Genomic DNA, 43814 nt, shown 5'->3' on the forward strand with positions numbered 1-43814 from the left:
TGTCGATCAAGGTGTGTGTGTTGGTGTTGTTGGTGGGGCCTTCGGGTTGCGGCAAGTCGACCCTGATGAATTGCATCGCCGGCCTGGAAACCATCACCGGCGGCGCGATCATGATCGGTGACCAGGACGTCAGCGGCATGAGCCCCAAGGACCGCGACATCGCCATGGTGTTCCAGTCCTACGCGCTGTACCCGACCATGAGCGTGCGCGAGAACATCGCCTTCGGCTTGAAGATCCGCAAAATGCCCGCCGCCGACATCGAAGCGGAAGTGGCGCGGGTGGCCAAGCTGTTGCAGATCGAACACTTGCTCAACCGCAAGCCCGGCCAGCTCTCTGGCGGTCAGCAACAGCGCGTGGCCATGGGCCGTGCCCTGGCGCGGCGGCCGAAGATTTACCTGTTCGACGAACCGCTGTCCAACCTCGACGCCAAGCTGCGCGTCGAGATGCGTACCGAAATGAAACTGATGCACCAGCGCCTGAAAACCACCACGGTCTACGTGACGCACGACCAGATCGAAGCCATGACCCTGGGCGACAAAGTGGCGGTGATGAAGGACGGGATCATTCAGCAGTTCGGCACGCCGAAAGACATCTACAACAACCCGGCCAACCTGTTCGTGGCGAGCTTCATCGGTTCGCCGCCAATGAACTTCATCCCCCTGCGCTTGCAGCGCCAGGACGGTCGTCTGGTGGCGTTGCTCGACAGCGGTCAGGCGCGCTGCGAATTGCCGCTGGGCATGCAGGACGCCGGCCTTGAAGACCGCGAAGTGATCCTCGGCCTGCGCCCGGAGCAGATCGTGTTGGCGAACGGCGAGCCGAACGGTTTGCCGACCATTCGCGCCGAAGTCCAGGTCACTGAACCGACCGGTCCCGACACGCTGGTGTTCGTCAATCTCAACGAGACCAAGGTTTGCTGCCGCCTGGCACCGGACGTCGCGCCCAATGTCGGCGAGACCCTGACCCTGCAATTCGATCCATCGAAAGTGCTGTTGTTCGATGCCAAGACCGGTGAGCGCCTGGGGGTGGCCGGTCTGCCGCAAGCCGAGCCGCACCCTGCCAACGTCACTCAATTCAAAGGCCGCTGAAGAACAAATGTGGGAATGGGGTGTGTGTGGGAGCTGGCCTGCCAGCGATAGCAGCAAATCGGTTTGACGTTAAACCGAGGCGTCTGCATCGCCGGCAGGCCAGCTCCCACAACGGCCCGCTCTCACAGTGGGGATACCCGGCGGGTGGCCTGTCACCCGCCGCAGCCGATGTAACCGCGTTAGATAAAAACAGTTAATAACAATAAAACGAGGATGTAGGGATGAAGAAGAAGAACAACGCTCAGCTTATCTGCCAGTTGTCAGCCGTTGCGGCGATGATGCTGGCCGGTAGTGTGCACGCGGCTGACGCGTTCAGCGCCGATTCTGAATGGATGACCGGTGATTGGGGTGGTGAGCGGACCAAGCTGATCGAGCAAGGCATCGACATCAAGATGGACTACGTCGGTGAAGTGGGCGGCAATCTTCACGGCGGTTTCAACAACGACAAGACCGCGCGCTACAGCGACCAGTTTGGTCTGGGCGCGGCGCTGGACCTGCAAAAATTGTTCGGCTGGGATAACACCCAGGCCAAAGTCCAGTTCACCAACCGTAACGGTGAAAACATCTCCAATGACCGTGTCGGCGACCCGCGTGCCGGCACCTTGAGTTCCTCGCAGGAAGTCTACGGTCGTGGCCACATGGTCCGTCTGACCCAACTGTGGATCAAGCACCAGTTCTTCGACAACAAACTGGACGTCAAGGCCGGTTACTTCGGCGAAGGCGAAGACTTCAACACCTTCCCCTGCGAGTTCCAGAACCTGGCGTTCTGCGGCTCCCAAGTGGGTAACTGGGCGACCAACATCTGGTACAACTGGCCCGTCAGCCAGGCCGCGATCCGCGTGAAGTACAACATCTCGCCTGAGTTCTATGCGCAGATCGGCGCGTACAACCAGAACCCGACGCAACTGGAACACGGTAACGGCTTCAAACTCAGCGGCAGTGGTACGGCAGGCACCGTCTTGCCGGTCGAGCTGGTCTGGTTGCCTAACCCTGGCAATCTGCCGGGCGAATACCGTGTCGGTTACTACAAAAGCACGGCCAAGGCCGATGACGTTCGTGAAGACGTTAATGGCGATGATGCCGCCACCAGCGGCAACGCCTTTCGCAGCCACAGCAGCAAGCATGGCTACTGGTTCGTGGCGCAACAACAACTCACCAGCCACAACGGTGATGCTTCCCGCGGCCTGAACATCGCTGCCAACGCCACGTTCCACGACAAGGACACCAACATCGTCGACAACTACCAGTCGCTGATGTTTGTGTACAAAGGCCCGTTCGATGCACGTCCGAAAGATGACATGGGGATCGGTTTCGCCCGTATCCATGTCAACGATGACGTGAAGAAAAACGCCGAGCTGACCAACGCTGCCAATGGCGTCACCGACTACGAAGATCCACTGTTCGCGCCACTGCGTACCACCGAGTACAACTACGAGGTCAACTACGGCTTCCACGTCACCAACTGGCTGACCGTGCGTCCTAACCTGCAATACATCACTCACCCGGGCGGTGTTGATGAAGTGGATAACGCGCTGGTCGCCGGCCTGAAAATTCAGTCGGTGTTCTAACGCTGTTGCGATAAGCTCCTCTCTATGTGCGCATTTTTGCGGACAGCCTTGGCTGTCCGCTTTTTTTTGGGGGCGGCGCACCCCGGGTGATAGATGATTTTCAGGACCGTGGCACATGCTTGAGCATCCGCTACAACGCTTCTTCAAATCCTTGCGCGAACGTCCGGTGTTTGCGTGGGAGCGCTATCAGAAGCGCGATGTGCTGGTGATCGATCATCCGCTGTGTCAGGCGGTGTTCAGTCGGCAGGGCGCGCAGTTGCTGCACTTCCAGCCCACGGGCCAGAAACCCTGGTTGTGGTGCGCGGCGAAGTGGCCGCAAGTCGGGGCGATTCGCGGCGGCGTGCCGGTGTGTTGGCCGTGGTATGGCCGGCATCCCAGCGAAAACGCCTGGCCGTCCCATGGTTGGGCACGGTTGATCGACTGGAAGCTGATCGACAGCTGCCATGACGACGATGGCGTGCGCCTGCACTGGCAACTTCAGCTGTGCGACTGGCAAGTGGACTTGCACGCACACCTTGGCGAACGCATGGATTTGCGCTTGAGCACCGAGCATCAGGACAGCCTGCCGTGCCAATTGAGTCAGGCGTTGCACGCCTATTGGCGTATTGGTGATGTCGGCGAGATAGCGCTGTCTGGGCTCGACGGGGCGCACGGTTACGACCAGTTGAACCGTCAGGTTTGCCAGCAGGAAGGTGAGCTTCGGGTCGATGGCGGCTGTCAGCGGGTGTTCCAGCATGACGGCGAATTGCAGCTCAAGGACCACGCCTGGCAGCGGGAGTTGTGCATCGACACCGGCGACCATGCGGACACCGTGGTCTGGCATCCGGGCTCGCGGCCGTTGCTGGGGGTGAGCTGGAATGAGGTTTCCGAGTTTGTCTGCGTGGAAGCGGCCAGCGGCGGGACGGACAGCCTGAGCCTGGCGCCGGGGGAGCGGGCGCATTTGAGTTTGCAGGCGCGGGTGGGGGTTTAGTTCAAGATTTGTGGTGTTGTGGCTGGCCTCTTCGCGGGCAAGCCTCGCTCCTACAGGTTTTTGATTGGCCGCGAAATCGGCCGCCGACGATAATCCTGTAGGAGCGAGGCTTGCCCGCGAAGAGGCCCGAGCAGGCAATAGAGGAGCTAATTAAACTCATCCCCAATCGGATACCGACTGGCATTCAGGCTTTCCTTGATCTTGCGCAAATGCGGCTGGAAGTCCACGCCCCGGCGCAAGGTCATGCCGGTGGCCAGCACGTCGAGCACCGTCAGCTGAATGATCCGCGACGTCATCGGCATATAGATGTCGGTGTCTTCCGGCAACGGAATGTTCAGGCTCAACGTACTGGCCTTGGCCAATGGCGACCCCTCGGCCGTCAGGCCCAGCACCGAAGCGCCGTTTTCCCGGGCAATACGCGCCACTTCCACCAGTTCGCGGGTGCGGCCGGTGTAGGAAATGATCACGAACAGCTCGCCAGTGTGAGCCACCGACGCAATCATGCGCTGCATCAGCACGTCCGCGTGGGCGGTGACGGCGAGGTTGAAACGGAAAAACTTGTGCTGCGCATCCAGCGCCACCGGGGCCGAGGCGCCGAGGCCGAAAAAGTGGATCTGCCGGGCCTGGATCAGCAGGTCGACGGCGCGGCTGATCAGGTTCGGGTCCAGCGCCTGCAAGGCACTGTCCAGCGAGGCGATGGCGCTGCCGAAGATCTTTTTCGTGTACGCCTCGGGATTGTCATCGGCCTCGACCGCACGGCTGACATACGCCGCGCCACTGGCCAGGCTTTGCGCCAACTGCAACTTGAGTTCCGGGTAACCGCTGACGCCGAACGAACGGCAGAAACGGTTGACCGTCGGCTCGCTGACTTTTGAGGCCTGGGCGAGGGCGGCGATGCTGAACCGGGTGGCCTGCTGTGGGTTGAGCAGGATCACTTCGGCGACTTTGCGTTCTGCCTTGTTCAGGTCTTCAAGGCGATTCTGGATCTGTTCCAGTAAATTTCGCACGCGGTCCATATAGGTTCCTTAGCTCTGCAAACAAGCGAGCAATGCAAATAAGGGCCTCGACTATGCAAATTGGGACTTTGATCGGGCCCGTAACGGTGGCCTATCCTACTGATGGCTCCGACCGACCACCACTCGGAATCTGTATTTTGCGAAAATGTTGTGGTTATTACTACATTTTCCCTTGAGTGATGCCTTGAAAAAAGGTATTTGTAGCTTAACTTGATAAAAGAACAAACATCATGCCTTCGATTACGGTTGAACCGTGCACCTTTGCCTTGTTCGGCGCCCTTGGCGATCTGGCCTTGCGCAAGCTGTTTCCTGCCCTCTATCAACTTGACGGCGCAGGCCTCTTGCACGAGGACACGCGAGTTATCGCGCTGGCCCGTGAGCCTGGCAGCGAGCAGGAGCACCTGGCGTTCATCGCCTCCGAGCTGCGCCGCTACGTCGGTGCGGAACTGGACGAAGCCGTGGTCGAACGTTTCCTGGCGCGCTTGAGTTACTTGCACGTCGATTTCCTCAAGGCTGACGATTACGTCGCCCTGGCGGAGATGGCGGGTAGCGCGCAACGGGTCATTGCCTATTTCGCTACGCCGGCAGCCGTTTACGGCGCGATCTGCGAGAACCTGTCGAAGGTCGGCCTGAGCGAAAATACCCGCGTGGTGCTGGAAAAACCCATCGGTTCGGACCTGGAATCCTCGCGCAAGGTCAACGACGCCGTGGCGCAGTACTTCCCGGAGAACCGCACCTACCGCATCGACCATTACCTGGGCAAAGAGACGGTGCAAAACCTGATCGCCCTGCGTTTTGCCAACAGCCTGTTCGAAACCCAGTGGAACCAGAACTACATCTCCCACGTGGAAATCACCGTGGCCGAGAAGGTCGGGATCGAAGGCCGCTGGGGTTACTTCGACAAGGCCGGTCAGCTGCGGGACATGATCCAGAATCACCTGCTGCAACTGCTCTGCCTGATCGCCATGGACCCGCCAGCCGACCTGTCCGCCGACAGTATCCGCGACGAGAAAGTCAAAGTGCTCAAGGCGCTGGCGCCGATCAGCCCGGAAGGCCTGACCACGCAAGTGGTGCGCGGCCAGTACATTGCCGGCTACAGCGAAGGCAAGCCGGTGCCCGGTTACCTGGAAGAACCAAACTCCAACACCCAGAGCGACACCGAAACCTTCGTCGCCCTGCGTGCCGATATCCGCAACTGGCGTTGGGCCGGCGTGCCGTTTTACCTGCGTACCGGCAAGCGCATGCCGCAGAAGCTGTCGCAGATCGTCATCCACTTCAAGGAACCGTCGCACTACATCTTCGCCCCCGAGCAGCGCCTGCAAATCAGCAACAAGCTGATTATCCGCCTGCAACCGGACGAAGGCATTTCCTTGCGTGTGATGACCAAAGAACAAGGCCTGGACAAGGGCATGCAGCTGCGCAGCGGTCCGTTGCAGCTGAATTTTTCCGACACCTGGCGCAGCGCACGGATTCCCGATGCCTACGAACGGTTGTTACTGGAAGTGATGCGCGGCAATCAGAACCTGTTTGTCCGTAAAGATGAAATCGAAGCCGCGTGGAAGTGGTGCGACCAGTTGATCGCCGGGTGGAAAAAATCCGGTGATGCGCCCAAGCCGTACGCGGCTGGCTCCTGGGGACCGATGAGTTCCATTGCACTGATCACGCGGGATGGGAGGTCGTGGTATGGCGATATCTGAATTGAAACTGCCTCAGGGCGTCAGCGCCCATGAGTTCAAGAGCCCGGTGCTGCTGGCCGATGGTTTGGCGCTGAAGGTGGCCAAGCAACTGAGTGACGCCATCGACGCGCGCGGTACCGCGACGCTGGTGGTCTCCGGTGGACGCAGCCCGGTGGCATTTTTCCAGAACCTGGGCAAGCAGAAACTCGACTGGTCCAAGGTGGTCGTGACCCTGGCCGACGAGCGCTGGGTACCGGTCGAGCACGCCGACAGCAATGCCGGTTTGCTCAAGCGTTACCTGTTGCAGGGCCCGGCGGCCAAGGCGCAGTTCCTCAGCCTCTACAGCGCCAGTACCAGCCTGGAACAAGCGGCCGAGCAGGCTGACCGTTTGCTCGCCGAATTGCCGGCGATCGACGTGCTGGTGCTGGGCATGGGCGACGACGGGCACACCGCCTCGTTGTTCCCGAACAGTCCAAACCTGAGTGACGCCTTGAAAGTCGACGGCACACGCCGTTGCTACCCAATGCTGGCGCCGACCGTGCCGCATCAGCGCCTGACCATGAGTCGTGCGCTGCTGGCTTCGGCCAAGACCACCGTTCTGTCGATTTCCGGTCAGTCCAAACTGACCACTTTGAGTGCCGCATTGGCCGGTGACGATGTCGCCGCCATGCCGATTCGCGCGTTTCTGCAACCTACGTTAGAGATTTACTGGTGCCCATGAGCCAAGGAACAGCCGCTATGAAAAACACCTCCCCGACCGTATCCATGGCGGATAAAGTTGCCCTGATCGACAGCCTCTGCGCCAAGGCGCGGATTCTGCCGGTGATCACCATCGCTCGCGAACAGGACGTCCTGCCGCTGGCCGATGCCCTCGCGGCCGGTGGCCTGACCGCCCTGGAAGTGACCCTGCGTTCGCAATTCGGCCTCAAGGCCATCCAGATTCTGCGCGAGCAGCGTCCGGAACTGGTGACCGGTGCTGGCACCGTGCTCGATCGCAACATGCTGGCCGCCGCCGAAGCTGCGGGCTCGCAGTTCATCGTCACGCCGGGCATCACCCGTGACCTGCTCGAAGCCAGCGTCGACAGCCCGATTCCGCTGTTGCCAGGCATCAGCAACGCCTCGGGCATCATGGAAGGCTACGGCCTGGGTTATCGCCGCTTCAAGCTGTTCCCGGCGGAAGTCAGCGGCGGCGTTGCGGCCATCAAGGCGTTGGGTGGCCCGTTCGGCGAAGTGAAATTCTGCCCGACTGGCGGCGTCAGCCCGGCCAACATCAAGAGCTACATGGCGTTGAAAAACGTGATGTGCGTGGGCGGGAGCTGGATGCTTGATCCGGAATGGATCAAGAACGGCGACTGGGCCCGCATCCAGGAATGCACCGCCGAGGCATTGGCGCTGCTGGACTGATCGGCTTCTACCAAACACTTCGTTGTGTGTTCTACGGCTTTACGGTGCGCTTGGTCGGTGCACCGTTTTTTTTTGCCCTAAACAAAGAACCTGTAGGAGCGAGGCTTGCCCGCGAAGACGGCGGGACTTTCAACATCTATGTCACCTGACACACCGTCTTCGCGGGCAAGCCTCGCTCCTACAGGACATCATGCGATACATAGTTACCGCATCCCAATGGTCGGCCAGTGCTAGCCTGCGTTCATCTTATGGAAGAGAGAACGTCATGGACGACATCACCTCAGTTGCACCCACACCACCGATTTACCAGCTGTCCCCGGAACAAATCGCCGGCCCGTATTTCCGAAACCCCAAACTCATCAGAAGAAACATCAGCGAAGGCGCCGAAGGTATTCCCTTGGTGTTACGGCTGGGGATCGTCGATGCCATGACCGGTCATCCGGTGACGGATGCGTTGGTGGATATCTGGCATTGCAATGCGCGCGGGGCGTATTCAGGCTGGAGCAAGGTCAATCCGGACATAGAGGCCGATGTCGGTGACATCGGCTCGATCCCGCGCACCGACGACGACACTTACCTGCGCGGTGGGCAGTTCACCGACAAGAAAGGCATCGTGCGTTTCACCACGATCTATCCGGGGTTCTATGCCGGCCGCGCGCTGCACATTCACGTCGCCGTGCGCATCACGGGCGGCAACAACTACCTGCAAGAGCGACACGTCGCCTGGGTCGGTCAGCTGTACCTCCCTGGCGTCGCCTCGCGCGCGGTGCTTAATGCCCGGGAGTATCGCGGTCGAGCCGTCTCGGCGTTGACGAACGAAGAGGATTATTTCTATGAAACCATGGGCGGCGAAGCCTCGATCCTGAAGGTTCACACCCTCGGCCGCGACTCGAATGAAGACGGTTTTTTTGGCTACACAACCATCGGTGTCGACACGTTTGCGGTGTCGACACAAATCAAGCCTGAGGATTTCGACAAGTACACCGTGTGACGTCAGCGCAGTTCGGTCAGTGCCTTGGCCAGCAAGCGCATGTCGGCTGCGGTGGTGGTGAGCCCGGGCGTGATGCGGATGCACGGACCACACGCCGCACCACTGCGCACCACGGTGAACAGGTTGTAGTCGTTGAGCAATCGCTCGGCCATTGCCTGTTGATCGGCATGCCGGGTGAAGCGCAACGAGGTGATACCGCAATACAGGCGCGGGTCATCCGGTGTCAGGACTTCGATGCCCGGCAACTCGCGCACCGCGCGCACCCACAGGTTGCGCAGGTAATTGAGCCGAGCGCCCTTGGCGGCAGAACCCCCCATCGCGCAGTGCTCCTCGAACACCAGCGGCAGGGTCAGCAGTGCCGGGATGTTCGGCGTGCTATAGGGCGTGCGGGCGCGAATATCGTAGAGCGGAAAATGCATCTCGCCCATGTCCGGGTCGATGTCGGCCAGGCGTTCCTGGGCGATGTACATGAAGCCCAGCGTCAGCGGCGCACCGATCCACTTATGCAGGTTGTACCCGGCAAAGGCGATGCCCAGTTTGTCGAGATTGAACTCCAGTTGGCCAAGCGCGTGGGCGCCGTCGAGGATCACGTCGACGCCATGCTCCTTGGCGATCGCGGCAATGGCCTGTACCGGCATCACCAGCCCGGTGCGATGAGTGACGTGGGTCAGGGCCATCAGTTTGAGTCGCGGATAACGCACGAAGGCTTCACGGTAAGTGGCCAGCAAGCTGTCGAACGTGGCGGGGTGCGCGTGTTCGATCTCGATCACTTCCACGCCACGATGGCGCGCGAGCCAGCGCATGGCACCTTTGACGGTGTCGTATTCCAGGTCGCAGATCAGCACTTGGTCGCCCGGCTGCAGACGGTTGTAGTTGCGGATCAGCGATTGCAAACCGTCCGAAGCATTGCGAGTCAGGGCGATGCTGCCGGCGGGTACGCCCATCAACTCGGCGAGCTGCGCGCGAATATCCAAGCCTTCAATCACCTCGAATTGCTGCCGCACATGCACCGAGTTACTGCGATTGATGAGTTCGATGTTGCGCTGATACTCCTCGACCACCGTTCGGGACATGCGTCCGAAGTAACCGTTTTCCAGATTCACCGGGCCAGGTTCAACAGCATAACGATCGGCAAAGGTCAGCCAAAAGGCTTCATCACGGGCGCGGCGAGTGTTATCGGGCATGGGTTACTCAGTCAGGATTAGTGGCGAGGGGCAGGTTTGCCGTGTTTGGCGCGCAGCGGTTCGAGCAACTCCGACAGGCCGTTGTGATCGATTTCCTGCATCAGGGCCAGCAGGCCGCCGAGTTCGCCGTGGGGGAAACCTTCCCGGGCGAACCAGTTCAGGTATTGGCCGGGCAGGTCGGCAATGATTCGGCCCTTGTATTTGCCGAAAGGCATTTCACGGGTTATCAGCAGTTCGAGCTTTTCAGGGTTCATCAATCAGTCGTCTTGATTCAAACAGTCTGGAAAATACAGGCATTCTGCATGCAGGCCAAATGACAGATCATGCAAAAAAAGCGGATACAGATTTTTGGTGAAAAGTTAACTTGTTGAAATATAAAGAATAATTAATCAATTCGAAGCTGGCATGCAGGGTGCAATAGCTAATGCATCTTTCATCAACCCGCGAGGAATTGAAAATGACCGACATGAATAAAGAAGCGATCTCTGTACTCAACGACCTGATTGAAACCAGCAAAGACGGTCAGGAAGGGTTCAAGACGTGCGCTGAAGACATCAAACATCCAGAGCTCAAAACGCTGTTCATTCAGCGTTCCGCCGACTGCGCCACCGCGGCCTCCGAACTGCAAGCGGCAGTGCGCTCGTTGGGCGGTGATCCGGAAACCTCCACCAGTGTCAGCGGTGACCTGCACCGTCGCTGGGTGGACGTGAAAGCGATGTTCACCGGCAAGGATGAAGAAGCCGTGCTGAACGAAGCCGAACGTGGTGAAGATCATGCGCTGAAGGCTTACAAAGAAGCCATGGAAAAAATCAACAAGCACAACCTGGTGGGCATTCGTGACCTGGTTGAGCGTCAGTACCACGGCGTACAGCGCAATCACGATCAGGTAAAAGCCTTGCGTAACCAGGCTCGCGCACGCTCGTAAGCGCGCAAAGCCTGTCAAAAACGCCAGCCAGTCTGGCGTTTTTTTGTGCCTGGGAATTAGCGCTGGACGGGGTATAGATAGCTAGCTAATAATTTGTTTTTCAAGTGAATCAACCGAAGCGGTCTATCGTTAAATCGTCTTCCCAAGAGTCCTCTACGTGCCTATCACTTTGCAGGCTTTATTCGCGCCTGACCGCCGCGCCTTGCAGTTCGCGATCAAGACCTTGATCGGCGGAGGCCTGGCGCTGTGGCTGGCGTTGCGCTGGGGCCTGGAGCAACCGGCCTGGGCCTTGATGACCGCGTTCATCGTTGCCCAGCCCTTGTCCGGAATGGTGGTGCAAAAAGGCCTGGCGCGGCTGTTGGGGACGCTGGTCGGGACGATCATGTCGGTGGTGTTCATGGGCTTGTTCGCTCAGACGCCCTGGTTGTTCCTGTTGGCCTTGGCGCTGTGGCTCGGGCTGTGTACGGCGAGTTCGACCTTGCTGCGCAGCGCTTGGTCGTATTCATTTGTGCTGGCCGGTTACACGGTGGCGATCATCGCGCTGCCGGCCATTACCCATCCGCTGACGGTGTTCGATCAGGCCGTGGCGCGTTGCACGGAAATCTGCCTGGGCATTCTCTGCGCCACCGCCGCCAGTGCGTTGCTGTGGCCGATGCGCGTCGAACGGCAACTGGCGGATCAGGCGCGAGCCGCCTGGCAAAGCGGGATGAATGCCGCGCGCGCGACCCTGGCCGGCGATGGTCAGGCGCGCAGAGGCCTGTTGGAAATTCTCGGCAGAATTGTCGCGGTGGATGCCCAGCGCGAGCACGCCTGGTTCGAAGGCGGCCTCGGTCGGCAGCGTGCGCGTGCGATCAGCGGCCTGAGTCAGAAACTGTTGATGCTGCTGCGCATCGCCCGTTCGGTGCGCCGTCAGTGGAAGCAGTTGGAACCCCAGGAATCCAAGCAATTGCTGCACTGGATGGTCGAGGTTCAGGAGGCGCTGGTCAGCGCCGATACCTCGACCCTGCAAGCGTTACGGCCACGATTGCTCGACGCCTCGCATGCTCCGCAAATCAGCTCCGCGCAGAGTTATTGCCTGGTCCGTTTCACCTTGCTGATGGATACCGCCATGGCGGCGAATGCGGCGTTGAAAGCGGTCGAGGAGGGCAAGGAAACGGTCGATCCGCCGCGCACCTTGACCCCTCACCGAGACCTATCATTGGCGCTGGTGTTCGGTGCGCGCAGTGCATTGGCCTTTCTGGTGGTCTCGTGTTTCTGGTTGGCGACGGCATGGCCTGCTGCATCGGGTGCGCTGGTGTTGACGTGTGTGGTCTGCAGCCTGTTTGCCAGCCGCGAGAACGGTGCGCAAATCGGCATGAGTTTTATGCGCGGGATTTTTCTGGCCGTGCCGACGGCGTTTTTTGTCGGGCAGATTCTGCTGCCGCAATGGAGCGGTTTTGCCTTGCTGTGCATGGGCATGGGCGTGCCGCTGTTCCTCGGAGCGCTGGGCATGGCCAAGCCACAGATCGGCGCCACGGCCACTTCGTTCTGTCTGCACTTCATTGTCCTGGTCGCGCCGCTCAACACGATGAAATTCGATGTCGCGACGTTCTTCAACAGCGCTCAAGCCATGATCGTCGGGGTCGGTGCAGCGGTGCTGGCGTTTCATCTGCTGATCCTGCGAAATCCGACGTGGCACGGCCGACGGTTGTTGGCGGCCACGCTCCACGATCTGGTGCGCCTGACCCGACGCAACCTGCGCGGTGCCGAAAGCTGGTTCGGTGGGCGCATGGCCGATCGCTTGCTGCAACTGGCGCGGCACTATCCTGAACTGCCGGAACCGGCGCGCAGCCGCTGGGACGACGGTTTGCTCGGCCTGGATATCGGCGACGAATTGCTGCATCTGCGCTTGAGCCTCGCCGTGGCACAGGCACCGGTCAGCGCGGCGCAACGGCGCTATCTGGAGCAACTGGAAAAGGTCCTGGAGCAAGGCCCGGCCGGCAGCCGCGCCGAGGCGTTGGCGCAACCGAGCGAAGAATTGCTCAAGACCTTGTACGCGCTGCCGCCCAGCGACGCGGTGAAACTAGCCCAAGGTGCGGTGCTGCAATTGCAAAACAGTTGGCGTGCCTGGTGTCGTCAGCAGGAGGAAAGCCATGGGCTTGCGTGAGTGGTCAGTGGGTGGCGTGCTGCTCAGTCCGTTTTTGATTTATGTGTTGCTGGCGCTGCTGGTCACCGGTGCTTTGCGCCTGCTGTTGCGCCTGACACCGGCCGGTCGCTGGATCTGGCACGAAGCGCTATTTGATTGCGCCTTGTACGTCTGTGTATTGACCGTGATCACCGTCGTCCTTGGACCTTTATAAAGGAGTTGAACATGCGTACACCCGTACGTGTCGCGGTAACCCTGTGCCTGGTGGCGGTGGCGATTTTTGCCGGTTTCCATTTATGGCAGTACTACATGTTGACGCCCTGGACCCGCGACGCGCGGATCCGCGCCGATGTGGTGGTCATCGCCCCGGACGTGTCGGGCTGGGTGCGTGAACTCAAGGCCTTCGACAACCAGCCGGTCAAGGTCGGCGACCTGTTGCTGAGCATCGATCGAGATCGCTTCGTTGCCGCGCTGGAGAAGGCGAAAGCGGTGGTCGAGACGCGCCAGCAACAGCTCAATCTGCGTGAGCGCGAAGCCAGTCGCCGCGCCAGTCTCGGGCCGCAAGCGATCAGCGCCGAACTGCGGGAGAACGCGCAGATCAACGCCGGCATCGCTCGGGGTGAACTGCGTGAAGCCCAGGCCGAAGCCAAGGTCGCGGAGCTCAACCTGGCCCGCAGCCAGGTCCACGCGCCGCGCAATGGGCACATCACCAACCTGCGCCTGGCTGAAGGCAACTACGTGAATGCCGGCCAATCGGTGATGGCGTTGATTGATGATTCGACCTTCTATGTGCAGGCCTATTTCGAAGAAACCAAACTGCCACGGATTCGCGTCGGCGACCCGGTCAAGGTCTGGTTGATGAGCGCCGGCGAGGCGTTGCAGGGGCATGTCGAAAGCATCAGCCGCGGGATTACCGACCGCAACACCACGCCGGATGGGCAGCTGCTGGCGGAGGTGGAGCCGACGTTTAACTGGGTGAGGCTGGCGCAGCGGATTCCGGTGCGGATCAAGCTCGACAACGTGCCAGAAGGGATGAATTTGAGTTCGGGGATGACCGCGAGTGTGCAGGTGCAGGAAGCGCCTTGAGATCAAGAGATCGCAGCCTCGTTTTACTCGACAGCTCCTACAGGTGTGCGCAAAACCCTGTAGGAGCTGTCGAGAGAAACGAGGCTGCGATCTTCTAAGCCAATCAGCCAATGCTGATCGCAGGCAATGTCGGCAAAGTCACCGTCTGTTGCTTGCGCGGCGCCAGAATCTCCGCCTCGCCATCCACCACCAACTCATCGCGCTGATTGAACACTCGGGTGGCAATCCGCACGCGAAACTTCGGCAGTTTCTCGAGAATCTCCAGCCGCACCGTCAAGGTGTCGCCGATCTTCACCGGCTTTTGAAAGCTCATCTGCTGGCCGATATAGATCGTCCCCGGCCCAGGCAGCTCGCAAGCCACCGCTGCACTGATCAGTGCGCCGCTGAACATGCCGTGAGCGATGCGCTCCTTGAACATGGTGCCCGCGGCGAATTCTGCGTCCAGGTGTACCGGGTTGTGATCGCCGGACATCGCGGCGAACAACTGAATGTCGCGCTCTTCGACCGTTTTGCTATAGCTGGCGGTCTGGCCGACTTCGAGGGCTTCGTAAGGGGTGTTGGTAACCTGGGTCATCTGTTTCAATTCCTGTCACGAATAAATAAATTCACAAAAAAACTATTCCGATCTGGGTGGCCGACGGTGGCTCAGCGCCTGGGCGATCCAGTTCAACACGTCATTGATCACTTCATCGCGATTGCTCTCGTTGAACAATTCATGCCGTGCCTGCGGGTAAATAGTCAGTTGCAGGTGCTGGCTGCCGGCCGCGCGCAACGCATGGGCCAGATCTTTCAGACGTTTGCCTTCGCTCACCGGATCACATTCACCGCCGATCACCAGCAGCGGCAGGCCCGGATCGATCTGAGCGAGATTGGACGCTTTGCTGATTTGCTGCAAGCCGCCGAGCAAATCGATCCACAGCTGATTGGTGCAGCGAAAGCCGCAAAGCGGGTCATTGGCGTACAGATCGACCTCCGCCGGATCACGGCTGAGCCAGTCAAACCGCGTGCGCGCAGGCTTGAATTGCTTGTTGAACGAGCCGAACGACAACCATTCGATCAGCGCGCTACGACCCTTGGGGCCCTGACGCAATTTTTCCAGACGGGCGATCTGCCGCGCCGCGCGATAAAGCGCTACGGGCTGGAAGTTCGAACCGCTGAGCACCGCACCATGCAGGCTGGCGCTGTGGTGCAGCAGATACGCCTGGGCGATGTAGCTGCCCATGCTGTGGCCGAGCAGCACAATCGGCACGCCGGGATGCTGTTGACCGATGTGCTGGTTGAGGCTCGCCAGGTCGCCCACCACCTTGCACCAGCCATCGTCGTCGGCGAAATGGCCCAGTGTCCCGTTTTCGGCAGTTTTGCCATGTCCGCGCAGGTCTGGCGCGTAGACGCCATAGCCCTGATCACAGAGTTTTTCCGCCAGCCGGGCGTAGCGGCCAGTGTGTTCCGCCATACCGTGCGCCAACAGGATCACTGCTTTTAAAGGCGGCTCGGGCAGCCACTGGTTGACGAAGAGGCGGCTGCGGTCACTCGCGGTCAGCCAGAAAGTGTCGTGGATCATGGCGGTTCCTTTGCATGCGTGGGCACGGGCTAGCAGCATTGTATAGCGCATCCTTCGCTTGCCGTCTGATCAGGCCACGCCACGGCAGGAAGATTCACACGATCAATGACGGCCTTTGGCATATTTGCCTGATTCGCCATAGCTGCTAGTGTCCGTGAAGCTCCGCTTTTCGCTGTTTCTGCTTTTTGAGGGATAAGAGAGAAAGGGCAGAAAAGCGGCCCCGGATAGGTTCAGGTAAAGAGGACAAGAACAATGCAACCTGATTTCTGGAATGACAAACGCCCGGCCGGCGTGCCCCTGGACATCGATCAAGGGGCCTATAAGTCGGTGATCGAGGTGTTCGAGCGTTCCTGCAAGAAATTTGCTGACCGCCCGGCATTCAGCAACATGGGCGTAACCCTGACCTACGCCGAACTGGAACGCTACAGCGCAGCGTTCGCCGGCTACCTGCAAGCCCACACCGACCTGGTGCCGGGGGATCGCATTGCGGTGCAGATGCCCAACATCCTGCATTACCCGATTGCCGTGTTCGGTGCCTTGCGCGCCGGGCTGATCGTGGTCAACACCAACCCGCTGTATACCGCGCGGGAGATGCGTCATCAGTTCAAGGATTCCGGTGCCCGGGCGCTGATCTACCTGAACATGTTCGGGGCGAAGGTCCAGGAAGTGCTCCCCGATACCGACATCCAGTACCTGATCGAAGCGAAGATGGGCGACTTGATGCCCGGCGCCAAGGGCTGGCTGGTCAACACGATGGTGAGCAAGGTCAAGAAGATGGTGCCGGCCTATAACTTGCCGCAGGCCATTTCCTTCAAGAGTGCGCTGCGTCTGGGTCGGGGCCTGGGAATCAAGCCGCTGAACGCCAGTCTTGGCGACATCGCCGTGCTGCAATACACCGGCGGCACCACCGGCCTGGCCAAGGGCGCGATGCTGACCCATGGCAACCTGGTAGCCAACATGCAGCAGGTGCGGGCGTGCCTGGAGCAGTCGGGCAATGACGGTCAGCCACTGTTGCGCGAAGGGCAGGAGGTGATGATCGCGCCGCTGCCGCTGTACCACATCTATGCCTTCACCGCGAACTGCATGTGCATGATGGTGTCGGGCAATCACAACGTACTGATCACCAATCCACGGGACATCAAGGGCTTCATCAAGGAGCTGAAAAACTGGCGCTTCTCGGCGTTGCTCGGGCTCAACACACTATTTGTCGCGCTGATGGATCACCCGGATTTCAAGACCCTGGATTTCTCCAGCCTCAAACTCACCAACTCCGGCGGCACCGCGCTGGTCAAGGCTACCGCCGAGCGCTGGGAACAGCTCACCGGGTGCCGCATCACCGAAGGTTACGGCCTGACCGAAACCTCGCCGGTGGCCTGCACCAACCCGTACGGCGACAAGTCGCGCCTCGGCACGGTCGGCTTGCCGGTGCCGGGCACCACGCTGAAAGTCATCAATGACGAGGGCGTCGAGCAGCCGTTGGGCGAGCGCGGCGAACTGTGCATCAAGGGCCCGCAGATCATGAAGGGCTACTGGCAGAAACCCGAAGCCACCCACGAAGTGCTGGATGCCGAGGGCTGGTTCAAGTCGGGCGACATCGCGGTGATCGACCCGGACGGGTTTGTGCGCATCGTCGATCGCAAGAAGGACATGATCATCGTCTCGGGTTTCAACGTGTACCCGAACGAGATCGAAGACGTGGTGATGGCTCACCCGAAAGTCGCCAACTGCGCGGTGATCGGCGTACCGGACGAGCGTTCGGGGGAGGCGGTGAAGCTGTTTGTGGTGGCCCGTGAATCGGGGGTCAGCCTTGAAGAGTTGAAGGCTTACTGCAAGGAAAACTTCACGGCGTACAAAGTGCCTAAGCACATCGTGCTGCGTGAGTCGTTGCCGATGACGCCGGTGGGCAAGATCTTGCGGCGGGAGTTGCGCGATATTGCTTGAGTGGTGAATGGCCGCGCTTCGCGCGGTTCGCGGGCAAGCCTCGCTCCTACAGGTTCGGTGTGACCGACATCAAACCTGTAGGAGCGAAGCTTGCCCGCGAAGCTTTTGGGGTACTGAAAAGCCCCGGATTCAGAGGCTCTCAAGGCCTTATAGAATCTTTACTCTAAAAATGACTATTTGATAATCAAGAGTCAAAATCGTGACTGTAGAGGCGGTTTTTGGCTCTAGTCGACCCTTGGCAAAGCTGCTACTCTCGGCGCGCTTGTGACTTCTCGGCCTTAGAAAAAAGCCAGACTCACCAACAAATAGACACCAAAAACACACACCAATAATAATCGCATCAAATGCGGTGATGAATTCGCGTTGCTGAGGAGTGGGCTTCCATGATCGAAGACTTTTGGAAGGATAAGTACCCTGCCGGGATTGCTGCCGACATCAATCCAGACGAGTATCCGAATATTCAGGCGGTGTTGAAGCAGTCCTGCCAACGCTTTGCCAACAAGCCGGCATTCAGCAACCTGGGCAAGACAATCACCTACGGTGAACTGTACGAATTGTCCGGTGCCTTTGCCGCTTACCTGCAACAGCATACCGATTTGAAGCCGGGCGATCGAATCGCCGTGCAACTGCCCAACGTGTTGCAGTACCCGGTCGCCGTCTTCGGGGCCATCCGCGCCGGGCTGATCGTGGTCAACACCAACCCGCTGTACACCGCGCGGGAAATGGAACACCAATTCAACGACTCCGGTGCCAAAGCTCTGGTCTGCCTGGCCAACATGGCGCATCTGGCGCAGACCGTCGTGCCGAAAACCGGCGTCAAGCACGTGATCGTCACTGAAGTGGCCGACCTGCTGCCGCCGCTCAAGCGCCTGCTGGTCAACAGCGTCATCAAGTACGTGAAGAAGATGGTCCCGGCGTATCACTTGCCCAAGGCCATCAAGTTCAACGACGTGCTGAGCAAGGGCCATGGCCAGCCAGTGGCTGAAGCCAACCCGGCGAGCAGTGACGTCGCAGTGCTGCAATACACCGGCGGCACCACCGGCGTGGCCAAGGGCGCAATGCTGACCCACCGCAACCTGGTGGCGAACATGTTGCAGTGCAAGGCGCTGATGGGCTCCAACCTCAACGAAGGTTGCGAGATCCTGATCACGCCGCTGCCGCTGTACCACATCTATGCGTTCACCTTTCATTGCATGGCGATGATGCTGATCGGCAACCACAACATCCTGATCAGCAACCCGCGCGACCTGACGGCGATGGTCAAGGAACTGTCGAAGTGGAAGTTCAGCGGTTTCGTCGGCCTGAACACGCTGTTCGTGGCCCTGTGCAATAACGAAGGGTTCCGCAAGCTGGATTTCTCCGCCCTGAAAATCACCTTGTCCGGCGGCATGGCCCTGCAACTGGCGGCGGCCGAGCGCTGGAAAGCGGTCACTGGTTGCTCCATTTGTGAAGGTTACGGCATGACCGAAACCAGCCCGGTGGCGACGGTCAATCCGATCCAGAACATCCAGATCGGCACCATCGGTATCCCGGTTCCTTCGACCCTGTGCAAGGTCATCGACGATGCCGGCGTTGAGCAGCCGATGGGCGAAATCGGCGAGCTGTGTGTGAAAGGTCCGCAGGTGATGAAGGGCTACTGGCAACGCCAGGAAGCCACCGATGAAATCCTCGACAGCGAAGGCTGGTTGAAGACCGGTGACATCGCGCTGATCCAGCCTGATGGCTACATGCGCATTGTCGATCGCAAGAAAGACATGATCCTGGTCTCTGGTTTCAACGTGTACCCGAACGAGCTCGAAGACGTGCTGGCGACCCTGCCGGGCGTGCTGCAATGCGCCGCCATCGGCGTGCCGGACGAGAAATCGGGCGAGGCGATCAAGATCTTCATCGTCGCCAAACCAGGCGTCACGCTGACCAAGGAACAGGTGATGGAGCACATGCGCGCCAACGTCACCGGCTACAAGGTGCCGCGTTCCGTGGAGTTCCGCGATGCCCTGCCGACCACCAACGTCGGCAAGATCCTGCGTCGCGAACTGCGCGATGAGGAACTGAAGAAACTTGGCGTGAAGAAAGTAGGCGCCTAAACAAAAGCCCCGCAGATGCGGGGCTTTTTGTTGGCAGCGGGAAATCTTTAGTGACTGTCAGGCCGCCTTCGCGAGCAAGCCCGCTCCCACATTTGATTGCATTCCTGCTTGAGGAACTCGATTAAATGTGGGAGCGGGCTTGCTCGCGAAGCTTTTGCTGTTAAAGACGGAACTGCGCGAAATTGACGTTGGTGCCCGCCGGACGCATGTCCTGCAGGTACGAATCCTTATCCGCGCTCAATTCCAGGCTCAACGCTGCTTTGCGCTTGCCTTCATTGCGCACCACCAGGCCTTCAAGTTTCTCGCGCAGGAACACCGTCGGCACTTTCAGGTGCAGCAGTTCGTCGGTTTCCGGCGTGTGCATCAGCAGGTGAACCCACTCGTACTGACCAACGGCCAGGCGTGCGACAGGGATATCGAACCACCAGATGTTGCGGTTGCGGTTCAATTCGGTGAAATGGCAGTTGTTGACGCCAAGCACAGCACCGCCGAGTTCCTGGTTTCTGCGGGCAATGGCCTGCTTTTTATCGAGTTTCATAACATTCCTACGGGATTGGATCTTCAGCGCCATGGCCTGAATACGTTGCGCATTCTCGGGGGTTGGTCGGCAAACATAAAGCCCAACCTGCGGTGATCGATGAAATGTCCTGCTGAAAATAAATGAAACTCCGTGCAAACCCCTCCGGTCAATCCTTGTGTAACGACTTTTCTCATTGATTTGTTCACAGGAGAAACACCATGAGCAGCACTGGCGATAAAGTAAAAGGCATGGCCAACGAAGCCGCCGGCAACGTCAAGCAAGGTGTCGGCAAGGCCACCGGTAACGACAAAATGCGCGCCGAAGGCGTGGTGCAGGAAAAGAAAGGCGAAGCCCAGCAAGCGGTCGGCAAAGCCAAGGACGCGATCAAGAAAGGCGTCGACAAGGCTTGATCCGGCCTTTGAAGAGAACAAGAGACGGCCATCCACGGATGGCCGTTTTTGTGTCAGCCTGAACTTGCGCAAGGAAATTGTTTCAAAGTCGCCAAGTACGCTACTTTGATGTAGAAAACGGCCCCTGAGTCGCCCCGACTTCGACCAAATTTTGCGGCGAAAGGAGACGCTAATGTTTTTCCCACACATGAAAGGCTTGTCCATCCACCGTGTGATGATGCGCACGGTCACCGAGTTCGTCGACGACGAGATGTCGACCTATGCCTCGGCGCTGGCCTATCAAATGCTGTTTTCGCTGTTTCCCTTCATTCTCTTCCTGATTGCCTTGATCGGTTTCCTGCACCTGCCGGACTTCTTCTCCTGGCTGCGCCTGCAATCGGAACTGGTCCTGCCGCCCCAGGCGCTGGAGCAGGTTAACCCGGTGATCGACCAGCTTCAGCAATCCAAGGGTGGCTTGCTGTCGGTGGGTATCGTGATCGCCCTGTGGACGGCGTCCGCCGGTGTGCGGCTGATGATGAGCGCGATGAACGCGGCCTACGACGTGGTCGAGGGCCGGCCGGCGTGGAAGCGCTTTCCGCTGTCGATCATCTACACCGTCGGCATCGCCGGCATGCTGCTGATCGCCGCCGCGCTGATGGTGCTCGGGCCGCAGGTGATGGAGTGGATCGCCTCGCAAGTCGGCCTTGAAGACTTCATCGTGACGCTCTGGACCATCGTCCGTTGGCCGGTGGTGGTGATTCTGTTGATGATGGCGGTGGCGCTGATTTATTACGTCATGCCCGACGTCAAACAGGAGTTTCGCTTTATCACCCCAGGCTCGGTGCTGGCAGTGGTGGTGTGGATCATCGCGTCGCTGGGCTTCGGTCTGTACGTCAAGGAGTTCGCCAACTACAACGCCATGTATGGCAGTATCGGCGCGATCATCGTGCTGTTGCTGTACTTCTACATTTCCGCCGCGGTGCTGCTGCTCGGCGCCGAAATGAATGCGGTGATCGAGCACATGTCGACCGAAGGCAAGAATGATGGCGAAAAAGTCCCCGGCGAGCTCGATCACGAACCTAAACAACATGTTTCCGGACTGGGTCGGGACCACTCGATCAAGCCGCCCACTGACGAAGTCATAAAATGATCCGTGAAATTCTGAAAATGGGCGATGAACGCCTGCTGCGCATTGCGCCGCCGGTGCCTGCCGAGATGTTCGACAGCCCTGAATTGTGGCAACTGATTGACGACATGTTCCAGACCATGGAAAGCGTCGGTGGCGTCGGCCTGGCCGCGCCGCAGATCGGCGTCGACCTGCAATTGGTGATCTTCGGTTTCGAGCACAGCGAGCGCTACCCGGACGCCGAAGCGGTGCCGCAGACCATCCTGATCAACCCGCTGATCACACCGCTGAGCCCGACGCTGGAAGAAGGTTTTGAAGGTTGCCTGTCAGTGCCCGGCCTGCGCGGCGCGGTGGATCGCTATCAGCAGATTCGTTATGAAGGTTTCGATCCCAAGGGCAATCCGATCGTGCGTATTGCCGAGGGGTTCCATGCGCGGGTGGTGCAACATGAATGCGATCACCTGATCGGCCGGCTGTACCCGTCGCGCATCACTGATTTCAGCAAGTTCGGGTTCACCGAAGTGATGTTCCCGGACCTTGATCCCAACGCGGACGACTGACTGAATCCTTGAAACCACCACAAACCTAATGTGGGAGCGGGCTTGCTCGCGAAGGCGGAGTGTCAGTCAACATCGCAGTCGACTGACACTCCGCCTTCGCGAGCAAGCCCGCTCCCACATTTGATCTCCATGGGTCTTTAGTGCATCACTTGGCGGGTTTAACGAACCGCAACGTCATCCGGTCCGACTCGCCGATCGCCACATACTTCACCCGATCCTTATCCCCCAACGTCAACGCCGGTGGCAACGTCCAGACGCCTTCCGGGTAATCCTTGGTGTCCTTCGGATTGGCATTGATCTCGCTCTGTCGCTCAAGCTTGAACCCCGCATCCGTCGCCAGTTTCACCACGTAATCGGTGGTCAGGTAGCCGCTGTGTTTGATGTCGTCCAGCGACGCCCCGTCCTTCGCCCGGTGATCCACCACACCGAGCACGCCACCCGGTTTCAGCACCTTGAAGAACGCCTCGAACATCAGCGGCGCCGTTTCTGCCAGCACCCAGTTGTGCACGTTGCGAAAGGTCAGCACGGTGTCCGCTGAACCGGGTTGGCCTAGCGCCGGTGCTTTAGGGTCGAACTCCAACACCTGGGCACTGGCGTATTGCGCTGGCGCCGCGGCGAATTTCGCCTTGAGCTTTTCTTCGTTCTTGCGCGCGTACTCACTGACCGTCGGCGCCTGCACGGCGGCGACATACTGCCCGTGATCCTTGAGCAACGGTGCCAGCAGTTCGCTGTACCAACCGTTGCCGGGCGTGATTTCTATGACCGTCTGATGCGGCCCCAATCCAAAGAACTGCAGCGACTGCTGCGGATGACGGTAGCCATCGCGCGCCACGTTCTCCGGCGCTCGCCATGAGCCTTTCAGCACGTTGGCATACTGCTCGGCAGACACGGGTCGGGCGTCGGTGGCATGGCTGAAAGTGGGGCTGAGCAAGGTAGCGAGCGTCAAAGCCAGAAGGGCAGGTTTCATGAAAAATCCTGAGAAGTCGAAGTCGACCCCGAGGCTAGCATGCAGGTATCACCGGTCGATCACACATTATCGACGGTCGACCTCACCAACGGTTCTAAGCCCATGGCAATCATCGGTTTGCTGCGGGCGTATCGGCTCAGGCGCTCGGCCAATGCATACGGCAAGGGCGGGTCGAAGGCAAAGCCACGGCGCTCATAAAAACCGCGCAAGTCCGGGTGACAAAACAGCCAGACCGGGCCTTCAAGATTCTTGACTGCCTGGGCGATCAGCGCGGCGGCAATCCCTTGTTCGCGACACGCAGGGTCGACAAACAAACCCGTCAGCCAATGCCCGTCCGCCACCGGGCGCAAACACAGCGCGCCAATGATCTCGTCGCGCCTGGCCACCCACAATTGAGCGTCGCGGACCGCTTTCATCGGCGATTGGTGGGCACGATAAAACTTGTTCATCAAGGGCCACATAGGCTCGGCGAGCAAGGTGTATTGGGTGTTGGGCATAGGATTGGACTGTCGGTACGCAAGGCGCACGATTATAAAAGAACGCGCGTGCGGGGATAGGTGTATACCTGATCTCACATCCCGTATGAGTGGAGTACGTATCATGGCCAAAGGCATGGATTCAAAGAAAGCAGCAAAGAAAAAACCGGCGAAAACCGCCGATGAAAAGCGTGCGGACAAGAAGGCCAAGAAGGTGGATGTGTTCGGTCACTAAGCGCCAAGCCACACCCATATCCCTTGTAGGAGCTGTCGAGTAAAAACGAGGCTGCGATCTTTTGATCTTGCTTTTTTCAGCGATCCCGAAAAGATCAAGATCAAAAGATCGCAGCCTCGTTTTACTCGACAGCTCCTACAGGGGCTTGTTGAAATAAACAAATAATCTGCAAGATTTCCCTGCGCCATTGCACAGAGAGGGACTGGTCCCCGATCTGAGCAACGCCATGCCCCATTACTTCGATAGCGCCCACCGTGAAGAAATCGACACCCTGCGCCAACGCCTGACCGCCCGCACCGAATGGCCGACCTGGTTGCTGCTGATCGGCGTGTACGCCGGCTGGTTCAGCCTTGTGCTGGGCAGCGCGCGGTTGGGGCTGTGGTGGAGCACATTGCTGTTGATTCCGTTGGTGGTGCTTTGGCTGTCCGTGCAGCACGAACTGCTGCACGGCCATCCCACCCGTTGGACATCGCTGAACAAAATCCTTGGTTATGCACCGTTCGCCGTCTGGTATCCCTACACCCTTTATCGCGACAGCCATTTGCTGCATCACTGCGATGAAGACCTGACGCTCCCTGGTCTCGATCCGGAAAGCCGTTACCTGAGCGCCGAGCAGTGGCGGGGCAGTTCGTTGTTCGAACAAAGCCTGCACTGGCTGAACAAAACCGTGCTCGGACGCTTCGCCCTCGGTGCACCGCTGGCGTTGCTGGCGCTGGCCCGGGAGGAACTGCAACGCCTGAGATCGGGCGAGCTGCAGGCGTGGTTGATGTGGCTGACCCACGGCGCGCTGACCCTGTTGATGTTGCTGTTCATCGCCCGCTTCAGCGTGCTGCCCGTGTGGCATTACCTGTTGCTGATCAGCGTGCCGGCGCTTTCGATTGCGATGATCCGCTCTTACTATGAACACCGACCGCATGCACAACCCGAGCAACGCACTGTGCTCAATGAAGCGGCATGGCCGTGGCGCTGGTTATTCCTGAACCTCAACTTTCACCTGGTGCATCACGACTTGCCGAGCCTGCCCTGGTACGACTTGCCCCGTGCCTATCACGCGCGCCGCGAACAATGGTTGGCGCGCAGTGGCGGGTTCCTGGTGCAGGGTTATGGTCGGTTGTGGCGCGAGAATGCGGTCAAGGCCATCGACAGCCCGCAACACCCGTTCCACTGATTTTTTATGATCGACACCTAACCCTTGTGGGAGTGGGCTTGCTCGCGAAGGCGTAGTGTCAGTCGACATCAATGCTGGATGTGATGGCCCCTTCGCGAGCAAGCCCGCTCCCACAGGGGATTTTCGTGTACTGGAAGATTTCGATGACAGAACACTTCGCTGAATTATTGATGTACGTCGCCCCCGAACCGATCCGCGAGGCCAACGAGCGCTGGCTGACGCGAATCCTCGAACACCTGGGCGCCACCCGCCGCAACGCCGACGGCGTGTCGCTGATGGACCTGTGGCTGTCCCCGAACTTGCTGCTGACCCAAACCTGCGGCTACCCGCTGATGACGGCCTTACGCAGCCAGGTTCGGGTCGTCGGTCGTCCTCGCTATGAGCTGCCCGACAGCACCGGCGGCAACCATTGCAGCCTGCTGCTGAGTCGCGCCGATGATCCGCGCCGGACCTTGCCAGCCTTTCGCGACAGCCTTGGTGTGATCAATGGCGAAGACTCCAACAGCGGCATGAACCTGTTGCGCCACCGACTGGCGCCGCTGCATCGAGAAGGGCGGTTCTTCGCCAGCGTCGGCATCAGCGGCAGCCACCGCGAGAGCCTGCGCTGGTTGCGTGAAGACAAAGCCGACTTGGCCGCCATCGACAGCGTGACCTTCGCCTACCTGGCGCGACACGCCGAAGACGAAGTGGCCGGCCTGCGCGTCGTGGTACGCAGTGCATTCAGTCCGACCTTGCCCTACATCACCACTGCCGCCGCCACTGATGAACAGGTTGAGCAGCTTCGACAGGTGATGAATCAGGCGTTGCAGGAGTTGCCTGAGGTTGCTGAAATTCTCGGCCTTCAGGAGGTGCTGCCGGCCACTGAAAGCGACTATCAAATCATTCTCGATTATCAGCAGGAAGCCGAGGCGTTGGGATTTGGACGCTTGCGTTGACTTCGGAACATTCGCGGGCAAGCCTCGCTCCTACAGGTACACCGATCCCTGTAGGAGCGAGGCTTGCCCGCGAAAGCAATCGCATGATCGGCATCAATCTTAAATTCCATAATCGAATATAAAAATGCATTTTAAGTATTATTAATGAATAAGGCTCCTTGCTAGGATCGCGTCACCGGATCACCGGACATTCAGCGACCCCTAACCCTTGGAGCCTCTATGTCCGGCACCGACCTTGCCCATCGTAACGATGTGGGCGGATTATTCCGCGCCCATTACCCCTGGCTGTGCGCACGGTTGCGCCGGCAACTGGGGACCAGTTCCAGCGTCGAAGACATCGCCGCCGAAACCTTCGCGCAACTGCTCGAATCACCCGGCCTGACCCCGATCCGCGAACCGCGTGCCTTGCTCACCACCATCGCCCGCCGGTTGATCTATCAACTTTGGCGCCGCCGCGATCTGGAGCGCCAACACCTCGCTCAGTGGCAGCACGACGATCACCCGCAAGCCCCGTCGCCAGAAGAACGGGTGCAACTGACCCAAGTGCTACAGGGCCTCGACCGGACACTTGAACGTCTGCCAGGCAAGGTCCGTGCGACCTTCCTGTTGTCGCGCATTGACGGTTTGACCTACCCGCAAATTGCCGCCGAGCTGGGCATTTCCCAGCGCTCGGTCAGCGTCTACATGACCCGCTCCCAGGCCTTGTGCGCCCAGCACAGCGCCAATCAACCCTTGAATCCCGTCACCCGGAGATCCGCATGAGATCGATCAAAACCCTGCTCGGCAGTTCGCTGCTGGCCCTGAGCCTGATGGCCGCCCAGGCACCGGCGGCAGAAAAAACCGCGCCGATCCACTTTGGCGACATCACCTGGGAAAGCGGCAGCCTGATTACCGAGATCCTGCGGTTGATCGTCGAGAAGGGTTACGGCTACCCGACCGACACCTTGCCCGGCAGCACCGTCAGCCTCGAAGCGGCGTTGGCCAAGAACGACATTCAAGTGATCGGCGAGGAGTGGGCCGGGCGTAGTCCGGCCTGGGTCAAGGCTTCCTCGGAAGGCAAAGTGTTTGGTCTGGGCGACACGGTGAAAGGCGCCACCGAAGGCTGGTGGGTGCCGGAATATGTGATCAAGGGCGACCCGGAACGCGGCATCAAGCCGCTGGCCCCGGAACTGAAATCCGTCGCCGACCTGGCGCGCTACAAAGACGTGTTCCGCGACCCTGAAGACCCGACTCGCGGGCGCTTCCTCAACAGCCCGACCGGTTGGACCTCGGAGATCGTCAACAGCCAGAAACTCAAGGCCTACGATCTGACCGCCAGCTTCGTCAACTTCCGTACCGGCTCCGGCGCGGCACTGGACGCCGAGGTGGCTTCTTCAATCCGGCGTGGTAAACCCGTGCTGTTCTACTACTGGTCGCCGACGCCATTGTTGGGTCGTTTCAAACTGGTGAAACTCGACGAACCACCGTTCGATGCCGAAGCGTGGAAGACCCTGGCCGATGCCAACAACCCGAATCCCAAAGGGACGCGCTCGATGCCGGCGAGCCTGGCGATTGGCGTGTCTGCACCGTTCAAGGCGCAGTATCCCGACCTGGTGGCGTTCTTCGAAAAGGTCGACTTGCCAATCGATCTGCTGAACCAGACCCTCGCGCAGATGAGCGAAAAACGGCAGAAACCGCGTGAAGTGGCGGAAGCGTTTTTGCGTGATCAGCCACAGGTGTGGAAGGGCTGGGTGCCGGGGGAGGTGGCAACCAAGGTGAGTGCTAGTTTGTAGTTCTGCGGTGCTCGATAGACAGCTTTCGCGGGCAAGCCTCGCTCCTACAGGATAGCGATAACCTGTGGGAGCGAGCCTGCTCGCGATGGTCTTGAGACCTACACTCACTCAGCGGCCAGTGCCGCTCTCACTGCCGGCCGCTGATCAACCCTCGCCTGAAACCGCACCAACGCCGGCCACTGATTCAAATCAATGGCAAACAGCGGAGCCCAGCGCAGCACCGTAAACAGATACGCATCGGCAACGCCGAACCCGCCCCCCATCAAAAAATCCTGCTGCTCCAGTGTCTGGTTTAACAGGGCAAAACGCTTGAACAGTTTCTCCTTGATCAGCGCTTTGACCTCCTGCGGAAATTGCGAACTGAACAACCAACCCAGCCCACCATGAATCTCCGTCGACACGAAGTTCAGCCACTCTTGCAACCGCACCCGCTCGAATGTCCCAGGCATGGCTGCCAGATTCGCCTCAGGTCGCTGGTCCGCCAGGTATTGCAGGATCGCCGGGCCTTCGGTCAGCACCTGACCGTTATCCAATTGCAACGCTGCGACGTAACCCTTGGGGTTGATCACAAGGAAGTCATCGCCATCAAAAGTTTTCTTGGTGGCGTTGTCGACACGGACCAATTCGAATCGCAGATCCAGTTCGCGCAACACAATGTGCGGCGCCAGCGAGCAGGCTTGGGGGGCATAGTACAACTTCATCGGCAGGGCTCTGGTTGGGAATTTGCGCCAGTGTCATAGTGCGCGGCGCCCTCGGTAAAATTAATCTTTCAGACAACAGCCATAAGGAAAGCTACTGCGATGATGAACCTGATGCACTGGAGAATGGTGGTGGCGGTGGCGGATACCGGCAACATCACCCGTGCTGCGGAGCGGGTCGGCATGACTCAGTCAGGTGCCAGTCAGGCATTGGCGTTGATCGAAGACACTCTGGGCGTCCAGCTGTTCAGCCGTGAAAATCGCCAGACCCTGCCGACTGCCATCGGACTGCGGGTCATCGAACACGCGCGAACCATGCTCGGCGCGCTGGAAAACATCCGCAGCACCGTCGATGCCGGCAAAGATATTCAACGTGGAACGATACGACTGGCCAGTTTCCCCATGGTGCTGGCGACGTTGCTGCCGCCACTGCTGCGTCAGTTCAATCGGCTTTATCCCGGCATTCAGGTGGTCGCGCTGGAAGTCAGCGACGACGAAGTAGAAACGCTGCTCGGTGCCGGGCTGGTGGATGTCGGCGTGGTGTTGAACCCGACTCCTGCGCGCAACGCGGTTCTGTTGGGGCGTGAGGCCTGGATGGCGGTGCTGCCGGGTGGCCATCCTCTGGCGCGCCGGTCCAATGAAGAAGGCGTCACCCTCGCGGAGTTGGCCGAGCAACCTTTTGTGTTGGCCACCGGTGGCTGTTCAACCAACGCGAGCAGCCTGGCCATTGATGCGGGTCTGCAGCTGCATGATGTTCGGGTCGAGGTCCGGGAGTGGAGCAGTGCATTCACGCTGGTACGGGAAAACATCGGCGTGACGGTGGTGCCGGAAATGACACTGCCAACCCAGCGGCAGGGCCTGCGCGTACTACCGGTGACACCGCGTATCGATCGAGAATTTGCCTTGGTGGCCGCGTCGAACCAAACACCTTCGGCGGCCGTGCAGGCGTTGCTGGATATGCTCGCCAAACCGATTGCGATGTGTCGCTGAATTGACCCACACCATAACCCGTGTAGGAGCAGCCTTCGGCAGCTCCTACAGTGTGCGTGGACTTCTGTTAAAGCGAAGCCAGAAACTTGTCGACGACCTGGCGGCTGCCTTTTTCGCTGCTGCCGTTTTCTTTCTCGGCCTGCGCCAGTTTTATCTTGTCTTGCATGCGGTCGGTGATTTCCTTGGCGATCGCTTGTTGTTTTTCCGGCGGCATCTGTTGCACTTCCTCTTCCGTCAGCCCCATCTCTTGCAGGATGCTGTCGCGCATACGCTGCTCCGGCGTTTTGCTCATGTATTCCTTGAACTCGTCCGTGGCCGAGCCACTACCGACCTTGTCCTTGACGGCGTCAGGCAGTGCGCCGGGGACCACTTGTAAGCCCACGCGGGTTTTGGCGAACGCTTCATCGACGTTGTCGCTGATTTTGCTCGCCTCACTGACTTGCTGCGTGGCGATTTGCGTGGCCGATTCCTGCACCTGTGCACCGACTTGCGCGGTGGGTGCCTGAACATTGTTTTGCAAGGCTTGCGTCAGCACGCTCTGCAGGCCAGCGGCGGCTTCGGCGGTCGGATCTTCGCCGGGCTTTTTCGGCAGCGGAGTCATTAACGTTTGTTTGTGAGCACTGACCAACATGATGAGTAGACCTTGTAGGTGTTTGCGGTACAGCGGCTTGAGCAAATAGCGTGCCGTCGCTAGAGCCCTTGTTTTCCGGGGGGGCGCGGCGTGAGGTCAGCGAGGGCGGCGGTCAACCCTTGCCGACGGGCGGCAGAGATTGACCGCTGGCGCGTCATCGATGCGCGATGTTTTCCAGCGCCAGGTTGCGGGTGCGCGGGCCGAACCAGCCGATGGTCAGCATCACGATCAGCATGCTGCTGACGATGAACGCCAACACCCCGGGTGTGCCGAAGTGTTCGAGAAAAATCCCGATCAGCAAACTGCTGAACACCGTCGACAGGCGACTGAACGAGTAACAGAACCCCACGGCCCGGGCGCGGATGTTGGTCGGGAACAATTCGCTTTGGTAGGAGTGATAACTGAAGCTCAGCCAGGCGTTGCAGAAGGTGATCATCACCCCGCAGAAGATCAGGCCGAAGGCACTGGTTTGCAGGGCGAACAACGTACCGAAGGTCATGGCGCCGAGTGCTGAACCGACGATCTGCCATTTGTTCTCGAAGCGGTTGGCGAACTTCACGAACAGCAGCGGCCCGAGCGGGTAGGCGAGGGTGATGATGAAGGCGTACATCAGGCTGTGAGTCACGCTCACGCCCTGGCCGGAGAGCAGCGCCGGCAGCCAGTTGCCGAAGCCAAAGAAACCGATCGCCTGGAACACGTGAAACACGATCAGCATCAAGGCCCGACGGCGGTAAGGCGGCTGCCAGATATCGGCAAACCGGCCCGTACCCTGAACATCCACCGCCGCCAGTTCCGGCTCATCCAGCGGCTTGCCCTGGTCCTTCACGCAGCGTGCTTCGATGCCATCGAGAATCCGGCTGGCCTCGTCGAACCGCCCATGCTGGGCCAACCAGCGCGGTGACTCCGGCAACCGCGAACGCAGCCACCAGATGAACAACGCAAACACCGCACTGGCCAACACCACCCAGCGCCAACCGGACACACCGAAAGGCGCTTGCGGCACCAGCCACCAAGACATCAACGCCACCGCCGGCACCGACAGAAACTGCACGAAAAACGCGAAGGCAAACGCCGAACTGCGCATGCGCTTGGGCACCAGTTCCGAGAGGTAAGCGTCGATGGTCACCAGCTCAATGCCGAGCCCGATGCCGACCAGAAAGCGCATGCAGATAATGCCCAATGCTGAACTCTGAACGCCCATGGCGACGGTGGCGACGGTGTACCAGATCAGCGCGAAGGTGAAGATCGCGCGTCGGCCGAAACGGTCGGCCAACGGGCTCAACAAGCTGGCGCCGAGGAACAGCCCGAGAAACGTTGCCGAGGCGAAAGCGGCCTGATCGGAGAAGCCAAACACGCCCTGGCTGCCTGTGGCGAAGATGCCATCGCGAATCAGGCCGGGGCTGATGTAGGCCGTTTGAAACAGGTCATACAGTTCGAAAAAACCACCGATCGAGAGCAGCGCTACCAGGCGCCAAATGGTCGATACGGCGGGGAGTCGGTCGATGCGCGCGGATATCTGCGCGGCCCGGACGGGATCGATTCCGTCGGGTTGAGCGATGGCGGGGGCGTGAGCAGTCATGGGCTGATCCATTTTTTATTGATGGAGAAGCTTAGCCTGCTATCGGAAATCAATGATTGTGAATCTCGGCGACTTTGCGCCGAGATTCACTCAGTTATTGCAATGAACGGTTACATTTTAGCGGTTTGTAGCGCGGAGCCGCTCAAGGCAGGCCGTTGCAGCCGAATTTTAGGAATCCCGGGCGTTGCGCCAACCGTTGGAAGTACTCGTCGATGGCTGGGTAATCGGGCCGTTCCATCGGTGTCATCAACCAGCGGTTGATCGACAGCCCGATGACAATGTCGGCGAGCGTGAATCGCGGCCCGGCGACATAGGCTTTGGTGGCCGCGAGCTGATGCTCGAGGATGCCCATCTTCTGATTCCAGCCACGTACACCGGCGGCAATGTGATGCGGGTCCTGGAACTCCGGATCCTTGCGCACCAGCGCGGTGAACGCGTAGCTCCACGACGCATTGAGTTCGGTCGCCTGCCAATCCATCCACTGCTCCACCCGGGCACGCGCCGCCGGCTCGTGGGGAAGCAGATCGATATGTTGGTGTTTAGCGGCCAGATAGCGGCAGATTGTGTTGGATTCCCACAGTACACCGGCCTCATCGATGATCACGGGCACCAGTGCGTTGGGATTGAGCCTGAGAAACTCGGGCGTGTGGGTTGATGCAAAACCGCCACCCCAGTCCTCACGCTCGTAGGGAAGGTTCAGCTCCTCACAGGTCCACAGGACCTTTCTGACGTTGATCGAGGACGCTTTACCGAGAATCTTCAGTGCATGTTCCATGGGGCTACTCCGTTAGCGGTTCGAGGCTTCGGGAGTTTAATACTGTGCCTGCCAATGGACGACATCAAGTCTGCGATTCATTCCCATAGGAGCTATGTACTCTCGCGCACCTTCAATTCGAACCCCATGTCCTGCACCGGTTTGGCCACCGAATTACCCGCCAGCAAGGTCAGCATCAACTCCGCCGATCGGCGGCCAATGGCTTCTCGTGGGGTGCTGATGCTGCTCAGGCGCGGGACCATGTGCGCCGAGGCCGGCAGGTCGTTGAAGCCGAGGACCGCCACTTGTTCGGGGATCTTGATCCCGCATCGCATGGCTTCCAGCAGCGCACCCTGGGCCAGGTCGTCGTTGCCGAAGAAGATCGCATCGACATCCGGATGGCTGGCCATCAATTGCAGGAACAACTCGCCGCCCAATCCGACGGAGGAGGGGCGCGGGGTTAGCACTTCCAGGTCAGGGTCATACAAACCGGCTTTTTGCAGCGCCCGGCGGAAACCTTCGCCGCGCAACAGCGTGCGTTGGTCCAGCTGCGCGCCGATGTAGGCCAGGCGTTTGCGTCCGCGGGAGAGCAAATGTTCCGCCGCCGTTTCACCCGCCGCCAGTTGCGAAAAACCGACGCAATTGAGGCCCGCCGCACTGTCCAGTTCCATCATGTACACGCACGGAATGTTGCTCGCCTCGATCATCCGCCGCGAACTTTCGGTGCGGTCAAAACCGGTCAGCAGCAACCCGCGCGGCTGATAGGCCATGTAGTTGCGCAGCAGGTTTTCTTCTTCATCGCGCGAGTAATGGAAGTTGCCGATCAGCACTTCGAAACCCTTGGGGCGCAAAACCTGATGAATGGCTTCCAGCGTGTCGATGAACAACAAGTTGGACAGCGACGGCACCAGCACCACCACCGAATGGCTCTGCGCCGAGGCCAGCGCGCGGGCGGCAGGGTTGACCACGTAGTTGAGTTCCAGCGCCGCTTTCTGGACTTTTTCCACCAGTTCAGTGGCCACCGTGCTAACGCCGCGCAGGGCGCGGGAGGCGGTGATCGGGCTGACACCGGCCAGGCGGGCCACTTCGTTCAGGGTAGGGCGGCCAGTGGTGCGCGTATTTTTATCGTTTTTAGGGGAGATCATCGGACGGCTTGCCAAACAAAATTCGAGGCACTAAGGTAGCGCTGTCTCGATGCAGCTGCAAATGCGTGAGCGGGGTCTGCCTGATCTCCGCTTTTTGGCATTGGGAACGAACATGCTGCAACCCACAAAAATGACAAGAAGGCGTCGGCAACTTCTGCTTTTTCTGGTGTCATAACTGGCAAAGGTAGCGCTGTCTGCGCGCTGAGGTGTTACATGAATCATCCCATCACCGCCCTGGTCATCATGGGCGTTGCCGGTTGCGGCAAGACTTGCGTCAGCGAGGCCTTGTGCCAACTCAGCGGCGCGACCGCCATTGAAGGCGACACTTTCCACCCTGCCGCCAATATCGAAAAGATGAGCGCGGGGATCCCCCTGAACGACGAAGACCGTGCCGGCTGGCTCGACAGCCTGTGCGATGAACTGCGCCGCGTTGATGCCAACGGCGAACGCCCGGTGCTGACCTGCTCGGCCCTCAAACATATTTACCGTGAACGTCTGCGCAGCGCCTTGCCGGGCCTGGGCTTCGTGTTCCTTGAGCTGACCCCGGAAGTGGCCGCCGATCGTGTATCGCACCGGCCGGGCCACTTCATGCCCTCGACATTGATCGAAAGCCAGTTCGCGACCCTCGAATCCCCCGTGGGCGAGCCGTTGACGCTGGCCCTCGATGCCTCGACCCACAGCGTCGAGCAATTGGCCACGCAGGCTCACGTCTGGTGGCTCGAGCACGGCCTGAAACGCGCCGGTTAATTTTTGCTTTTAGAGATAGCGCTGTCCTTATGGCTTTCGAATTACCCGCTTTAATAACAACAACAACCAGGAGACACCCCTAATGTTTGGCATGTCCCACGAGACGTTCCTGCTGCTCGATGCAGTGGTCACGGTGATCGGGCTTATCGTCCTGATCACCAAGTTCAAGTTCCACCCCTTCATTGCCCTGATCATTGCCGCCGCCTTCCTCGGCCTGACCTCCGGCATGCCGATCGGCACCATCATCAAGGCGTTCCAGGACGGCTTCGGTGGCGTGCTCGGCTTCGTCGGGATCATCCTGGCGCTGGGCACCATGCTCGGCAAAATGATGGCCGAGTCGGGCGGGGCTGATCAGATTGCCCAGACCCTGATTCGCGCGTTCGGCAAGGACAAGGTGCAGTGGGCGATGATGTTCGCCGCGTTCCTGGTCGGCATTCCGCTGTTCTTCGAAATCGGCTTTGTGCTGCTGATCCCGTTGGTGTTTATCGTTGCCCGGCGTACCGGCGTGTCGATCATCAAGATCGGTATTCCGCTGCTGGCCGGTCTGTCGGCCGTGCACGGTCTGGTTCCGCCGCACCCGGGCCCGTTGCTGGCCATCGGCGTGTTCGGTGCCGACATCGGTAAAACCATTCTTTACGGGCTGATCGTTGCACTGCCGACCGCCATCATTGCTGGCCCGATCTACGGTGCCTTCATTGCCAAGTACATCCCCGGCCATCCTAATCAGGAACTGGTGGATCAATTGGCTCGCGAGCCAGAGTCGGCTGATCTGCCGAGCTTCAGCATCACCCTGATCACCGTGCTGCTGCCGGTGTTCCTGATGTTGCTCAAGACCTTTGCTGACGTGGTGCTGCCGGAAGGCAATTTCGCGCGCTCCTTCATGGACCTGGTCGGTCACCCGATCTCGGCGCTGTTGCTGGCGTTGCTGCTGTCGCTGTACACCTTCGGCCACAAGCAGGGCATGGGCTCCAACAAAATCCTCAAGTTGCTCGACGCCAGTCTCGCGCCGACCGCCGCGATCATCCTGATCATCGGTGCCGGTGGTGGCTTCAAGCAGATGCTGGTGACCAGCGGTGTGGGCGACGTGATCGGCCACATGGCGGTGAACGCACAGATCTCGCCGATTTTGCTGGCGTGGCTGGTGGCGGCGGTGATTCGCGTGGCGACCGGTTCGGCGACCGTGGCGACCATTACCGGCGCCGGCATCGTGGTGCCGGTGGTGGGGATGATTCCGGGTGTGAACCGTGAGCTGCTGGTGTTGGCCACCGGTGCCGGTTCGCTGATCCTGTCGCACGTCAACGACGCCGGTTTCTGGCTGGTGAAGCAGTACTTCAACATGACCGTGGCTGAAACCTTCAAGACCTGGACCGCGATGGAAACCATCCTGTCCATCGTTGCGCTGGGCTTTATCCTGCTGTTGTCGCTGTTCGTTTAAAAGCTTCGCGGGCAAGCCTCGCTCCTACAGGGTTCGCGTGAACCTGTAGGAGCGAGGCTTGCCCGCGAAGGCGATTTAACTGGCGCTGGTTTTGCTGACCAGCCCATCCGCGCGGAACATCCCGCGAATCCCGCGCACTGCCTGACGAATCCGGTCCTGGTTTTCGATCAGCGCGAAGCGCACATGATCATCCCCATACTCGCCAAACCCGACACCCGGCGAGACGCAGACCTTGGCCTCGGCGAGCAGCTTCTTGGCGAACTCCAGCGAGCCCAAATGCGCATACGCCTCGGGAATCTTGGCCCAGACGTACATCGACGCTTTCGGGTTTTCGACCATCCAGCCCAATTCATGCAGGCCTTTGACCAGCACGTTGCGACGCTGGCGGTATTGCTCGGCGATGTCTTTGACGCACTGCTGATCGCCTTCCAGCGCCGCAATCGCCGCGACTTGCAGCGGCGTAAACGTGCCGTAGTCGTGGTAACTCTTGATCCGCGCCAGGGCGTTGACCAGCTCAGCGTTGCCGACCATGAAACCGATGCGCCAGCCCGCCATGTTGTAGCTCTTGGACAGGGTGAAAAACTCCACCGCGATGTCCTTGGCGCCCGGCACTTGCATGATCGACGGGGCTTTCCAGCCGTCGTAGACGATGTCGGCGTAAGCCAGGTCGTGCACCACCAACACGTCGTACTGCTTGGCGAGGGCGATCACCCGCTCGAAGAAATCCAGTTCCACGCATTGCGCGGTCGGGTTGGACGGGAAGCCGAGGATCATCATTTTCGGCTTCGGGATCGAACCGCGAATCGCACTTTCCAGCTCGGCGAAGAAATCCACGCCGGGAATGAGCGGCACCGAACGCACCTGAGCGCCGGCAATCACCGCGCCGTAGATGTGAATCGGGTAGCTCGGGTTCGGCACCAGCACGGTGTCGCCCTGGTCGAGGGTGGCCAGCATCAAATGCGCCAGGCCTTCCTTGGAACCGATGGTCACGATGGCTTCGCTTTCCGGGTCGATGTCGACCGCGTAGCGATCCTTGTACCAGTTGGAAATCGCCCGGCGCAGACGCGGAATACCCTTGGACGTGGAGTAGCCGTGGGTGTCTTCGCGCTGGGCGACGGTGACCAGTTTTTCAACGATGTGCGGCGGAGTAGGGCCGTCAGGGTTGCCCATGCTGAAGTCGATGATGTCTTCGCCACGACGACGGGCGGCCATCTTCAGCTCGGCAGTGATGTTGAATACGTAAGGGGGGAGTCGATCTATGCGCGCAAAGCGGCGCGGCGAACCTGGGTTAGCCATTGTTGCCTCGGATAACGTGAGCGCCCGGAACCGTCCGAGCGACGCTGGTCACTGCGGTGACCTGTGGCGGAATGTAAGGGCTGATGTGGCAAACTGTCCAGCGACTATGTAAACAAATTTTTCCGAAGGAAACGGGTAGATGGAATTTAGCAGTGGCTTCTTGCTGAGCCTTTCGCTGTGCCTGGACATCGGCGTGGCCAACATCGCGATGATCACGCTGGCGATGCAACGCGGCTATTTTCAAGGCTTTGCCCTGGGGTTGGGGACCTGTGTCGGTGACCTGATCTACGCGGTGCTCGCGCTGGCGGGCATGACCGTTTTGCTGCAATACGAAACCGTGCGTTGGGTGCTGTGGATCGGCGGCTCGGCGTTGCTGGTGTATTTCGCGGCGAAGATGATTTATTCGGCGATCCACCATGAAGCAGTGTTGGCGCAAACCGCCGAGGTGGGCCAAAACTCCCACCGCAAGGAGTTTGTCCGCGGGATCTTCCTCGCCATGTCATCGCCCAGCGCGATTCTCTGGTTCGCGGCCGTGGGTGGCACGTTGATCGCCCGTTCCGGCGGCGGTGGAGCCCTCAGTTCGGCGCTGTTTCTTGGCGGCTTTCTGTGCGCCGGCGTGCTCTGGTGTGTCGCTTTATGCTTCGCGGCGAGCCACGGCGGCAAGTTACTGGGTGACAAACTGCTGCGTTATTCGTACATGGCATCGGCGGCGATCTTCTGCTATTTCGCGGTCTACGTGATCCTATCGGGCTACAACGAGTTTGTCGGTTCCGGCGCTGTCGAACCGTTGCACGCCCTGTAAGTGGGCGAATCGGGTTTGGCTTCTATACTCCCAGCCGAACCCACTTTTTAGTCTCAGGAGTTGAGTCATGGATGAGCAATCAGGCATCGAACCGGCCAAGCCACGCTTCGTGCACGGGCACTTTCTGCTCATTGCAGGGCTTGGCGGACGATTTACTGCGAATACGACCAAAGACATCCCCGCTTTATGGGAGAAGTTCACACCTGAAATTGGCCGGATTCCCGGTCAAAAAAGCGAAGTGACCTACGGCATCTGCTGCAATCCCGATGGCAAGGGCGGCTTCGAGTACATCGCCGGCGTTGAAATCAGCAAACTCGACGACCTGCCCGACAAGTACCGCTGGGTCGAGGTTCAACCGCAGCATTACGCGGTGTTCGAGCACAAGGGCGCTCTGGCTACCTTGCCGCAAACGTTCCATTACATCTGGAAAACCTGGCTGCCGCAGTCCGGCTATCAGGCGGCGGACGCCCCGGAGTTCGAACGCTACAGCGAAGACTTCAACCCGAAGCTCAACACCGGTGTGCTGGAAATCTGGCTGCCGCTCAAACCGTAATGAACGCATCGAGAGGCGGATCAGTGATTCGCCTCTCGATGTCTTACCGAAGCTCATCTATGATCGGCGGTCTTCCCCACGCTGATCCCGAGTTGCCATGAACACCGTCATCCGCCACGTCACGCCTGCTGATCTGGACCGCTGCTACGCCATCGAAACCGTTGCCTATGAAGGCGACGAAGCCGCGACCCGCGAGAAAATCGCCACCCGCATCGCCACGTGGCCAGAGGGTTTTATCGTGGCCGAAGTCGACGGCGTCGTAGCCGGTTTCATCAACTCCGGTGCGGCGTTTCAGGTGGAAATGTCGGACGAAGCCTTCAAGGAACTGATCGGCCACGACCCGGCCGGGCCGCACGTGGTGATCATGTCGGTGGTGGTGCACCCGGATTACCAGGGGCAAGGCCTGGCAAAGCGCTTGATGGGTGAATTCATCGAGCGGATGCGGGCACTGAACAAAGTCAGCATCCACCTGATGTGCAAGGAACGGCACATACCGCTCTACGCCGGGTTCGGCTTCGCCTACATCAAGCCTTCTGCCTCCGACCACGGCGGCATGGCGTGGCATGAAATGGTGCTGGAGTTGGGGCAAGAGCAAATGATTTCTTGAGATTGGTTTTTTAATAGACTAAATTCAGACCTTGTTGCGCGGGCCATGCTGCCTTGATGCTGGGCAGAGGAATGAATGATGCGAGTTGAAACAATCAGTTTTGTTAAGAAGAACGCGGCAGCGCTGGATCTCTCGGAGCCGATGCTAGTCACTCAAAATGGCGTCCCGGCTTATGTGATTGAGTCCTACGAGGAACGAAAGCGGCGAGATGAGGCGATTGCCCTGATCAAGCTTCTTTCGTTCTCCTCTCGCGACAAGGAACAGGGAAAGCTGATTTCTGGCGACACTTTGCTGGCCAGACTGGCGCAGCGGCGCCAGTTGCAGCAAGACGATAACGATGCCTGAGGCCTTCAGGGTAGAGTTTGCGACCGCTGCGGAGCATGGGGTCATTTCATTTGAACATTATCTGACGCAGCAATGCGGTCGCAAAAAAGCGGCAGAAATGGTCGATCAATTGGTGATGCAGATCGTTACGGCGCTCAGCAGTCAAGCCCATGTTTACGGTGTTTGTCAGGAAGCGGCGTCTCTTGGGGTGACTCATTTCCGTGAGTACCTTCCTCTGGGACAGCGAGTTTTGTATGAGGTATTCCCGAGTGAAAACCTTGTCGTGGTCGCTTTGGTTATTGGTCAGCGTCAAAGTATCGAGAAGCAATTGCTCGACTACTGTCTTCTCTTGTGAGAGCTAGTCATTTCCCCAAAAGGGTTGCCTCAAAGGCAACCCTTTTTAGTATTTGATCAATAAAGACTATCTCGCACCCTCACCGGCGCGTCCCGGTCATACGCCTCAGCATCGAACTGCCCGTCATTCAGCCGTTTGTGAAACGCCCCCGCCGTCGGCAGCGCCGAGCGATCCAGGTGCTTGTGCGGGTTCCACAAGTCCGAACGCACCATCGCTTTCGAACAATGGAAAAACGCTGCTTCCACCGTCACCAGCATCACGGTGCGTGCCGGTTTGCCGTTGACCGCAAAACTCTCTAGTAACCCGGGCTCGGCGCTGATCTGCGCCGTGCCGTTGACCCGCAACGTCTCGCCGATCCCCGGAATGATGAACAGCAGCGACACCCGCGAATCGAGCACGACATTGCGCAGGGTGTCGATGCGGTTGTTGCCGGGCCGATCCGGGATCGCCAGTGTCCGCTCATCAATGATCCGCACGAAACCCGGCAAGTCGCCACGGGGCGAGCCGTCCAGGCCGTCGGGGCCGACCGAGCTGATGATCACCAGCGGCGAGGCGCGGACCATCGCCTGGTAATCCTCGTTGAGAAAGGGGATTTGCTTGCGCACGGCGCGGTCGTGGGGTTGGCCGTAGATCGCTTCCAGTGCTTCGATGCTGTTGAGCATAACCACCTCAGAAAACCAGACTCATGCGCCGTTCGTATCCGATCCGGCCCTTGTAGGCTTCGCCGCTGTCGACCCAGCCGAATTTTGCATAGAGCGCGATGGCGGCCTCGTTGTCCGCATCCACCGACAATTCCAGCGCTTTGATGTGCGGCCAGGCCTGGCGCGCCGCGTCGGGCAAGGCTAGTAAACAGGCCTTGCCGTACCCTTTGCCCTGGGCTCGTTGATCGACCTGCAAGGCATGCAAGGTGGCGCTGTGTTCATCGGCCCAGGCGGGCAGGACCGGCGGACGTTTGAGCAGCAGGAAGGCGACGGGAACCTCCTCGGCCAGCAGGGCAAATCCTTTGACGCCGGGGCCGGGTTTGGACAGCAAGGTGTGCAACGCACCGTAAATGTCGCCGGAGAATTTGATTTGTTCCTTGTGAACTTCAATGGCCTCGACCTGCTGGCGCTGGCGCGCGTTCAGGCATTCGTAAGGCACGAGTCGGGTTGTCACTGGAGTGTCCTTTTTCCAACATGAATGTGCTTCGAATTCTAACGAGTTTGCGTTCCTGGATTATTTTTATTTGGACTGTCGATTTGGCTTTTCGCCAGACGACTAAGGGTGTCTTCACAACAAAAACCTCGGAGAACCACCATGAACGCTACCCACGAAATCCAGACCCTGATCGACACGTATCGTCAGGCGGTCATCGCCAAGGACATCGAGAAACTCATGCCGCTGTATGCCGAAGACATCGTCTCCTACGACGCAGTCAAGGCCCTGCAATTTCGCGGCAAGGCCGCTTACCGCGCGCATTGGCAAGAGTGCATGGAAATGTGCCAGGGCGCGCATAAGTTTGACTTCGACCACATGAACATCGTCGCGGACGAACACATTGCCTTCGCTCATTGGCTGGCCCATTGCGGCGGCACTAACGAGAAAGGTGAAACCCAGGCCTGCTGGATGCGCGTGACCGCGTGCTATCGGCGCGACGATGGGCAATGGCGCATCGTTCACGAACACTGGTCGGCGCCGTTCGACATGATGAGCGGCACGACCTTGTTCAACCTGGAACCTTGAGGGCCGGCTGGTCGTCGGGAATGTCGCGAAAGCAGCAAACTGCAGCCATAGTTGATCAGTTCGGTTCGGGCTGAGCCCCAAGAAATGGAGAGCCTCCATGAAGTATTTATGCCTGGTCTACAGCAGCGAGCGCGAACTGCACTCGCTGCCCGAAAGCCCGAAAGACGCCGAGTGCATGGCCTACGCCGAGTCGATCCAGGGCAGCGGCCGAATGATCGCCGCCGAGGCGCTGGAGTCGGTACAGACCGCCACCACCGTGCGCATGCGCAACGGCAAAATGTCGATCACCGACGGCCCGTTCGCCGAAACCAAGGAGCAGTTGGCCGGCTTCTACCTGATCGATGCCAAGGACCTCAATGAAGCGATCCAGGTCGCCGGCAACATCCCGGCGGCCCGGGTCGGCTGTGTCGAGGTGCGCCCCGTTCGCCAGTTGAATCCCTGAATAACAATCACAAGACAGGAGCGCCCATGAGCCCGCAACCCTATAAAAGACAGCCTGCCGCGTTCGAGTTATCCATCAGCCGCCTGATCGACGCGCCGCGCCGCAAAATCTTCCGCGCCTGGACCGAGCCGGCCTTGCTCGCCCAGTGGTGGGGGCCGCACGGCATGACCACGCCCGAGTGTGAAATGGACTTGTGGGTCGGTGGTCAGTTTCGCACCCTGATGCGCGCACCGGATGGCACCGAATACCCGACCATGGGCGTGTTTCTGGAGATCGTCGCCCCTGAGCGATTGGTCTTTACTGACGCCTTCATGCCCGGCTGGATTCCGTCGGGCAAACCCTTCATGAGCGCCGAAGTAACGCTCGAAGACCGCGACGGCAAAACCCTCTACACCGCCCGCGCCATGCACTGGTCCGAAGAGGATCGGCAGGCTCACGAGGCTATGGGTTTTCACGACGGTTGGGGGCAAAGCCTGGATCGGTTGGTGACGCTGGTGACCGAAGGCATGCCGGACTGATGCCCGGCGTGACGGTGACGGTGACGGCTCGGGTCGAGCAGGTTTATCGCGAGGATTCGCGGCGGATTCTGGCGACCCTGATCCGCTTGCTTGGCGATTTTGACCTCGCTGAAGAGGCCTTGCACGAGGCGTTTTTCGTCGCGGTCGAGCGCTGGCAGCGTGACGGTGTGCCGGACAATCCGCGCGCCTGGCTGGTCTCCACCGGGCGCTTCAAGGCCATCGATACGTTGCGTCGGCGCGCACGCTTCACGGCGTCGCAGCCGATGTTGATCGCTCAACTGGAGGCGCTGGAGCAGTCCGACTGGAGTGACGAAGACGTGGAAGACGATCGGCTGCGCCTGATCTTCACCTGTTGTCACCCGGCACTCGCGGCAGACGCCCAGGTACCGTTGACGCTGCGGGAAGTCTGCGACCTGACCACAGAGGAAATCGCCCGGGCTTTTCTCTCGGCACCGGCGACCATTGCCCAGCGCATCGTGCGCGCCAAAGCGAAAATCCGCGACGCAAAAATCCCTTATCAAGTACCCACGTTGTCCGAATTGCCCGAGCGCCTCGACAGCGTGCTGCGGGTGATTTACCTGGTGTTCAACGAAGGTTATTCGGCGTCCATCGGCACCGAACTGACCCGTGAGGACCTGACCCGCGAAGCGATTCGCCTGGGGCGGTTGTTGATGGAGTTGCTGCCCGAGCCGGAAGTCATGGGGTTGCTGGCGTTGATGCTGTTGCATGAGTCGCGACGCCCGGCGCGGACCTCGTCAAGCGGTGAGTTGATTGTGCTGGATGAACAGGACCGCTCGTTGTGGGACGCCGGGATGATTGCCGAGGGCTGTGCGCTGGTGGAGCGGGCGCTGACCACTCGGCGGTTCGGGCCTTATTGCCTGCAAGCGGCCATCGCGGCGGTGCATGCGGAAGCGCCGTCGGTGGGGGAGACCGATTGGGTGGAAATTGTCGGGCTGTATGACGTGCTGCTGCAGGCGGTGCCGTCGCCGGTGATCGAGTTGAACCGTGCGGCGGCGCTGTCGAAGCGGGATGGACCGTTGGTGGGGCTGACACTGGTTGAGGCCATTCTGGATCGCGGTGAATTACTCGATTACCACTTGGCGCATTCGGCGCGGGCGGAGTTTTGTCGGCAGTTGGGGCGGGTCGAGGAGGCGCGTGCGGCGTATGAGCGCGCGTTGGAGCTGACGCAGCAGGTGCCGGAGCGGCGGTTTATCGAGGCTCGGTTGCGGGCGTTGGAGTGATGTGAATGTCGCTGGCCTCTTCGCGAGCAAGCCCGCTCCCACATTTAACCGAGTGCTTCCATGAGAATGCGGTCGAATGTGGGAGCGGGCTTGCTCGCGAATGGCAGCACGCTATTGGGAGTGTCATAAATTTTGTGTTCGGGCATAACATGTTGCAGAGGTGCATGTATGCCGACCAAAAAGAAACCGGCCAGTAAGGCCCAGCGTGACC

At 59.6% G+C, this 43814-nt stretch carries 48 protein-coding genes; 32 read left to right on the forward strand and 16 right to left on the reverse strand.

Annotated elements, in window-relative coordinates; genetic code table 11:
* The 3 genes from ACIPL2_RS32035 to ACIPL2_RS32045 form a co-directional block, all read left to right on the forward strand.
* Positions 1 to 1085 (forward strand): ABC transporter ATP-binding protein (locus tag ACIPL2_RS32035; protein ID WP_401363931.1); only part of this gene is annotated, 1085 nt, incomplete at its 5' end.
* 221 nt (positions 1086 to 1306) lie between these two features.
* On the forward strand, positions 1307 to 2653 hold the full coding sequence (locus ACIPL2_RS32040) for a carbohydrate porin (protein WP_401363934.1): 1347 nt from the start codon (positions 1307 to 1309) through the stop codon (positions 2651 to 2653).
* Positions 2654 to 2768: 115 nt separating this feature from the next.
* Positions 2769 to 3623 (forward strand): D-hexose-6-phosphate mutarotase, encoded by an 855-nt coding sequence (locus ACIPL2_RS32045; RefSeq protein ID WP_401363937.1) that lies wholly within the window; start codon positions 2769 to 2771, stop codon positions 3621 to 3623.
* A gap of 146 nt (positions 3624 to 3769) precedes the next feature.
* On the opposite strand, the gene ACIPL2_RS32050 is transcribed toward ACIPL2_RS32045, so the two are convergent.
* Positions 3770 to 4630, reverse strand: a complete 861-nt coding sequence (locus ACIPL2_RS32050) for a MurR/RpiR family transcriptional regulator (protein WP_177318169.1) — start codon at positions 4628 to 4630, stop codon at positions 3770 to 3772.
* A gap of 239 nt (positions 4631 to 4869) precedes the next feature.
* On the opposite strand from ACIPL2_RS32050, the gene zwf reads away from it, so the two are divergent.
* The 4 genes from zwf (at position 4870) to ACIPL2_RS32070 (ending at position 8710) form a co-directional block, all read left to right on the forward strand.
* Entirely contained in the window at positions 4870 to 6336 is a 1467-nt protein-coding gene (gene zwf / locus ACIPL2_RS32055; protein ID WP_401363940.1) for a glucose-6-phosphate dehydrogenase, read from the forward strand.
* The gene (gene pgl, locus ACIPL2_RS32060) at positions 6323 to 7036 is read left to right on the forward strand and encodes a 6-phosphogluconolactonase (protein ID WP_401363943.1); all 714 of its coding nucleotides are present in this window, start codon (positions 6323 to 6325) and stop codon (positions 7034 to 7036) included. The genes zwf and pgl overlap by 14 nt, the downstream gene beginning before the upstream one ends.
* A 17-nt stretch (positions 7037 to 7053) precedes the next feature.
* Positions 7054 to 7719, forward strand: a complete 666-nt coding sequence (locus ACIPL2_RS32065) for a bifunctional 4-hydroxy-2-oxoglutarate aldolase/2-dehydro-3-deoxy-phosphogluconate aldolase (RefSeq protein WP_401363946.1) — start codon at positions 7054 to 7056, stop codon at positions 7717 to 7719.
* A gap of 265 nt (positions 7720 to 7984) precedes the next feature.
* Positions 7985 to 8710: an intradiol ring-cleavage dioxygenase gene (locus tag ACIPL2_RS32070; RefSeq protein ID WP_401363949.1), complete on the forward strand. Its 726-nt coding sequence runs from the start codon at positions 7985 to 7987 to the stop codon at positions 8708 to 8710.
* Positions 8711 to 8712: 2 nt separating this feature from the next.
* Here the strand turns inward: ACIPL2_RS32070 and ACIPL2_RS32075 are convergent, their stop codons facing one another.
* Positions 8713 to 9894, reverse strand: a complete 1182-nt coding sequence (locus tag ACIPL2_RS32075; RefSeq protein ID WP_401363952.1) for an aminotransferase class V-fold PLP-dependent enzyme — start codon at positions 9892 to 9894, stop codon at positions 8713 to 8715.
* Between the two features lie 17 nt (positions 9895 to 9911).
* Positions 9912 to 10148, reverse strand: a complete 237-nt coding sequence (locus ACIPL2_RS32080) for a DUF3820 family protein (RefSeq protein ID WP_007949456.1) — start codon at positions 10146 to 10148, stop codon at positions 9912 to 9914.
* A 203-nt stretch (positions 10149 to 10351) separates the two neighbouring features.
* On the opposite strand from ACIPL2_RS32080, the gene ACIPL2_RS32085 reads away from it, so the two are divergent.
* From ACIPL2_RS32085 to ACIPL2_RS32100, 4 genes are all read left to right on the forward strand, one after another.
* Entirely contained in the window at positions 10352 to 10819 is a 468-nt protein-coding gene (locus tag ACIPL2_RS32085) for a PA2169 family four-helix-bundle protein (RefSeq protein ID WP_401363955.1), read from the forward strand.
* 157 nt (positions 10820 to 10976) lie between these two features.
* On the forward strand, positions 10977 to 12965 hold the full coding sequence (locus ACIPL2_RS32090; protein WP_401363958.1) for an FUSC family protein: 1989 nt from the start codon (positions 10977 to 10979) through the stop codon (positions 12963 to 12965).
* The gene (locus tag ACIPL2_RS32095; RefSeq protein WP_059402975.1) at positions 12952 to 13158 is read left to right on the forward strand and encodes a DUF1656 domain-containing protein; all 207 of its coding nucleotides are present in this window, start codon (positions 12952 to 12954) and stop codon (positions 13156 to 13158) included. Before ACIPL2_RS32090 ends, ACIPL2_RS32095 begins: the two co-directional genes overlap by 14 nt.
* Before the next feature lie 11 nt (positions 13159 to 13169).
* Positions 13170 to 14030 (forward strand): efflux RND transporter periplasmic adaptor subunit, encoded by an 861-nt coding sequence (locus ACIPL2_RS32100; protein ID WP_401363962.1) that lies wholly within the window; start codon positions 13170 to 13172, stop codon positions 14028 to 14030.
* A 103-nt stretch (positions 14031 to 14133) separates the two neighbouring features.
* On the opposite strand, the gene ACIPL2_RS32105 is transcribed toward ACIPL2_RS32100, so the two are convergent.
* Together ACIPL2_RS32105 and ACIPL2_RS32110 are read right to left on the reverse strand one after the other, a co-directional pair.
* Positions 14134 to 14604 (reverse strand): MaoC family dehydratase, encoded by a 471-nt coding sequence (locus ACIPL2_RS32105; protein ID WP_008151121.1) that lies wholly within the window; start codon positions 14602 to 14604, stop codon positions 14134 to 14136.
* A 42-nt stretch (positions 14605 to 14646) separates the two neighbouring features.
* Positions 14647 to 15591 carry a lysophospholipase gene (locus tag ACIPL2_RS32110; RefSeq protein WP_401363966.1) on the reverse strand — a complete coding sequence of 315 codons (945 nt, stop codon included), beginning with the start codon at positions 15589 to 15591 and terminating at the stop codon, positions 14647 to 14649.
* A 252-nt stretch (positions 15592 to 15843) separates the two neighbouring features.
* Between ACIPL2_RS32110 and fadD2 the strand changes: the two genes are divergently transcribed.
* Both fadD2 and fadD1 read left to right on the forward strand, forming a co-directional pair.
* Positions 15844 to 17532 carry a long-chain-fatty-acid--CoA ligase FadD2 gene (gene fadD2, locus ACIPL2_RS32115; protein WP_401363969.1) on the forward strand — a complete coding sequence of 563 codons (1689 nt, stop codon included), beginning with the start codon at positions 15844 to 15846 and terminating at the stop codon, positions 17530 to 17532.
* A gap of 383 nt (positions 17533 to 17915) precedes the next feature.
* Complete coding sequence (gene fadD1 / locus ACIPL2_RS32120) at positions 17916 to 19616, forward strand: long-chain-fatty-acid--CoA ligase FadD1 (RefSeq protein WP_401363972.1); 1701 nt, start codon at positions 17916 to 17918, stop codon at positions 19614 to 19616.
* Positions 19617 to 19776: 160 nt separating this feature from the next.
* Here the strand turns inward: fadD1 and ACIPL2_RS32125 are convergent, their stop codons facing one another.
* The gene (locus ACIPL2_RS32125; RefSeq protein WP_076028370.1) at positions 19777 to 20154 is read right to left on the reverse strand and encodes a hypothetical protein; all 378 of its coding nucleotides are present in this window, start codon (positions 20152 to 20154) and stop codon (positions 19777 to 19779) included.
* Positions 20155 to 20354: 200 nt separating this feature from the next.
* Between ACIPL2_RS32125 and ACIPL2_RS32130 the strand changes: the two genes are divergently transcribed.
* The 3 genes from ACIPL2_RS32130 to def all read left to right on the forward strand — a co-directional run bounded on the left by ACIPL2_RS32130 (position 20355) and on the right by def (position 22211).
* Positions 20355 to 20546: a CsbD family protein gene (locus tag ACIPL2_RS32130; protein WP_110748868.1), complete on the forward strand. Its 192-nt coding sequence runs from the start codon at positions 20355 to 20357 to the stop codon at positions 20544 to 20546.
* 172 nt (positions 20547 to 20718) lie between these two features.
* Positions 20719 to 21675 carry a YihY/virulence factor BrkB family protein gene (locus ACIPL2_RS32135; RefSeq protein WP_401363976.1) on the forward strand — a complete coding sequence of 319 codons (957 nt, stop codon included), beginning with the start codon at positions 20719 to 20721 and terminating at the stop codon, positions 21673 to 21675.
* Positions 21672 to 22211 carry a peptide deformylase gene (gene def, locus ACIPL2_RS32140; protein WP_401363979.1) on the forward strand — a complete coding sequence of 180 codons (540 nt, stop codon included), beginning with the start codon at positions 21672 to 21674 and terminating at the stop codon, positions 22209 to 22211. The genes ACIPL2_RS32135 and def overlap by 4 nt, the downstream gene beginning before the upstream one ends.
* Before the next feature lie 145 nt (positions 22212 to 22356).
* Here the strand turns inward: def and ACIPL2_RS32145 are convergent, their stop codons facing one another.
* Positions 22357 to 23178, reverse strand: coding sequence for a class I SAM-dependent methyltransferase (locus ACIPL2_RS32145; protein ID WP_401363982.1), 822 nt, complete (start codon positions 23176 to 23178; stop codon positions 22357 to 22359).
* 59 nt (positions 23179 to 23237) lie between these two features.
* Positions 23238 to 23675, reverse strand: coding sequence for a GNAT family N-acetyltransferase (locus ACIPL2_RS32150; protein WP_401363985.1), 438 nt, complete (start codon positions 23673 to 23675; stop codon positions 23238 to 23240).
* A gap of 440 nt (positions 23676 to 24115) precedes the next feature.
* Here ACIPL2_RS32150 and ACIPL2_RS32155 point away from each other — a divergent pair, with 440 nt between their 5' ends.
* The 4 genes from ACIPL2_RS32155 to ACIPL2_RS32170 all read left to right on the forward strand — a co-directional run bounded on the left by ACIPL2_RS32155 (position 24116) and on the right by ACIPL2_RS32170 (position 27764).
* Complete coding sequence (locus ACIPL2_RS32155) at positions 24116 to 25057, forward strand: fatty acid desaturase (protein WP_401363988.1); 942 nt, start codon at positions 24116 to 24118, stop codon at positions 25055 to 25057.
* Positions 25058 to 25200: 143 nt separating this feature from the next.
* On the forward strand, positions 25201 to 25992 hold the full coding sequence (locus ACIPL2_RS32160) for a phosphate/phosphite/phosphonate ABC transporter substrate-binding protein (RefSeq protein ID WP_401363991.1): 792 nt from the start codon (positions 25201 to 25203) through the stop codon (positions 25990 to 25992).
* A gap of 219 nt (positions 25993 to 26211) precedes the next feature.
* Entirely contained in the window at positions 26212 to 26754 is a 543-nt protein-coding gene (locus ACIPL2_RS32165; protein ID WP_401363994.1) for a sigma-70 family RNA polymerase sigma factor, read from the forward strand.
* The gene (locus tag ACIPL2_RS32170; protein ID WP_401363997.1) at positions 26751 to 27764 is read left to right on the forward strand and encodes an ABC transporter substrate-binding protein; all 1014 of its coding nucleotides are present in this window, start codon (positions 26751 to 26753) and stop codon (positions 27762 to 27764) included. The genes ACIPL2_RS32165 and ACIPL2_RS32170 overlap by 4 nt, the downstream gene beginning before the upstream one ends.
* 104 nt (positions 27765 to 27868) lie before the next feature.
* Here ACIPL2_RS32170 and gstA read toward each other — a convergent pair whose 3' ends face one another.
* Positions 27869 to 28465 carry a glutathione transferase GstA gene (gene gstA / locus ACIPL2_RS32175; RefSeq protein ID WP_401364000.1) on the reverse strand — a complete coding sequence of 199 codons (597 nt, stop codon included), beginning with the start codon at positions 28463 to 28465 and terminating at the stop codon, positions 27869 to 27871.
* 99 nt (positions 28466 to 28564) lie between these two features.
* On the opposite strand from gstA, the gene ACIPL2_RS32180 reads away from it, so the two are divergent.
* Positions 28565 to 29452, forward strand: coding sequence for a LysR family transcriptional regulator (locus tag ACIPL2_RS32180; protein ID WP_401364003.1), 888 nt, complete (start codon positions 28565 to 28567; stop codon positions 29450 to 29452).
* Between the two features lie 67 nt (positions 29453 to 29519).
* Here ACIPL2_RS32180 and ACIPL2_RS32185 read toward each other — a convergent pair whose 3' ends face one another.
* The 4 genes from ACIPL2_RS32185 to ACIPL2_RS32200 all read right to left on the reverse strand — a co-directional run bounded on the left by ACIPL2_RS32185 (position 29520) and on the right by ACIPL2_RS32200 (position 33561).
* Positions 29520 to 30083 (reverse strand): hypothetical protein, encoded by a 564-nt coding sequence (locus ACIPL2_RS32185; RefSeq protein ID WP_401364006.1) that lies wholly within the window; start codon positions 30081 to 30083, stop codon positions 29520 to 29522.
* 154 nt (positions 30084 to 30237) lie between these two features.
* Positions 30238 to 31662: an MFS transporter gene (locus ACIPL2_RS32190; protein ID WP_401364008.1), complete on the reverse strand. Its 1425-nt coding sequence runs from the start codon at positions 31660 to 31662 to the stop codon at positions 30238 to 30240.
* Positions 31663 to 31804: 142 nt separating this feature from the next.
* The gene (locus ACIPL2_RS32195) at positions 31805 to 32437 is read right to left on the reverse strand and encodes a glutathione S-transferase family protein (RefSeq protein WP_401364011.1); all 633 of its coding nucleotides are present in this window, start codon (positions 32435 to 32437) and stop codon (positions 31805 to 31807) included.
* Positions 32438 to 32529: 92 nt separating this feature from the next.
* Complete coding sequence (locus ACIPL2_RS32200; protein WP_401364013.1) at positions 32530 to 33561, reverse strand: LacI family DNA-binding transcriptional regulator; 1032 nt, start codon at positions 33559 to 33561, stop codon at positions 32530 to 32532.
* 213 nt (positions 33562 to 33774) lie between these two features.
* Between ACIPL2_RS32200 and ACIPL2_RS32205 the strand changes: the two genes are divergently transcribed.
* On the forward strand, positions 33775 to 34308 hold the full coding sequence (locus tag ACIPL2_RS32205; RefSeq protein ID WP_401364015.1) for a gluconokinase: 534 nt from the start codon (positions 33775 to 33777) through the stop codon (positions 34306 to 34308).
* Between the two features lie 82 nt (positions 34309 to 34390).
* On the forward strand, positions 34391 to 35743 hold the full coding sequence (locus ACIPL2_RS32210; RefSeq protein ID WP_401364018.1) for a GntP family permease: 1353 nt from the start codon (positions 34391 to 34393) through the stop codon (positions 35741 to 35743).
* 75 nt (positions 35744 to 35818) lie between these two features.
* On the opposite strand, the gene alaC is transcribed toward ACIPL2_RS32210, so the two are convergent.
* On the reverse strand, positions 35819 to 37039 hold the full coding sequence (alaC, locus tag ACIPL2_RS32215; protein WP_401364021.1) for an alanine transaminase: 1221 nt from the start codon (positions 37037 to 37039) through the stop codon (positions 35819 to 35821).
* A gap of 139 nt (positions 37040 to 37178) precedes the next feature.
* Between alaC and ACIPL2_RS32220 the strand changes: the two genes are divergently transcribed.
* From ACIPL2_RS32220 to ACIPL2_RS32240, 5 genes are all read left to right on the forward strand, one after another.
* Entirely contained in the window at positions 37179 to 37841 is a 663-nt protein-coding gene (locus ACIPL2_RS32220) for a LysE family translocator (protein ID WP_401364023.1), read from the forward strand.
* 67 nt (positions 37842 to 37908) lie between these two features.
* Positions 37909 to 38394: a GyrI-like domain-containing protein gene (locus ACIPL2_RS32225; protein ID WP_401364026.1), complete on the forward strand. Its 486-nt coding sequence runs from the start codon at positions 37909 to 37911 to the stop codon at positions 38392 to 38394.
* A 97-nt stretch (positions 38395 to 38491) separates the two neighbouring features.
* Positions 38492 to 39001 carry a GNAT family N-acetyltransferase gene (locus ACIPL2_RS32230; RefSeq protein WP_401364029.1) on the forward strand — a complete coding sequence of 170 codons (510 nt, stop codon included), beginning with the start codon at positions 38492 to 38494 and terminating at the stop codon, positions 38999 to 39001.
* A 78-nt stretch (positions 39002 to 39079) separates the two neighbouring features.
* Entirely contained in the window at positions 39080 to 39346 is a 267-nt protein-coding gene (locus ACIPL2_RS32235) for a prevent-host-death protein (RefSeq protein ID WP_046049521.1), read from the forward strand.
* On the forward strand, positions 39339 to 39680 hold the full coding sequence (locus ACIPL2_RS32240) for a type II toxin-antitoxin system RelE/ParE family toxin (RefSeq protein ID WP_401364032.1): 342 nt from the start codon (positions 39339 to 39341) through the stop codon (positions 39678 to 39680). Before ACIPL2_RS32235 ends, ACIPL2_RS32240 begins: the two co-directional genes overlap by 8 nt.
* A 56-nt stretch (positions 39681 to 39736) precedes the next feature.
* Here the strand turns inward: ACIPL2_RS32240 and ACIPL2_RS32245 are convergent, their stop codons facing one another.
* A complete protein-coding gene (locus tag ACIPL2_RS32245) occupies positions 39737 to 40342 on the reverse strand; it encodes a pyridoxamine 5'-phosphate oxidase family protein (RefSeq protein ID WP_401364035.1) in 606 nt (201 codons plus the stop codon).
* Positions 40343 to 40349: 7 nt separating this feature from the next.
* Positions 40350 to 40835: a GNAT family N-acetyltransferase gene (locus ACIPL2_RS32250; protein ID WP_401364038.1), complete on the reverse strand. Its 486-nt coding sequence runs from the start codon at positions 40833 to 40835 to the stop codon at positions 40350 to 40352.
* 141 nt (positions 40836 to 40976) lie between these two features.
* Between ACIPL2_RS32250 and ACIPL2_RS32255 the strand changes: the two genes are divergently transcribed.
* The 4 genes from ACIPL2_RS32255 (at position 40977) to ACIPL2_RS32270 (ending at position 43603) form a co-directional block, all read left to right on the forward strand.
* The gene (locus tag ACIPL2_RS32255) at positions 40977 to 41402 is read left to right on the forward strand and encodes a YybH family protein (RefSeq protein WP_401364040.1); all 426 of its coding nucleotides are present in this window, start codon (positions 40977 to 40979) and stop codon (positions 41400 to 41402) included.
* A gap of 97 nt (positions 41403 to 41499) precedes the next feature.
* Positions 41500 to 41844, forward strand: coding sequence for a YciI family protein (locus tag ACIPL2_RS32260; RefSeq protein ID WP_059402946.1), 345 nt, complete (start codon positions 41500 to 41502; stop codon positions 41842 to 41844).
* A gap of 26 nt (positions 41845 to 41870) precedes the next feature.
* A complete protein-coding gene (locus ACIPL2_RS32265; protein WP_401364043.1) occupies positions 41871 to 42362 on the forward strand; it encodes an SRPBCC family protein in 492 nt (163 codons plus the stop codon).
* On the forward strand, positions 42362 to 43603 hold the full coding sequence (locus ACIPL2_RS32270) for an RNA polymerase sigma factor (protein ID WP_401364046.1): 1242 nt from the start codon (positions 42362 to 42364) through the stop codon (positions 43601 to 43603). The genes ACIPL2_RS32265 and ACIPL2_RS32270 overlap by 1 nt, the downstream gene beginning before the upstream one ends.
* The last annotated feature ends 211 nt before the right edge of the window (positions 43604 to 43814 follow it).

This window comes from Pseudomonas sp. NPDC086251 (assembly GCF_044746405.1).
Taxonomy (GTDB): Bacteria; Pseudomonadota; Gammaproteobacteria; order Pseudomonadales; family Pseudomonadaceae; genus Aquipseudomonas.

Excerpts from the sequence above, each read along its gene's own strand:
- fadD2 (WP_401363969.1), top strand. The coding sequence starts at position 15,844 with ATGCAACCTGATTTCTGGAATGACAAACGCCCGGCCGGCGTGCCCCTG.
- ACIPL2_RS32070 (WP_401363949.1), top strand. The coding sequence starts at position 7,985 with ATGGACGACATCACCTCAGTTGCACCCACACCACCGATTTACCAGCTG.
- ACIPL2_RS32220 (WP_401364023.1), top strand. The coding sequence starts at position 37,179 with ATGGAATTTAGCAGTGGCTTCTTGCTGAGCCTTTCGCTGTGCCTGGAC.
- ACIPL2_RS32230 (WP_401364029.1), top strand. The coding sequence starts at position 38,492 with ATGAACACCGTCATCCGCCACGTCACGCCTGCTGATCTGGACCGCTGC.
- ACIPL2_RS32205 (WP_401364015.1), top strand. The coding sequence starts at position 33,775 with ATGAATCATCCCATCACCGCCCTGGTCATCATGGGCGTTGCCGGTTGC.
- gstA (WP_401364000.1), bottom strand. The coding sequence starts at position 28,465 with ATGAAGTTGTACTATGCCCCCCAAGCCTGCTCGCTGGCGCCGCACATT.
- ACIPL2_RS32150 (WP_401363985.1), bottom strand. The coding sequence starts at position 23,675 with ATGCCCAACACCCAATACACCTTGCTCGCCGAGCCTATGTGGCCCTTG.
- ACIPL2_RS32085 (WP_401363955.1), top strand. The coding sequence starts at position 10,352 with ATGACCGACATGAATAAAGAAGCGATCTCTGTACTCAACGACCTGATT.
- ACIPL2_RS32065 (WP_401363946.1), top strand. The coding sequence starts at position 7,054 with ATGAAAAACACCTCCCCGACCGTATCCATGGCGGATAAAGTTGCCCTG.
- ACIPL2_RS32255 (WP_401364040.1), top strand. The coding sequence starts at position 40,977 with ATGAACGCTACCCACGAAATCCAGACCCTGATCGACACGTATCGTCAG.
- ACIPL2_RS32100 (WP_401363962.1), top strand. The coding sequence starts at position 13,170 with ATGCGTACACCCGTACGTGTCGCGGTAACCCTGTGCCTGGTGGCGGTG.
- ACIPL2_RS32260 (WP_059402946.1), top strand. The coding sequence starts at position 41,500 with ATGAAGTATTTATGCCTGGTCTACAGCAGCGAGCGCGAACTGCACTCG.
- ACIPL2_RS32225 (WP_401364026.1), top strand. The coding sequence starts at position 37,909 with ATGGATGAGCAATCAGGCATCGAACCGGCCAAGCCACGCTTCGTGCAC.
- ACIPL2_RS32200 (WP_401364013.1), bottom strand. The coding sequence starts at position 33,561 with ATGATCTCCCCTAAAAACGATAAAAATACGCGCACCACTGGCCGCCCT.
- ACIPL2_RS32240 (WP_401364032.1), top strand. The coding sequence starts at position 39,339 with ATGCCTGAGGCCTTCAGGGTAGAGTTTGCGACCGCTGCGGAGCATGGG.
- ACIPL2_RS32075 (WP_401363952.1), bottom strand. The coding sequence starts at position 9,894 with ATGCCCGATAACACTCGCCGCGCCCGTGATGAAGCCTTTTGGCTGACC.
- alaC (WP_401364021.1), bottom strand. The coding sequence starts at position 37,039 with ATGGCTAACCCAGGTTCGCCGCGCCGCTTTGCGCGCATAGATCGACTC.
- ACIPL2_RS32105 (WP_008151121.1), bottom strand. The coding sequence starts at position 14,604 with ATGACCCAGGTTACCAACACCCCTTACGAAGCCCTCGAAGTCGGCCAG.
- ACIPL2_RS32110 (WP_401363966.1), bottom strand. The coding sequence starts at position 15,591 with ATGATCCACGACACTTTCTGGCTGACCGCGAGTGACCGCAGCCGCCTC.
- ACIPL2_RS32045 (WP_401363937.1), top strand. The coding sequence starts at position 2,769 with ATGCTTGAGCATCCGCTACAACGCTTCTTCAAATCCTTGCGCGAACGT.
- ACIPL2_RS32270 (WP_401364046.1), top strand. The coding sequence starts at position 42,362 with ATGCCCGGCGTGACGGTGACGGTGACGGCTCGGGTCGAGCAGGTTTAT.
- def (WP_401363979.1), top strand. The coding sequence starts at position 21,672 with ATGATCCGTGAAATTCTGAAAATGGGCGATGAACGCCTGCTGCGCATT.
- zwf (WP_401363940.1), top strand. The coding sequence starts at position 4,870 with ATGCCTTCGATTACGGTTGAACCGTGCACCTTTGCCTTGTTCGGCGCC.
- ACIPL2_RS32145 (WP_401363982.1), bottom strand. The coding sequence starts at position 23,178 with ATGAAACCTGCCCTTCTGGCTTTGACGCTCGCTACCTTGCTCAGCCCC.
- ACIPL2_RS32135 (WP_401363976.1), top strand. The coding sequence starts at position 20,719 with ATGTTTTTCCCACACATGAAAGGCTTGTCCATCCACCGTGTGATGATG.
- ACIPL2_RS32125 (WP_076028370.1), bottom strand. The coding sequence starts at position 20,154 with ATGAAACTCGATAAAAAGCAGGCCATTGCCCGCAGAAACCAGGAACTC.
- ACIPL2_RS32160 (WP_401363991.1), top strand. The coding sequence starts at position 25,201 with ATGACAGAACACTTCGCTGAATTATTGATGTACGTCGCCCCCGAACCG.
- ACIPL2_RS32210 (WP_401364018.1), top strand. The coding sequence starts at position 34,391 with ATGTTTGGCATGTCCCACGAGACGTTCCTGCTGCTCGATGCAGTGGTC.
- ACIPL2_RS32185 (WP_401364006.1), bottom strand. The coding sequence starts at position 30,083 with ATGTTGGTCAGTGCTCACAAACAAACGTTAATGACTCCGCTGCCGAAA.
- ACIPL2_RS32195 (WP_401364011.1), bottom strand. The coding sequence starts at position 32,437 with ATGGAACATGCACTGAAGATTCTCGGTAAAGCGTCCTCGATCAACGTC.
- ACIPL2_RS32170 (WP_401363997.1), top strand. The coding sequence starts at position 26,751 with ATGAGATCGATCAAAACCCTGCTCGGCAGTTCGCTGCTGGCCCTGAGC.
- ACIPL2_RS32190 (WP_401364008.1), bottom strand. The coding sequence starts at position 31,662 with ATGACTGCTCACGCCCCCGCCATCGCTCAACCCGACGGAATCGATCCC.
- ACIPL2_RS32235 (WP_046049521.1), top strand. The coding sequence starts at position 39,080 with ATGCGAGTTGAAACAATCAGTTTTGTTAAGAAGAACGCGGCAGCGCTG.
- pgl (WP_401363943.1), top strand. The coding sequence starts at position 6,323 with ATGGCGATATCTGAATTGAAACTGCCTCAGGGCGTCAGCGCCCATGAG.
- ACIPL2_RS32155 (WP_401363988.1), top strand. The coding sequence starts at position 24,116 with ATGCCCCATTACTTCGATAGCGCCCACCGTGAAGAAATCGACACCCTG.
- ACIPL2_RS32095 (WP_059402975.1), top strand. The coding sequence starts at position 12,952 with ATGGGCTTGCGTGAGTGGTCAGTGGGTGGCGTGCTGCTCAGTCCGTTT.
- fadD1 (WP_401363972.1), top strand. The coding sequence starts at position 17,916 with ATGATCGAAGACTTTTGGAAGGATAAGTACCCTGCCGGGATTGCTGCC.
- ACIPL2_RS32130 (WP_110748868.1), top strand. The coding sequence starts at position 20,355 with ATGAGCAGCACTGGCGATAAAGTAAAAGGCATGGCCAACGAAGCCGCC.
- ACIPL2_RS32165 (WP_401363994.1), top strand. The coding sequence starts at position 26,212 with ATGTCCGGCACCGACCTTGCCCATCGTAACGATGTGGGCGGATTATTC.
- ACIPL2_RS32245 (WP_401364035.1), bottom strand. The coding sequence starts at position 40,342 with ATGCTCAACAGCATCGAAGCACTGGAAGCGATCTACGGCCAACCCCAC.
- ACIPL2_RS32180 (WP_401364003.1), top strand. The coding sequence starts at position 28,565 with ATGATGAACCTGATGCACTGGAGAATGGTGGTGGCGGTGGCGGATACC.
- ACIPL2_RS32080 (WP_007949456.1), bottom strand. The coding sequence starts at position 10,148 with ATGAACCCTGAAAAGCTCGAACTGCTGATAACCCGTGAAATGCCTTTC.
- ACIPL2_RS32040 (WP_401363934.1), top strand. The coding sequence starts at position 1,307 with ATGAAGAAGAAGAACAACGCTCAGCTTATCTGCCAGTTGTCAGCCGTT.
- ACIPL2_RS32265 (WP_401364043.1), top strand. The coding sequence starts at position 41,871 with ATGAGCCCGCAACCCTATAAAAGACAGCCTGCCGCGTTCGAGTTATCC.